General features: G+C 40.2%; 38 protein-coding genes and 1 tRNA gene (1 of these 39 running past the window's edge). 17 read left to right on the forward strand and 22 right to left on the reverse strand.

Annotated features, from left to right (window positions below; genetic code table 11):
• Nucleotides 1-168: 168 nt before the first annotated feature.
• The 11 genes from R2S08_RS22145 to R2S08_RS22195 all read right to left on the reverse strand — a co-directional run bounded on the left by R2S08_RS22145 (nt 169) and on the right by R2S08_RS22195 (nt 15,499).
• Nucleotides 169-1,278 (reverse strand): TlpA disulfide reductase family protein, encoded by a 1,110-nt coding sequence (locus tag R2S08_RS22145; RefSeq protein WP_316837186.1) that lies wholly within the window; start codon nt 1,276-1,278, stop codon nt 169-171.
• A 168-nt stretch (nt 1,279-1,446) separates the two neighbouring features.
• The gene (locus R2S08_RS22150) at nt 1,447-2,469 is read right to left on the reverse strand and encodes a TlpA disulfide reductase family protein (protein ID WP_316837187.1); all 1,023 of its coding nucleotides are present in this window, start codon (nt 2,467-2,469) and stop codon (nt 1,447-1,449) included.
• A gap of 7 nt (nt 2,470-2,476) precedes the next feature.
• Entirely contained in the window at nt 2,477-3,574 is a 1,098-nt protein-coding gene (locus R2S08_RS22155) for a TlpA disulfide reductase family protein (RefSeq protein WP_316837188.1), read from the reverse strand.
• A 119-nt stretch (nt 3,575-3,693) separates the two neighbouring features.
• Entirely contained in the window at nt 3,694-4,608 is a 915-nt protein-coding gene (locus R2S08_RS22160; protein WP_316837189.1) for a serine protease, read from the reverse strand.
• Between the two features lie 72 nt (nt 4,609-4,680).
• Complete coding sequence (locus tag R2S08_RS22165) at nt 4,681-5,643, reverse strand: discoidin domain-containing protein (RefSeq protein ID WP_316837190.1); 963 nt, start codon at nt 5,641-5,643, stop codon at nt 4,681-4,683.
• A gap of 107 nt (nt 5,644-5,750) precedes the next feature.
• Nucleotides 5,751-7,136, reverse strand: a complete 1,386-nt coding sequence (locus R2S08_RS22170; protein WP_316837191.1) for a BT_3987 domain-containing protein — start codon at nt 7,134-7,136, stop codon at nt 5,751-5,753.
• 71 nt (nt 7,137-7,207) lie between these two features.
• Nucleotides 7,208-8,656 (reverse strand): RagB/SusD family nutrient uptake outer membrane protein, encoded by a 1,449-nt coding sequence (locus R2S08_RS22175; protein ID WP_316837192.1) that lies wholly within the window; start codon nt 8,654-8,656, stop codon nt 7,208-7,210.
• A 101-nt stretch (nt 8,657-8,757) separates the two neighbouring features.
• Complete coding sequence (locus tag R2S08_RS22180; protein WP_316837193.1) at nt 8,758-12,816, reverse strand: SusC/RagA family TonB-linked outer membrane protein; 4,059 nt, start codon at nt 12,814-12,816, stop codon at nt 8,758-8,760.
• A 123-nt stretch (nt 12,817-12,939) separates the two neighbouring features.
• Nucleotides 12,940-14,127, reverse strand: a complete 1,188-nt coding sequence (locus R2S08_RS22185; RefSeq protein WP_316837194.1) for a FecR family protein — start codon at nt 14,125-14,127, stop codon at nt 12,940-12,942.
• A gap of 93 nt (nt 14,128-14,220) precedes the next feature.
• On the reverse strand, nt 14,221-14,811 hold the full coding sequence (locus R2S08_RS22190; protein ID WP_316837195.1) for an RNA polymerase sigma-70 factor: 591 nt from the start codon (nt 14,809-14,811) through the stop codon (nt 14,221-14,223).
• 614 nt (nt 14,812-15,425) lie between these two features.
• Nucleotides 15,426-15,499: transfer RNA gene (locus R2S08_RS22195), tRNA-Pro, on the reverse strand.
• Between the two features lie 452 nt (nt 15,500-15,951).
• On the opposite strand from R2S08_RS22195, the gene R2S08_RS22200 reads away from it, so the two are divergent.
• From R2S08_RS22200 to R2S08_RS22235, 8 genes are all read left to right on the forward strand, one after another.
• Nucleotides 15,952-17,595, forward strand: a complete 1,644-nt coding sequence (locus R2S08_RS22200) for a tetratricopeptide repeat protein (protein ID WP_316837196.1) — start codon at nt 15,952-15,954, stop codon at nt 17,593-17,595.
• Nucleotides 17,596-17,828: 233 nt separating this feature from the next.
• Nucleotides 17,829-20,591, forward strand: a complete 2,763-nt coding sequence (locus tag R2S08_RS22205; protein WP_316837197.1) for a TonB-dependent receptor — start codon at nt 17,829-17,831, stop codon at nt 20,589-20,591.
• 29 nt (nt 20,592-20,620) lie between these two features.
• A complete protein-coding gene (locus R2S08_RS22210) occupies nt 20,621-21,874 on the forward strand; it encodes a right-handed parallel beta-helix repeat-containing protein (protein ID WP_316837198.1) in 1,254 nt (417 codons plus the stop codon).
• 22 nt (nt 21,875-21,896) lie between these two features.
• Nucleotides 21,897-22,979: a phytase gene (locus tag R2S08_RS22215; protein ID WP_316837199.1), complete on the forward strand. Its 1,083-nt coding sequence runs from the start codon at nt 21,897-21,899 to the stop codon at nt 22,977-22,979.
• A 117-nt stretch (nt 22,980-23,096) separates the two neighbouring features.
• A complete protein-coding gene (locus tag R2S08_RS22220; protein ID WP_316837200.1) occupies nt 23,097-23,711 on the forward strand; it encodes a TetR/AcrR family transcriptional regulator in 615 nt (204 codons plus the stop codon).
• 127 nt (nt 23,712-23,838) lie between these two features.
• Nucleotides 23,839-25,188: a TolC family protein gene (locus R2S08_RS22225; RefSeq protein WP_316837201.1), complete on the forward strand. Its 1,350-nt coding sequence runs from the start codon at nt 23,839-23,841 to the stop codon at nt 25,186-25,188.
• A gap of 19 nt (nt 25,189-25,207) precedes the next feature.
• Nucleotides 25,208-26,242 (forward strand): efflux RND transporter periplasmic adaptor subunit, encoded by a 1,035-nt coding sequence (locus R2S08_RS22230; protein ID WP_166644141.1) that lies wholly within the window; start codon nt 25,208-25,210, stop codon nt 26,240-26,242.
• Nucleotides 26,243-26,257: 15 nt separating this feature from the next.
• On the forward strand, nt 26,258-29,308 hold the full coding sequence (locus R2S08_RS22235; RefSeq protein ID WP_133784278.1) for an efflux RND transporter permease subunit: 3,051 nt from the start codon (nt 26,258-26,260) through the stop codon (nt 29,306-29,308).
• A gap of 64 nt (nt 29,309-29,372) precedes the next feature.
• Here the strand turns inward: R2S08_RS22235 and R2S08_RS22240 are convergent, their stop codons facing one another.
• Together R2S08_RS22240 and R2S08_RS22245 are read right to left on the reverse strand one after the other, a co-directional pair.
• A complete protein-coding gene (locus R2S08_RS22240) occupies nt 29,373-30,992 on the reverse strand; it encodes a RagB/SusD family nutrient uptake outer membrane protein (protein ID WP_316837202.1) in 1,620 nt (539 codons plus the stop codon).
• A gap of 11 nt (nt 30,993-31,003) precedes the next feature.
• The gene (locus tag R2S08_RS22245; protein ID WP_316837203.1) at nt 31,004-34,108 is read right to left on the reverse strand and encodes a SusC/RagA family TonB-linked outer membrane protein; all 3,105 of its coding nucleotides are present in this window, start codon (nt 34,106-34,108) and stop codon (nt 31,004-31,006) included.
• Nucleotides 34,109-34,338: 230 nt separating this feature from the next.
• On the opposite strand from R2S08_RS22245, the gene R2S08_RS22250 reads away from it, so the two are divergent.
• The 4 genes from R2S08_RS22250 (at nt 34,339) to R2S08_RS22265 (ending at nt 41,022) form a co-directional block, all read left to right on the forward strand.
• The gene (locus R2S08_RS22250; RefSeq protein WP_133784283.1) at nt 34,339-34,965 is read left to right on the forward strand and encodes an RNA polymerase sigma factor; all 627 of its coding nucleotides are present in this window, start codon (nt 34,339-34,341) and stop codon (nt 34,963-34,965) included.
• Nucleotides 34,966-35,021: 56 nt separating this feature from the next.
• Nucleotides 35,022-36,041, forward strand: a complete 1,020-nt coding sequence (locus R2S08_RS22255) for a FecR family protein (RefSeq protein WP_316837204.1) — start codon at nt 35,022-35,024, stop codon at nt 36,039-36,041.
• Nucleotides 36,042-36,108: 67 nt separating this feature from the next.
• A complete protein-coding gene (locus R2S08_RS22260; protein ID WP_316837205.1) occupies nt 36,109-39,417 on the forward strand; it encodes a SusC/RagA family TonB-linked outer membrane protein in 3,309 nt (1,102 codons plus the stop codon).
• Nucleotides 39,418-41,022 carry a SusD/RagB family nutrient-binding outer membrane lipoprotein gene (locus tag R2S08_RS22265; protein ID WP_316837206.1) on the forward strand — a complete coding sequence of 535 codons (1,605 nt, stop codon included), beginning with the start codon at nt 39,418-39,420 and terminating at the stop codon, nt 41,020-41,022.
• Between the two features lies 1 nt (nt 41,023).
• Here the strand turns inward: R2S08_RS22265 and R2S08_RS22270 are convergent, their stop codons facing one another.
• Nucleotides 41,024-42,055, reverse strand: a complete 1,032-nt coding sequence (locus R2S08_RS22270) for a sensor histidine kinase (protein WP_166644142.1) — start codon at nt 42,053-42,055, stop codon at nt 41,024-41,026.
• A 412-nt stretch (nt 42,056-42,467) separates the two neighbouring features.
• A complete protein-coding gene (locus tag R2S08_RS22275) occupies nt 42,468-45,014 on the reverse strand; it encodes a PAS domain S-box protein (protein ID WP_316837207.1) in 2,547 nt (848 codons plus the stop codon).
• A gap of 513 nt (nt 45,015-45,527) precedes the next feature.
• On the opposite strand from R2S08_RS22275, the gene R2S08_RS22280 reads away from it, so the two are divergent.
• Complete coding sequence (locus R2S08_RS22280) at nt 45,528-46,751, forward strand: DUF2252 domain-containing protein (RefSeq protein ID WP_316837208.1); 1,224 nt, start codon at nt 45,528-45,530, stop codon at nt 46,749-46,751.
• A gap of 27 nt (nt 46,752-46,778) precedes the next feature.
• On the forward strand, nt 46,779-47,417 hold the full coding sequence (locus tag R2S08_RS22285; RefSeq protein ID WP_316837209.1) for a DUF4142 domain-containing protein: 639 nt from the start codon (nt 46,779-46,781) through the stop codon (nt 47,415-47,417).
• 6 nt (nt 47,418-47,423) lie between these two features.
• On the opposite strand, the gene R2S08_RS22290 is transcribed toward R2S08_RS22285, so the two are convergent.
• Nucleotides 47,424-48,509, reverse strand: coding sequence for an AI-2E family transporter (locus R2S08_RS22290; protein WP_316837210.1), 1,086 nt, complete (start codon nt 48,507-48,509; stop codon nt 47,424-47,426).
• Nucleotides 48,510-48,620: 111 nt separating this feature from the next.
• Here R2S08_RS22290 and R2S08_RS22295 point away from each other — a divergent pair, with 111 nt between their 5' ends.
• Nucleotides 48,621-49,847: a PAS domain S-box protein gene (locus R2S08_RS22295; RefSeq protein ID WP_316837211.1), complete on the forward strand. Its 1,227-nt coding sequence runs from the start codon at nt 48,621-48,623 to the stop codon at nt 49,845-49,847.
• A 55-nt stretch (nt 49,848-49,902) separates the two neighbouring features.
• Here the strand turns inward: R2S08_RS22295 and R2S08_RS22300 are convergent, their stop codons facing one another.
• Nucleotides 49,903-52,059 carry a catalase gene (locus tag R2S08_RS22300; RefSeq protein WP_316837212.1) on the reverse strand — a complete coding sequence of 719 codons (2,157 nt, stop codon included), beginning with the start codon at nt 52,057-52,059 and terminating at the stop codon, nt 49,903-49,905.
• 4 nt (nt 52,060-52,063) lie between these two features.
• Nucleotides 52,064-52,555 (reverse strand): ankyrin repeat domain-containing protein, encoded by a 492-nt coding sequence (locus tag R2S08_RS22305; RefSeq protein ID WP_316837213.1) that lies wholly within the window; start codon nt 52,553-52,555, stop codon nt 52,064-52,066.
• A gap of 126 nt (nt 52,556-52,681) precedes the next feature.
• Between R2S08_RS22305 and R2S08_RS22310 the strand changes: the two genes are divergently transcribed.
• Complete coding sequence (locus R2S08_RS22310; protein WP_316837214.1) at nt 52,682-54,385, forward strand: FAD/NAD(P)-binding protein; 1,704 nt, start codon at nt 52,682-52,684, stop codon at nt 54,383-54,385.
• Between the two features lie 2 nt (nt 54,386-54,387).
• On the opposite strand, the gene R2S08_RS22315 is transcribed toward R2S08_RS22310, so the two are convergent.
• Nucleotides 54,388-54,573, reverse strand: a complete 186-nt coding sequence (locus tag R2S08_RS22315; RefSeq protein WP_316837215.1) for a hypothetical protein — start codon at nt 54,571-54,573, stop codon at nt 54,388-54,390.
• A 334-nt stretch (nt 54,574-54,907) separates the two neighbouring features.
• On the opposite strand from R2S08_RS22315, the gene R2S08_RS22320 reads away from it, so the two are divergent.
• Nucleotides 54,908-55,654: a class I SAM-dependent methyltransferase gene (locus tag R2S08_RS22320; protein WP_316837216.1), complete on the forward strand. Its 747-nt coding sequence runs from the start codon at nt 54,908-54,910 to the stop codon at nt 55,652-55,654.
• 30 nt (nt 55,655-55,684) lie between these two features.
• Here the strand turns inward: R2S08_RS22320 and R2S08_RS22325 are convergent, their stop codons facing one another.
• The 3 genes in view from R2S08_RS22325 to R2S08_RS22335 are tightly spaced (at most 48 nt apart) and all read right to left on the reverse strand, a layout consistent with a single transcriptional unit that may run on beyond the window.
• The gene (locus tag R2S08_RS22325; protein ID WP_316837217.1) at nt 55,685-56,614 is read right to left on the reverse strand and encodes an ABC transporter permease; all 930 of its coding nucleotides are present in this window, start codon (nt 56,612-56,614) and stop codon (nt 55,685-55,687) included.
• Between the two features lie 48 nt (nt 56,615-56,662).
• Entirely contained in the window at nt 56,663-57,610 is a 948-nt protein-coding gene (locus R2S08_RS22330; RefSeq protein WP_316837218.1) for an ABC transporter ATP-binding protein, read from the reverse strand.
• A 4-nt stretch (nt 57,611-57,614) separates the two neighbouring features.
• On the reverse strand, nt 57,615-57,671 hold the end of the coding sequence (locus tag R2S08_RS22335) for an NEW3 domain-containing protein (protein WP_316837219.1). 801 nt of this gene lie beyond the right edge of the window; only the last 57 of its 858 coding nucleotides appear in the window; the start codon falls outside the window, past its right edge; its stop codon occupies nt 57,615-57,617.

Here is a 57,671-nt window from a genome sequence, read left to right on the forward strand (position 1 = left end):
GTGCTGTATCCGCTATTTCTGTTCCTCATTCATCGTTCCTACATGTTCATCATCCATTAATTTCAAACTCATTTTAATAGAAGAAGTTGGTGTCTTTAACTCATGAGGTTACTCGTTCTGGAATTGCTTGTCGTTATCAAAGGAGGCTAAGGATTGATCAGTTATGCTTTATTTTAACAATTCAGCCAATTTCTTTTCTAACTCATCACCCATAAGGTTTTTGGCAACGATCCTGCCGTCCGGGCCAACCAGGAAATTCTGGGGAATTGCCCCAATAAAATACAATTGTGCCGCTTCATTCCTCCAGCCTTTTAAGTCAGATACCTGCGTCCAGGTTAAATGATCATCGTTTATCGCTTTAATCCAGGCCGCTTTTTGACTTTCTCCATCAAGCGAAACACCCAAAACATTAAGTCCTTTATCCTTGTATCTACCATAAGCTTTAAGTACCGTAGGGTTTTCAGCCCGGCACGGCCCGCACCAACTGGCCCAAAAATCAACTAACACATATCTGCCTTTGAAATCATGCAGCGATACCGCTTTGCCTGCTGTATCTGATTGTGTAAAGTCGGGTGCCATTACGCCGACAGCGGTTTTTTTTCTTTTTGCGATGTTTGCTACGAAAGCAACGCCCATTTCAGTTGACCGGACACTTTCTGAAAGCGAATTAAAAACGGCTTCAACTTCTGCAACTTCTGCAATTTCTGCAACAAAATCCGGCATGAAGTCTACGTAATTTTCCAGCGTAAAAAGGCTGATTAATGAATGAGGGTTAGCCTTAATAAAGGTTAAGTAAATAGCTTTCTGTTGTTTTGGAAGCTGATCGTTCCACTTATTGATATACCCTCTAAACTCCTTTGATTTTCTTTTTTCTTCTGACGCAGTACGCCATTCCGTATTCAGCTCAGCTATTTTTTCATTAACAGAGCCCAACGCAATTGTTAACCTGGCGTTATCAGCATTTATTGGGCCACCGGTAACTCTGGCATTTGCCAATGAATCCGGACTAACAACGGCTATAGTTGCCGGTTCCAGGTAAAGGTCAATACGGGTACCTGTACTAATACCTGTGCCCTTATTGCTAATGATCAGGATTGCTCTCGTTGGGTCGGTTATAGTACCTGTAAAACTAAATTCCCCTTTGGTAATTAAAGCAGAATCAGGTAGGAAACCATTATGAATCAGGTAAGCTTTCGCCGGAGCGGATAAGTGCCCTACTTTTCCGTTTATGGTGTAATTACCACTTTGTGCCAGTAATAAGCCGGGAATTATAGCCATTATTATTATTATTATTATTATTATTATTATTGCACCTAAAACTTTCATACTATTTTGCATTATGTGTTTATTTATTTGTTAAAAATCTAATTCGGCTTTTTGTCCCAATCATCTTCCATATTATCAGAGCTGTCACGCATCGCCCTATGATCTTCCCTGTTGGGTTTGTCATTTTAACAATTCAGCCAATTTATTTTCCAACTCATCACCATGAAGATTTTTGGCAATAATCCTACCGTCGGGGCCAACCAGGAAATTTTGCGGGATACCTTGCACCACATATAGTTTAGTGGCCTCATTGCTTAAATCACATACCTGTGTCCAGGTTAAATGATCATCATTTATAGCTTTAATCCAAGCAGCTTTTTGACTTTCCCTATCAAGCGAAACACCCAAAATATTAAGTCCTTTATCTTTGTATTTGCTATAGGCCTTAACTACGTTAGGATTTTCGGCCCGGCATGGATGGCACCAGCTTGCCCAAAAATCAACCAATACATACTTGCCTTTAAAATCATGCAGCGATACTGCGTTGCCTGCTGTGTCTGATAGTGTAAAATCGGGTGCCAATGTATTTATGGCAACTTTTTTCATCTCTATAATATATGCCGCGTATGCGGTACCCGCCTTAGTTGCCCGCACACTTTCTGAAAGCGAATCGAAAACGGGTGCAACTTCTGTAACATCAGGTATGAGGCCTTCGCAATCTACCAGTGCAAAAAGACTGATTAGCGAGTTGGGATTAGCTTTTATAAATGCCAGGTAAACATCTTTTCGTGTAATTCCCCGAGTTGCTTCAGCCAAAGCTTTAGTTAGCCGGGCATTATCAGCATTGAGCGCCCCCCCTGTAACTTTGGCATTTGTCAATGAGTCCGGACTAATCACGGTTAGGGTTGCCGGTTCCAGGTAGAAGTCAATTCGGTTACGGGTACTTGCCCTAGGACCAGTGCCTTTGTCGTTGATGATCAGAGCTGCTCTGCAGGGATCTGCTATGGTACCTCTAAAACTAAAATTTCCATTTTTAATTAATACAGAATCAGGTTGGTTATTACCGTTAAACAGGTAAGCTTTCGCCAGCGCGGATAATTTCCCTACTTCTCCATGTATGGTGTACTTACCGCTTTGCGCCAGTAATAAGCCGGGCATCAAAATTATTATGATCGTCCCCAGAATTTTTATGGTATTTTTCATGTTATCTTTATTTTAGCAATTCGGCCAATTTATTTTCCAAATCATCCCCCCTGAGGTTTTCTGCAATTACCTTTCCTTCCGGGTTAACCAGGAAATTTTGCGGTATCCCCCGCACCTTATATAGCATAGCAGCCTCATTACCCCAGCCTTGCAAATCAGATACCTGTGTCCAGGTTAAATGATCATCATTTATGGCCTTAATCCAAGCAGCTTTTTGACTTTTTCCATCAAGCGAAATACCCAAAATATTAAGTCCTTTATCCTTGTATTTACTATAAGCCTTAACTACGTTAGGGTTTTCAGCCCGGCATGGCCCGCACCAGCTGGCCCAAAAATCAACCAATACATACTTGCCTTTAAAATCATGCAGCGATACCGCTTTACCTGTTGTGTCTGATTGTGTAAAGTCGGGTGCTGTATAAGGAACCAAAATAGAATCTTTAATGGGTGTTTTTTTCATCTCTGCGATTTGTTCCGCATAGTAAGTACCCATATAAGTTGACCGCACACTTTTTGAAAGCGAATTAAAAACGGATTCAATTTTTGCAACAGAATCAGGTATGGTCTTTGCAATGCTTCTAAGTGCCTCAAGGCTGAACCATGAATTGGGGTTAACCTTAATAAAGGTGAAGTAAATAGCCCGCTGTTGTTTTTGAAGCTTAGCTGCCCACTTGTTGGTATAATCTACAAACTCCTTTGATTTTCTTTTTTCTGCTGATGCTGCTCCGTACTCCTTATTCATTGCCTCCCTTTCTCTCATAAAAGGGGCCAACGCTATTGTTAACCTGTCTTTATCAGCATTGATGGGGCCGCCGGTAACTTTGGCATTTGCTAATGAATCCGGGCTAACTACGGTTATTGTAGCCGGTTCCAGATAAAGTTCAATACTGGTACCTGTACGAATACCCGTGCCATTTTTATCGATGGCAAGCCATCCTAATGTGGGGCTGCTTATGCTACCTGTGAAACTAAAGTTTCCGTTGGTAATTAAAGCAGAATCTACCGTACGTTCGTACACGAGGTAAGCTTTTGCCGGAGCGGATAACTTCCCTATTTTTCCGTTTATAGTGTACTTACCGCTTTGTGCCAGCAGTAAACCGGGCATCAAAATTATTATGATCGTCCCTAAAATTTTTATGGTATTTTTCACTTTTCGTTTATTTATTGATTAGAAACTGAATTAAAGGCAGTATCTCCTGCGCAATTTTTACGTTAAAAGTTCTTTCAGCTTTTTGAATTGATCAATGATTTTATAGTACAAACCGGAATAGTATATTTCACAATCATTTGCAGCCACTTTTCCTTCGCAGGCTCATAATAAACATCCGAGGTAGTACAAACCATACCTATTACTTGCCCATATTGATTAAGGATAGGCGCCCCGCTTGATCCTGCTGCATAATCTGCGGTAATTTTCATCCTTTTCGAATATTCACCACCCTCCTGTATATTACCTGACACTACACCCTCTGTATAATAGTAAAGTATGTCTGTTGGGTTTGTAATAGCCCTCACTGCTGAACCTGTTTCTGCCGGTTCTCCTAATTGTAATGTCTTTAATTTATTACCGGTTGTATTTACTTTAAAAATAGCAGCATCGCCGTCTTTTGAGTAAGCCAGGATCTTTTCAACCGGGTAAACATGCCCATCTGAGGTGCCAACAAAATAGAAGTTGTCTTTATCTTTAGTACTATCATCTTTGGTAATGTAATCATGTAAAACATGATAATTGGTAACACACACACCATCTTCTGATATAGCAAATGCCGAAGCCCACATCACCGTATGTGTTAGATCGCAACCGCCACATTTATAACTTCTTCCTATGCTGAGAACGCCTGGTTTACAAGAGTTAAACAGCACATTACCCTCTAATTTTTTGTTTGCCGTCGGCTTGGTTAAATTTACTTTTTCTGAACTTTGTGTATTCTCCTTTAGTTGAAGAGCTTCTTCCTCAATTTGTGCGAAGCTTTTATGCTGTTTAGTTTTTAGTAAATATTCTGCCTTTTCTATAAGTTGTTTTCTAAATTGATTCTCATTCACGTAGTTTACCTTTTCACTATTTTGTGCAAAAGCAAAACTGCATGAAAAACAAAAAGTGATTAATAATAGATGATATAATGTTGTTGATTTGTACATTTTTTTTATAATTTATTTTATATTTAATTAAAATTTATTCCAGATTGAATAGTAAGCTGGTGCTTAGTAATACTAATTGATCCCATTCAGTTCAGCGATGCCCACATAATATCTGTTTGATGCTTTTGTAACTATGAATTTAAAATATCTTGCAGTAAGGGGGTTTATGAATTTGATCGGATCCCCGGATTGAGCCCGCACCCAGTCACCAACTGGTTTCCATACTACCCCATCATTGCTGTATTTTAGTGTCATACCGGTAACATCATAATATCCGCCAAAAGGGGCCACATAAGTAAATCCTTTTACAGTATTGGATGTACCCATATCCAATACAAAAGATTCAGGCAGATTGCTGACGGATGTAAGCCAAAATGTGTTATTATCCCCATCCCACATATTCGATGCAGGGGCATAATCACCTCCTGGGTTATTGGATGTAACACTCCATGTGGAACGGTCTATAGTAGTGCCGATAAGGCCCCTATTTGTCTGGTCTATATCATTATAAATAATGGCAAGCTTAAATCGTACAAACATTAACTTGCTGGCCAGCACAGCACCCGCTGTAGTGCTTTGGAGCACTACAGGTACTGCATATTCCTGGCTACTTGTCGGTAAATTTGCGAAATTGGCTATCTGTACCCGGATGGAATCGACCGATCGGGTTTGCCCGGCCTTAATGATATGCTGGCCACCTCCCTTAACCTTAAATAAGCCTCTGGGCAGGGCAGGGTAATTAACATGGTACAGGCTATTATATGCTTTAATGAGCGCCATACTGGTATCTATACTTGCCGTTAATACAACATCAGAACCGAACTTGCTGGCAAGCAAGGCCGCAAAGCCGTTATTTATACTATCCTTCACAGTCCCAACAGGGGACAACACCGTATAAGAATCGTAAGGGATCATATCATAAATGGACAAATTTTTGGCTGTGCTGGCCAAAACGTTGTTGGGGTCCGTCTTGTCTTTTTTGCAGGAGAGCAAACAGGTGCAAAGCAAAACCGATATTACTGAGTAAATTTTCATGTTTTTATTTTTTTAATAACTAAATCTTTTTATAGCATAAAGCAATCACTGTTGTTTATGTAAATTTATATTATCGGTTATTTTGAATGATAAATGGATTATTAATACTAATTAATCCCATTCAATTGAGCTATGCCCACATAGTGAGGCGCGCCTGTAATTATGAACTTAAAATATCTGGCGGTAACGGGAGTTGTGAATTTAATCGTCTGGGTATTAGCAGATCCATTCCCCACCCAGTAACCAAGCGGTTTAAATACTGCCCCATTGGTGCTGTATTCTAGTGTAATACCGGTAATGGCAGAATAAAAAGGAAAAAGATTAAATCCTTTTACCGTATTTGATGCTCCTATATCTAACACTAGCTTTGGATTTTTACCGCCTGAGGAAAACCAGCCTTTGGTAGTGGTAGTATCCCCAACCAACATGTTTGCCTCAGGGTAACCAGGATAAGTGTCATTGGTAGTAATATTCCATTTGGTACGGTCCATAGTGGTGCCGTTAAGACCACTATTACTTGCATCTATGTTATTTACGCCAACCGTCAAGGCTACATACATGATATTGCTGCCATTGCTTGCATTAATCTGCGGTATTCCAATGATACCGTTGTCTTTGATTCTGACAGCTAATAAATATGTAGTTCCTACCGTAAATAAAGATAAATCGGGTAGCCGCACCGGTATGCCATTGGTTGAAACCAATGTATGTGCAGGAATAGTAACACTTCCCTGCGGTAATTGATATGCGCCCGAAGGGAATGGTAAGTAATTGGTATTGTTCGCAGTATTGTACGCGTTTACATAGGAGGCATCAGCACCCTCCAAACTCACCTGCGCCGACTGTAAAATAGCTGAATTCAAGAATCCAAATATATTCATATTGGCAAGGTTATTACCTAGCCTGTTATTGAATAGGGCCACGCTTATTACCTTGTTACCAGAAGTATCAGCAATAGAAACAACGAGATTGTTAGAGGAGATAGTAAAAAGAATAAACATTAACTTGCTGGCCAGTACAGCACCTGCTGTAGAGCTTTGGAGCACTACAGGTACTGCATAAGTCTGGATACCTGTTGGTAAACCTGTGAAATTGTTTAGCTGCACCTGAATGGAATCGACAGAGCGGGTATGCCCAGCTTTAATTACAACCTGTCCACTACCCACAATTTTAAATAAGTTTTCTGGCAGCGCAGGGTAATGATCATGGTTCAGGTTGTTATATGCCTCAACCAGTTTTTTATCTGTACTTATAGTTGCAGTTACCGTCACATCAGCACTAAACTGGCTGGCAAGCAGGGCCGGGAAACCTTTTATCCTGTTTTTTACAGCATAATTCATATTAGGAATCACCGTCGCTGAACAGACAGGAATTTCATCATAAAGGGACACACTTTGGCTTACGTAGGCCAAACTGTCGGAATTCAGCTTGTCTTTTTTGCAGGAGAGCAAACAAGTGCAAAACAAGACTGCTATTAATGAGTAAACTTTCATGTTTGTAATTTTTTTATAATTAAATCCTTTTGTAGTATAAGGCAATCACTGTGGTTTATGCCAAATTTGTATCATCGGTTATTTTGAATGATCGATGGATTATTAGCAATGATCATTGGGGCGAAAGGAACCAGGTACCGGGGCGAGCCCGCAGGTAAAGTGGCTATAACCTTACCGCTTACATCAGAAACCCGAGTAAGATCCACTTTAAAGCGGCTATCCGTATTCAATCTTTTTAAATCAAATATCCGTATGCCGCCGTGCTGAAACAATTCCCTTCTTCTTTCATCAAGTACCAGCTTTAAAACCGCGGTGGCATCAGTACCTGTAAGCGGTACATACTTTGCCGGGGTAAAGCGGTACTTACGTAATTGATTAAGCAAAGTCAAAGCGCCTGCCACATCAGCATTGGCCTGGCGCGCAAGGCACTCCGCCTTTATCAGCATCATCTCAGGCACGCCAATATTGTAATCAAACATCATCGTGCTCCTGTTATTATAGAGAAAATATTTTAAACGGCTAACATCCTGGCCATAATCATTAGGTGGGAAATTAAAAATGAATCTTAAATCCGACGGTCCAAAAAGAGCAGCCAAATCATCACTGATCCAAGGGGATGTGGAATATTTATTTTTGAATGCGATTTCAGTACAAACCCTTGCAAACAAAACTTCAGGGTTATTTACCTGATCTTTCAGGGTAAAAGGTTTGTTATTTATCCCATAAGAAGGGTAATACGAAGACACGAAGCTGAACTTGTTATAATCCAACAGGGTGCTTTTGATGTTCAGGGCAAGAGTTGCCGCAGCCAGCGCTTTTTCGTAGTTCCCCATATAAAGGTACGCTCTGGCCTGCATGGCCAAGGCCGCTGCCCTGCCAGGATGGATCACATCTACCCCAAAATCGGGCAGATCTGTGTTATTTACTGCATCCTGCAGGTCCAAAAGTATCTGGTCATATACCGTTTGTACAGTTGTCCGTTTAGTTTCCATGCTGGCACCCGCGTGTAATACTAAGGGAACACCAAGGTCGGTTCCGGCGGTGGCTGCCTGGTAGCCGTTACCATAGAGATTAACCAACTGGAAATAATAATAGGCCCGGTTAATTTTAGCTTGGGCGCGTATAATATTCTTCCGCTGCACTGTGCCGCTATCGGCCTTATCAATGTTGTCCACAACGATGTTCATTTGCAGGATCATCCGGTATGAATTATCGTACATGAAGTCAACGTCGGCAGCACCCCATACAGTGGCGTCCCAATTGTAGGCCTTGGTATTGTAGGCACTGGGGTCTAACGTAGCTAAGGCATCACCCAGCATAATATCATCACCCATCAGGTCGGCAACCAGGTAGTTTGGCGTGGCCAGAGCACTGTTATTAAGTATTTGTTCAAAATCCTTTGCAGAACGCGGGCTTACCTGAGCGTTGGTACTCGGGTTAACGTCCAGGAATTTTTTACAGCCTGCACCCAACATAATCACCACGATGAGGCAGAATAAAAAGACAAAATAGCGTTTCATATTATTTTTTTTTAATTATTTGATAATTGTAAAGTATCGTTGACAATGCATTATTTGTTATAATTTCGCTTTATGCCGGCCCCCCTGAGGAGGGCCGGTGGTTAAAAACTCATATTTAAACTCAGTACATATTGTTTTGGTAGCGAGGTGCTCATTATGCCAGTACTGCTGATAGCGTTGGGGTCAACGCCCAGCTTGTTTCGGGTCCACAGGGCTATATTTTCCATCTCTGTTGAAATACTCATCGTTTTTATAAAGCTGCCTTTGAGCAGTTTTTCCGGCAGTTCGTAACCCAACTGTACCTCTCGCAGCCGTATATTATCTGCCGATACGATACTGTTGCTGGAGTTCTGTATCACCAGGGTACGTGTCAAATCAGTTGGCGCCATAACGGGGATATCAGTATACGCCTCATCCCCTGGTTTTTTCCAGCGGTCCGCAATCAGATAATTGTTATCCATAGTTGGACCCGCAACCGGAATGTACGTGCGCATCACATTACCAAGGTTCACCACTACCCTGGCGGTTATAAAGAAGTTTTTGTAGTCCCATTCCTGGATCAACGCGCCCGACCACGGTGCCCGGGTTTTTCCGCTGTATGTCATATATGAGGCATCAAGCGGAGTAGTGGATGATACCGTTACCTTCCGATGCTGTGCATCGTACACCTGGGGATTGCCCTGGTTGTCAAGGCCAGCCCACTTAAAGCTCCAAAGGTTGTCCAGGCTGTAGCCACTACGGACAGCCGTCATATAAGAAACATCTTGCGAAAAATTAACCATTGGCACACCCAGGGACAGGTTCATATTATAAGCCCCGGTAACGGTTGCCGTCCAGTTAAAATCACGGTGTTTGATTAGTTTGGCCTGCAGATACAGTTCTACCCCTTTGTTCAGCAACTGGTTGTAAGTAGAGTGTGTGCTAACTCCGGAAGTAGGATCAGTAGGAGCATTAACGGTTGAATATCCGCTGCTGCTTTTGCGGTAATAGCGTAGATCAATGATATAACGTTCACGATCCAGGCCCAGTGTCAGGTGTGCTTCTATATTGCGCGTATCAGGTGGCAACAGAGAGAAATTGGTGTTGGTAGCCGTGCTAAAGCCGCCGCCGCTGTTGGGCGTATTGGTGCCCATCATAATGGCCAGGGCCTGGGTGGCGCTGATATCCTGTAGCGAAACATCAGCTGTAAGGCTGCTGATGCCGCGTACATGAAACCAAGGCTCTTTGGCTATATTATACCTTACAAGCCCGCTTAACTGGTTTCCTCCTGTAGAAGGGTGGTTATAACCGGCCTGCAGGTAAAAGATATCATGCCAAAGCCCCAATTGTGCAGAGCCGCCTACATTACGCACTACCTGCCCGTTCTGCTGAGAAAAATCAAACCCCGTTACATAAATAAAGGCATTATTCCAGTCGGACTGTTGAGTACGGCTGGCAGTTATCGCAGGTGGTAATTTAGATACCCGCATTTCGCCTGCAGTAACCGACAACATTAGGGTACTGATCCAGGGCAGTTTGAAAAAGCGCTCCCTGTTCACCCGCCAGGAGCCTGTGGTTGAATAATTTGCTGTTACCGAATAGGGGGGAGTAGAGCCGAATTCAGGTACGTAAACAGCGCCATATTGAGTACTAAGTGAATAACGGTTATCATAATCATAATTGAGGCTTCCGTTTACAGCTACATTTCGGGTAGTGGTAAAACCATTCAGGCCAGGGATATGCAGGGTTGAAGAGTATTCCGATACGCCAAAATAATTGATTATACCGCCTGCAGGAGCCATCAAGAAAGGCAGCCCCTCGCCGGTTTGTGCATTATAGCCATAAATGGCAGGATATGGCGTACTGGTAGTTACCACGCTGGAGGCTGCTGTTCCCAGCGTAGCGCTTAATACATTTTTGGCATCGAAATTATGGATATAGCTCAGCCCGGAGCGAAGGTCCCAGCTCTTGGAGCTGGAGGTACTTTTGGTAAAGATAGCCCCTGGCGGAACATAATAGTCAACGCCGGTAGCAATACCCGGTTTGGCAGGATCGTTATAAACCGGCGCCCCATAATTACTTACGAGCATCCTGGCCTGGCTGGAGGCCGCCCCCTCCAGATTACTATTGCTGCCTGTATTATTAATGTAATTGAATGATGTAGACCACCTGAGGCCTTTAGCCAGCTCCCAATTAAGGTTAAGCCGGGAGTTGATAGTGAATGTTTTAGAGATACTGCTGTTTTCTCTTGCGTCCTGCAGTGCGTTGTTACCGTAACCTGGGTAACCCAGGGCGGCCAACGCTTTATTTTGATCAGGAGTGGTTACCGAATAATTATACACATACCCGCCCTGCGGGTTAAGCAGCATCTGGTAGGGGTCAAGGTTTTGGCCATTATCTGCTGCACCGGCCTGGCTCTTTGAACTGGAACCGTTCAGTAACCATGATAACCGAAATTTGTTCTGGAACAACGAGAGGTTATTTTGGAGGTTTAAACCCAAGTTGCGCGAGTTGCTGCCAAGGTTATTGCCAGTGGTATTTCCATAAGTGCCGTTTACTGAGAAACGATAAGCCTTACTGCCGCCCGAAAGCATTAGGTTCTGGTTTTGGCTAAAGGCGTTCTGTTGTAGCAAACGTAGCTGGCCGCGGTTAGAAAGCCTGAACAGGGCATCCCAATCATTCATAAAGGCCGGTGTCTGGTTTGTAAGATCTCCGCCACTGTGGTACAAATCATATAGCAACTGTTGCGCTGGTTTAAGCCCACTAGGAGCTGTTTCTGAAAGTATATAGCTTGCAAGCCCTTTAACAACCTGCTCTTTATAATAACTCAGCACATCAGCTGTGGAAGCCAATTGTAGCTTTTTGGCGCTGTTGTCAGGCGGACCATTATAATAGTAGTTTGAACTGTAGTTTACTTGTAGTTTGCCGGCTTGGGCACCTTTGGTGGTCACCATAACAATGCCTCCTGTTGCCCTTGGGCCCCATTTAATAAGCTCAACCGGATCTCTGATCACCTCTACAGAAGCTACATTGCTCATAGGGTAATTCGAAGGAAAACCATCCTGCGCAAATCCGTCTATAACCACCAACATACCAGAGGTATTACCTGTAAAGGTAGTGGCCCCCCGCAACTCGGGTACCAGTCCATTATTGGTTGTGACTGTGCCTGTTGTGACGCTGACTTTAGGGTCAGACTGTAATTTTTTTAGCCAGCTGTTAAAGTCAGGATAACCGTCTGCCTGATATTTACTCTTATTATAATTATAATTATCCTGCAAATTGCCTAAATCCCCGACACCACTGTCATTACGGCCAAAAAAGGCCGGCGAAGTTGTTGTAATACTTTGTTTTAACGTAAGGCCCGGCACACTGCCATCCAGCACCTGCGCCAGGTTAAGGTGGCTTCGGTGCACCAGGTCAACGGTGGTGCCCAAAGGTTTGTCTACTTTAATTATTACCTTGCTAAGTGTAGTTTCACTACTTTGTAAATGCAGTGAAAAGGCCCCCGTATGGCCCGGAATGACGTTCAAATATTGGGATTGGTCTTTTGTAGTAGTATAGGCAGTATAACCATCGGCAGTTTTTCGAAAACCTATTTCTATCGGTATGTAGCCTATACAAGTAATATGCAGCAAGACTGCATCATTAGGTAACTCAAGATAAAAATGCCCATTAATGCCAGTAACGGTACCAAGAGTCGATCCTTTTACATGGATAGATACTCCTTCAAGCGGCGCTCCTGAGGCATTATGGATAACGCCGGTGACGGGTAGGATTACAGCCTTATTAACAGGGGCAACAATTGGCTTTTCTACCATGCCAACCAGTTTCGCCTGAATTACTACCGACTTGCCGTTAATGGTGTAAGTTAATGGCTGATTACTGAATACCTGATCCAGGACAATTTTTAATTCCACCGAGTTAACGTTGATCGTAACAGGTTTCCCATTTCGAAGCTGTTCATTCGTATACAGAAAGTGGTACTTACTTTGTTTATGTAATTCGGTAAATACACTTTTCAGTGAAGCTCCTTTAACTGTTAATGTAATTTTTTGGGCGGATGCCGTCGTGCCCAACTGCATAATTATTACAATCAACACCAGCACCAGCCAGTGGATATTTAATAATATATTGCTTCCTCCCCCAATAGGGGGTTTGTTATTAGTATAATTTTTATACATTTGACTGCCTTTGTTAAGTTGATTTGAGATTTAAGTTTATTGACATAATTGCAGGCAATACCGGCCAGGAGTGTTAGAGCACTCCTGGCTTTTTGCATTAGCAATTCATTTGTAAGTCATGCATTATTTACTTACTGTTACTCTCCTTCCTTCCATTTTAAAATGAACTTTATTTGTTAATTCCATATTCTGGAGGATTACTGATATATCGCCAGAGCGATCAACTGAACCGTTAAATTTGTCGTCTGGTATTGGTCCATTGTAAATGATTTCAATATTATACCACCTTGATATTCTCCGCATAATTGAGGTGATTCCTTCATTATTAAACATGAAATAGCCATTTTTCCATGCCACCGCTTCTTCTGTATCCACATTACGAACACTAATTTGATGATTCTTTAATACAGATTGCTGTCCGGGTTTTAATAGTTCGGAATGACTCGTAACATTATCCGTTACTTTTACGCTACCTTCCAGAAGAGTCGTATTAACAGTCGGCTCATCCCCATAGCTATTGATATTGAAATGTGTACCCAAAACTATTACCTTCTGCCGGTCGGTTGTTACAATAAAAGGGTGTTTTTTGTCTTTTGCCACCTCAAAATAGGCCTCCCCCTTTAATTTCACAATTCTTTGCCTGCCATTAAACTGGGTTGGGTAAGATAATGAAGAAGCTGCATTCAAAACCACCCGGGTCCCGTCTGATAGAGTTACCCGAAACCATCCACCCCGGTATGTGGCTACCTCATTGTATTCAACAGCCGCCGCCGGATCATTATTTCCGGATGGATCTTTTGTATAATGAATATCCCCAGCAGTTGTTTTTTTGATATGTATGCTATGCTGTGATGCCAAACTACCCAATTTGGCACTATCGAGTGCTATTACTTCTCCGTTCGCAAGGGTTAATGTCGCGTTATTTTTTTCGGGAGTAACTTCATTAGCTAATTTGGCATTAGGTAAATTCTGTTCAACTGGTCTATGGGTATTAATTAAAACACCTAGTCCAACCGTTACTATGACAGCTATAACAGCAGCCACACGTGGCCAAAGTTTAACCAATTTTGGAGGATGATTTATGTATTGTTCTTCACTTAGAATTGAATTTAATACTTTTTCCTTTATTTCCTTGTTTACTTTGACTGGTTCAGTCTGGTTTTCATAAGCATCTGAAATCAATTCCTTAATAACAATGGTATAAAAAGGATCTTGTACATAATCCAAAAATTCTATCTTCTCCTCTTCAGTAATAGTTTTAGAAATATATTTTTTGAAAAGTTCAGGTAGCCGGTTATTGTTTTCATCCATAGCATCAATAATTATTAAAATCTTAATATTTAATTAACCTCGATTACTGATATTGACGCACAGGTCGGCTTATCGGGTAGTGCTTTTTGAAATTTATTTTAAAAAGTACATCATAAGCATCGGATAGACTATCGCATTTCGCTTAAAATGGCTGCGTATCACATTAAGAGCCAGCTTCATATGATAATGAACAGTTGCAGAAGAAATATTTAATTTTTTTCCAGCTTCCTCATACTTTAACCCTTCCTGATGGCAAAGTATATAAACTTTTTTTTGTTGATCTGGTAAAAGTTCAATAGCTTCTTCCAGAATCTTTAGTGTTTCGTTATAATCAAGGGATTGTTCGGTACTTGTGTCGGATTCGCTAGAAGAAAGTTCTATTTTATGGCTTGCCCTTTCGTGCATTGCTAATTTCCTAAGTAAATCAAAGGAATGATTGCGTACCAACCTATTTACAAACGCCCCAAAATTTTCAATTTTTACTAAATTGCTTCTGCCAAACCAAATCTTCATGAAAATATCTTGGGCAACTTCTTTAGCCAATTCTTCTGAACGTGTGAGTTTTCTGCCAAATGAAAAAACATAATCATAGTAATAATCAAATACGGCTGTGAAAGCATGTTGATTCCCTTCAGCTATGCTAAGCAATAATTCGATTTCATTTGGAAGGGGTTTAATCGCCATCTTTAATTACACATATGCTTTAAATTTACGCTTTTGTGGACGCAATAATATATAATAAATTCGATAATGCTTATAAAAAGTAATGATTACACATTATAAATGCGTGAGCTTAATTTTCTAACCGAATAAGTAGCTATTATTAATTTATTTGCAACATTTTTTAAAATTAAAAAAAGTAGATGCCATCTTTAATATTTAAGGTATCTACCTGTTACTTAGTTGAAATATCTGTAAAACGTACCATCCACGGTAATTCTTGCGAATATTGGGAGCCTTTCCATTTTTATCTTCGTCCTTTTTTAAGAAAAAAGAAACACCGAAGATGTGTGTACTTTTCATGCTTTAAACTGTTTTAAACCTATTTATGTCCTTTTATGCGTTCCTTATTTCTGTTAAAATCAGAAGCAAAATATAGCACCAAAACAGGCGGCAAAATAAAACTCAAGCTTGACTTTTACATTTTCTAGCAGGACAATAATAGCTAAAAAAACAGGGTGCAGATTAAGGCACAAAAACCTTGATATATTATGTTTTTCTTTGATATGGTACAAACGAAAAAACCCTCTAAATTGTTAAATTTAGAGGGTTTTAATAGACTTTACGTCTTTGTTTCGTCGGGGTGGCAGGATTCGAACCTACGACCTCCACATCCCAAATGTGGCGCGATACCGGGCTACGCTACACCCCGAACTTGATTTACAATTTAGTAACTGAGTTACTTCGTTGTTGGGATTGCAAAAGTAGAACTTTTGTTTTTAATTTCAAAATATTTTTTAAAATATTTTCAGAAACTTTAATCTGATGTTGATTTTCAATTTCTTAGTCTTTCAAAAAATAGAACCAGTACTAATTTCCTTGTTCTTACAGCTACTTTCCCGTTTGCTGTGGTGCAAAGGTAAATAAAAAAGGCACACTTTTATAAGGTAATGCATTTTTTGGACTGGAAAAAGGCTAATGTATTCTATTTCAAGGAGAAAATTTTTATCGGGTATGTTTGAAAGTGCGAAATCTCCTGTTTTCGCTGTTCAAAGCCTTGTAAACATTAAATTAATACTGAGGTTAAGCATGGTTAATCTTAAGGTAACATGTAAATAGTTCTTTTGTATTAATTATTCGATTGAAAATCAAATCTTTTACTATATGGTTAACCGATACTTAAGGTTGCTTATTTTTATATTGGCTGCTTTAGGGCAATTGTATGCTGTACAGGGCAAGGCTCAAACCAACAATCGTGAACTGCTGAAAAGAACGGAACAGCTGAGCAGGCAATTTCCGGATTCTGCTTTTTTATTGTTGAGAAAGCTCTATGCAACAGCAGAGAACAGTAAGGATGTTCTGACGGCTGGGATTTGTATGCAACAAATGGGACAGATCTGTTTTAACGAGGGACACTATGCTCAGTCTCTCGATTTTTATCAGCGGGCGGAAAAGGTATTTAGTGAACAAAAGAATCCGATATTATTGGCTGCTACGTTAAACTACACCGGCCTGCTTTATTATTACAATAAACAAAATGACAAAGCCTGGAAGCATTATAAACAGGCTTTAGGTTTATACGGAAAATCAAATGACAGAGCCGGTGTTGCTGAAACCTATGGTAATTTAGGGCACTTGTTTGAGAAACGTCAGCAATACGACAGTGCTTCATTTTATCAGAATCGCGCACTTGCAGAATATAAGCGTGCAGGGAATAAGTTTGGAACAGCCAAGATCTATGAGAATCTGGGCAGTATTTACGAAGATCTGGCTAAATATGATTCTGCCTACCACTGTTTTAATACTGCAAGGGAGTTATATGAGGAAGAGCACAATGAAGTAGCAAGCATAGAGGTGGTCAATAACTTGGGAGACATACTAAGAAAAACCGGCAAATATGGCGAGGCGATGAAACAAACACGGAAGGCTCTGGTGCTTGCACAAAAAACAAACAACCTGTACCAGATCGGATCGGCTTACCGGGATATTGCAAAAACCTTCAGATTGCTGAACCAGCTGGATAGTGCTTATGATTATTTGGAGCTTAGCCGGAAATATACAATGGAAGTTTACTCTAAGGAAGGAACACAACAAACCTCTTTTCTTCAGATATTGTATGATACCGACAAGAAAAACAGTGAAATTGTCCGGCTGGAGAATATCAGGAAAACGAACAGAATTATTGCTATAGCTACCGGCTTGGTGCTTGTTCTGCTATTGATATTGGTCTGGACCATTTTTAGCAGGCAAAGGCTGAAGATCAGGGATGAGAAATTGATTGCCAGAAAGAATAGTGATGTATATAACGCGCAACGGGAGTTAATGGAGATGGAACTCCGGAATAAGCAGCTGGAAGAAGAAAGCTTGAAGCAAGAACTAGAACTAAAAACAAAGGAATTGACCTCGCATACACTCAACCTGATCCAAAACAACCAACTCCTTGAAGAGGTAAGGGAAAAGTTGCACGCCCTGGTGAAAGATGACAAACGGGATCAGAAAAAACAATTACAGCAAATTGTTCAGCAGATTACCCAGAGCTTTAACAATGATCAGCATTGGAAGGAATTTGCAAATATATTTGAGCAGGTACATCAAAGTTTTTACGACCAGCTTAAAAAATGCAGTGACGATCTGACCTCTAATGATATGAGGCTATTGGCTCTTTTGAAAATGAACCTGGCTTCCAAGGATATCGCTTTATTACTTGGGATTTCTCAAGATAGTTTACGCATATCGAGGTACCGGTTACGAAAGAAATTAAACATTCCAACAGGAGACAACCTGAGTACGTTTATCCAAACGATTTAGGCTGAGCGCTTAACAATGACTTAATACGTGGGTAACGAAAGCATAATGGCGGTTTTTAATGTTGTAAAATGTTGTTTTATAGGGTTTTGTGTTTTTGTTTGTGGCCTTGTTGCTTTGATGTATACGTCAGTTTTTGCATGTATCTTTTTTGTATACGGTGCTTTGTACAAAGCACGGTTCTGAGTTCCCAAATTTGTCCTGTCAAAAATAAACGGCAGTCAATTAATTAAAAAATGAAGCGATTTTTACGAACACTATTTTTTTTATTATTAGGTATCACCGCAGCCCATGCAACAACCATTAAAGGGCGGGTATACGATTCAAAAACAGGAGAGACCCTGATTGGAGCAACAATACAGCTGGAAAAAACAGGCTTGGTCACTTCTACCGGTCTGGATGGTTCTTTTGAGCTAAAGCATGCACCAACAGGAAATTTTGTCTTAAGAGTATCCTATCTAAGGTACAAAACGGTATTGATGCAGCTTGAGATTCAAAAAGAAGACAACGACAAGCTTAAAATCTACCTGGAAGAGCAGAATGGAAAAGATCTGAGTGAGGTGGTTATCCAGGCCAAACATGATGGCTCTGCTGAAAAAACTGCACGCAGGCTGGAACAGCAATCGGTGCCCCTGGTCAATATGGTTTCAGGAAGAGCAATGGAAGTGTCTCCTGATTTGACTGTGGCGAATGTGATTCAGCGGGTTTCTGGTGTTTCTATTGAACGAAACAGCAATGGAGATGGTCAGTATGCTATTTTGAGAGGGATGGATAAACGATATAACTATACCTTAGTTAATGGCGTTAAAATTCCAAGTCCAGACAATAAATATCGTTATGTACCACTGGATATTTTTCCATCGGAACTTCTGGAGCGCTTAGAGGTTTATAAAACTTTGACACCTAACATGGAAGGTGATGCAGTAGGTGGAGTAGTGAATATGGTGATGAAAGATGCCCCTCAGCGTTTACAAATTAATGCAAATATAGCAACAGGTTATAATCAGATGTTCTTTGACCGTAACTTTATGAGTTTTGATGCTTCCAGTATCAATCATAAATCACCATATGATCTTTACGGAAAAAATTACCAGGCAACCCAGAATGATTTTCCAAAAGGAGTACGGGATTACAAATCGGCCAGCCCTGCACCAAATCTTATAGGTGGGCTTTCCATTGGGCAACGATTCCTGGACAATAAACTTGGAGTTATAGTTGCTGGCAGTTATCAGAATACCTATAGAGGGTCAAACAGTACTTTTTACAATTCCGCAGTCGTTGATGCATCAAATAAGTACGGTAAAATTATTGGTCTGAGTGAAAGGCAGTATTCTGAGCAGCAGAAGCGCTATGGCTTGCATGGGAAGATTGATTACATCTTTAATCCGCAAAATAAGATCAGTTTATACAATACTTACGTGAATCTGGTTAACCAGCAGGTGAGAGATGTAAAATCTACTGATTTCTCCACAGATTATGATCCATCTATCGGAAAGGCGGAGCTGAGTTACACGACCCGTTCCAGGCTGACGGAACAACAGATCTACAATTCCACTCTTCATGGTGACCACAAACTGATTGGGGATCGCTTAAAAATTCAATGGTCGGCAGTCTATTCGTCGGCAAAAAACGATGTTCCCGATAATACATCTATATCATTAAGCGGGAAAAAGATTGATTTCACAGACCAGAGGACTGTGGTAAAAACTAATGGAAGCAGCAGCAGATGGGAACGCAATACAGATGAGGACAAAGCTGGTTATCTGGATTTAACTTATACCGCAGATATTGCAGGAACAAACGTAGATTTTAGTGCAGGTGGCTTATACAGAGATAAACAAAGGGCAAGCTATTATAATAATTACACCCTGACGCCAGCGAATTCAGCGGCATTGTACGGTAAAGATTTTATTAATTATACTGATATTGCTTTTTCGATTCAAAATCCTGCAGGTGGGGTAAGTAATCCTTTAACCAATAATGCATCGGAAAAATTAACTGCCGGTTATGGTATGTTTAAATTTACAAGTCATGATCTGCAGGTTGTTGGTGGTATAAGGGTAGAACATACCAATCAGGGATTTGAACTTCTTTTTCCGGCAGAAGAGAAATTTCCGAAAGGAGAACAGGTGTATACTGATTATTTACCAAGTCTGAACCTGAAATATGGGCTATCTAAACATGAAAACCTGAGGGCGTCCTATTTCCGTTCTTTGAACCGTCCTGGTTTTTATGAAATCCTTCCTGGTAAAGTGGTCAATGAAGAATATCAAGAGCGTGGAAACCCTGATTTGAAAAGAGCATTGGCAGATAATTTTGATCTACGGTATGAACTTTTCCCCAATGGCACAGATCAATTCCTTGTAGGGGCATTTTACAAGCGGATTAAAGATCCTATAGAATACATCTTTAAGCCAGATGAAACCCGGGGACAGGATATTTATTATAGCCCGGGTAATTTTGGAGTAGCAAAGAACTATGGAATTGAACTGGACTACATTAAGTTTATCAGTAAACTTGGAATAAAAGCAAACTATACTTATACGCATTCCAGCATCACCACACCAAAGAGTTCAAGGGTTATTAATGCCAGCGGATCTCCTGAAAATCTTATTGTTGAGCAAACCAGGCCTTTGTACGGACAGTCTGCACATGTAGCAAATTTATCATTGCTTTATAAAAGCACTAAGAAAAAGTGGGATGCCCAGGTTGCTGCTTCATATACCGGTCCAAGGATTAATACAGTTTCGCAGTTTGTAGATGCTGATCTATGGCAGGAAGGCTTTATCCAGATGGATGCTTCAGTAGAGAAAGGTTTTAAAAATGGTCTTAGTGTTTTTATAAAGGCTGGAAATTTACTGAATACCCCATCGAGGCTTTTTATAAAAGGGACTAATCCCGGGGATGCGGCATTTGCTAAACAAGTTGATGGCAGAACCATCATTCGAGATGACGAATATAAGCAGACATATCTGCTGGGATTACGCTACAAACTTTAAAGAATAAGTACATTTTAAAAACAACGAAAATGAAGTTTAAACAGTTATTTATATATTTTGCCTTGATGAGTTTAGGTCTTTCGGGCTGTAAAAAGGCAAATAGTGATGTAGATCCAGATACAGGAAACGGGACGGTTGCAGGTGATATTTCAGGTGTTTGGCAAAAAGGAAGTACACAGATCATAAAAGGGGATGTTATTGTGCCTGAGGGGAAATCATTGATCATTGAGGAAGGGGTTACTGTACTCATGGATACACTCGCCAAGCCAGAGTTTATTGTAAAAGGTAATCTTTATGCTCAGGGTACTGCAGAAGCGCCGGTAAGATTTACAGTTGATCCCGTATTCAGGACTGAAGCGAAAAAATTAGGAAAACTTTGGGGCGGTATTTTGGCTGCGCCAACCTGTTCAGAACTTTTGTTAGACCATGTTATCATCGAGTATGGAGGTTCTACAACATCTGATGCTTCCACATCGGTAAAACAAGGGCTTTATAAAGCTATTGCAGGAGAAAATTTACCGGCATTGTGGTTTTCTAATGTCAAAGGCAAATTGGTGGTTACCAATAGTATAATAAGAAATATGCAGGAAGATTGTACTTATATTGATGGCGGACAGGTGATTTTTGCAAATAATATATTTTATACCACAGGTTTGACGGGGGGAGAGGCGATCAATTTAAAATCCGGATGTGTGGCAGATGTCGCTTATAACTTAATCTATAGCGCAAACACCAATGCCCTAAAGCTATCCAATGCAGGTGATCGCACACCGCAGGCCTATATTATTGCCTATAACAATACAATGGTGAATACCGGTTGGAGGAGACCAACAGCCAAAGGTGGTTCGATTTGGGTAGAAGCAACAGTTAGAGTTGAGGCCTATAATAATATGTTTGCAAATACCAGATTCGGAATTAAGCGGGATACAAAGAAATTGGAAGACTCCAGGTCGGTTTTTAGTAATAACTATTATTATGGTAATGACCAGGTGACTGTAGATCAGTTTCAACCTTCAAAAGATATCATCGCTGGTACAAATGACGTGATTGGTAAGAAAGCAGGCGATAACGATCCTCAATTTGTAAATTATCCTTTAGACAATCCTGTAACCAACCCGGTTTTCAATATCGCATGGGATTTTCATTTGAAACCAGGTTCTGCAGCATTGAACAGGGGAAAAACAAATTTCAAAAGAAATTATTCTTCAGGATTGGAGATCAATGGTTCAATTTATAAATCTCCGGAACCTGCCAGCTATATCGGCGCATTCGGAACTAATTAATTATCTACATTAAAAAATATACATGCATAAATCAATTATAGCCGCAGGCATTTTACTGATACAACTCCAATTGGCATGCGCACAAAAGCCAGCTACTTCTGTTTCTCCTCTTGAGGATAAGACCATTATTAAGCCTGCTATAGTTACAGAACCAGTACAGTTTGATTCTGATGATCCGGCCATTTGGCTAAATCCTTCAGATCCGTCAAAGAGTCTGGTCGTGGGTACCGACAAATCTGAAAATGGCGCTTTATATGTATATGATCTTCAGGGAAAGATTGTCCGTGTGGTTAAAGACCTCAAACGCCCCAACAATGTAGACATCGCCTATGGATTGATTCTAAATGGAAAACCTACCGATATTGCGATTACAACAGAACGTATTACGCATAAGCTTCGCATTTTCGCCTTACCAGATATGACACCTGTAGATAATGGGGGGATTCCTGCCTTTGAGGGAGAAGCAGAACCTGGGTTTAGAGATGTAATGGGTATTTCTATATATACAGCTAAAAATGGAAAAATGTATGCCATTGCCGGCCGCAAAACCGGACCTACTACAGGGGGATACATCTGGCAGTATTTATTAGGAGACGATGGGACTGGTGTTGTTAAGGCAACATTGGTTCGTAAATTTGGTAAATACAGTGGTAAGAAAGAAATAGAGGCCATTGCGGTCGATAATGAACTCGGCTATATTTATTATTCTGATGAACAGGTGGGCATAAGGCAATATTACGCTGATCCTGAAAAGGGAAATGAAGAATTGTCTATTTTTGGAACGACTGGTTTTACAGAAGATCACGAAGGGATTTCAATTTATAAATTAACAGATACTACAGGATATATTCTGGTATCAGATCAGGGGGCAAATAAGTTTCAGATATTTGACCGGGCAGGAACAAAAACAACACCATTTGAGCACAAATTATTAAAGGTAGCGAATGTACTAGCTTCTCATAGTGATGGTTCTGATGTAGTTTCAGTTCCTTTGAATGCAACATTTAAGCATGGCTTATTTGTAGTGATGAGTGACGATAAAACATTTCATTATTACAGATGGGAAGATATTGCGGGTAAACAGTTGAAAATAGCTGGTCAATAAACTAGTTGTCTTTCTGTTAAAAGGTCCCTGGTGTCAATCAGGGACCTTTTTTGTGAAATTATTGGAATAATTTGGTTTTACTGAACAGTGTTCACTATATTTGCAGTGTTATTTATTATGGCAATTAAAGACAGAAAAGAGCGGGATAAGCTGGACAGAAGAAAACTGATTATTGAATCGGCTACTAAACTGTTTCTGGAGCAGGGGTATGAAAAAACTTCTATCCGTAATATTGCCGATGATATTGAATACAGTCCTGCAACCATATATCTGTATTTCAAAGAGAAAGATGAAATCTTTTATGTGATCCATGAACAAGGTTTTGAACTTCTGGGACAGCAGTTTACCATGTTGAGCCAAATTCAAAATCCCTTCGATCGTTTGGTTGAGATGGGAAAGACCTATTTGAAATTTGGAATCGAAAATCCAGATTACTACGATCTGATGTTTATTATGAGAGCCCCTCTTGCTGAAATTGAGTGTCATGCCAATTGGGATGCCGGTGATAACGCTTTTCAATACCTTGTCAGAACGGTCTCTGAATGTCTGGAGCAGCAGCTGATCAAAATTGGTGATCCGCATATCATTTCAATGAGTGTATGGTCCTTTGTTCACGGACTGGTTTCTTTACGCATCCGGGACAGATTTAAATCTTTAAATATCGGCGATGACCTCAGTGAGAACTTACTACTTCAAAGCCTGGATTATTTTATGAAAAATATAAAAGCTTAAAAAAATTTACACTTTAATAAACAGTGTTCACTAAATAACCGATGATAATTTTTTTGAATTTAATCGTAACAAACAGAAAATTCATCGCTCTAAATAAACAGTGTTCATTTTATAAACAATGATTCAAATGAAGTTAATTTTCCAATTAAAAAGAGTCCTGCTGGTTATTCTGATGTATTGGGTACCTATGCAGGTCTTTGCTCAGGCTCCCCTCCAAACTTATATCGATGAAGCTTTAAAAAATAACCTCGGCTTGCATAAACAGGATTTTGTTTTTCAAAAAAGCCTGTATGCTCTTAAAGAAGCCAAAGGACTTTTTCTGCCAGACGTAGAATTCAATACCTCGTATTTAACCTCAGGAGGTGGACGTAAAATAGAAATCCCTATCGGCGATTTACTGAACCCAGTTTACAGTACTTTAAACAGTTTGACCAGTTCTGGAAAATTTCCGCAGGTGGAGAATGTGAGCCAGACCTTTAACCCCAATAATTATTATGATGCGAAGCTTCATACCACACTTCCTTTGTATAATGCAGAGATCATCTTTAACTCCAGGATCAGAAAGCAACAGGTCGGTTTGCAGCAAGCACAGCTAAAGGTTTACAAAAGAGAGCTGGTTAAACAAGTGAAGCTGGCTTATTACGGTTATCTGCAATCTCTGCAAGCCCAAAAGGTACTGGAAAACGGCTTGGCCTTGGCTATGGAGAATTTGAGGATCAACCAGGCTATGGTTAAAAATGGCAAAGCCATTAGAACAGTGGTCAGTCGTGCGGAGAATGAAGTTGCCGGCCTTCGTGCACAACAGGAGGATGCCAGGGCGCAGACCCTTAATGCGGCAGCCTATTTTAATTTTCTTTTGAACAAGCCCCTAAATTCCAGCATTGAAATAGAAGCCGAACGGCCTGTATCCATGCAGAAGGATAGTCTTGAAGGTCATAAAAGAGAAGAATTGCTGGTGCTGGAATCAGCAGCTCAGATTAACCAGCTGTCCCTTGGCTTAAGCAAAGCACATGTGCTTCCAAAGTTATCTACCTTTCTGGATTTAGGTAGCCAGGGAGATTTTATAAAAGTGAACCGTGAAACACCCTATTATCTATTTGGAGTAACCTTATCCTGGCAGATTTTCTCTGGAAACCGAAATCAGAATAAGATACAGCAGGCCAGGTTAGACTTGAAAACTGCCGAAACAGAACTTAACCAGGCAGAACAACAATTGCTGTTGGAAACAGAAACGGCACAGAACCGCTTAACAGCCGCGCTTCAGTCTTACAAAGCAGCTGTTAGCCAAAGTGCGCTTTCACTGCAATATTATAAAGATGAACAAAGGCTGTACAAAGAAGGACAGGCACTTTACCTGGAATTACTGGATGCACAAACCAGGTTGATCAACGACCAGCTTAAAGAAAGCATAGCTTACCTCAATGTGCAAACCAGACAAACAGAACTAGAAAGAGCAAAAGCAAGCTATATACTTTAACCCACAAAGAATTAAAAAGATGAAACAGATTAACTATTTCGCTGTGCTGATGCTCAGCACCGTCATATTCACCAGCTGTAAACACCCAAAGCCAGTTGAGAAAATAGATAACGCAGTTCCTGTAAAGGTTATTTCTGCAGATGAACTGCAGGAAAGAGAGCCTTTGGAGACTTCGGGCCTGTTATCTTCGGAACAACAAAGTAATCTTTCTTTTAAAACAGGCGGTATCATTAACCGTATCCTGGTAAAAGAAGGAGATCATGTTCGCAAAGGACAGGTACTGGCCTTATTGAATATGACTGAAGTCAGTGCGCAGATGAACCAGGCAGAAGAAACTTACCAGAAAGCAAAAAGAGATGCCCAGCGAATTGCCAATCTTTTTAAAGATAGTGTGAGTACCCGGGAACAGCTGGAGAACACACAGACCAGTTTAGCTATTGCTAAAAAGCAATTGGATATTGCCCGATTTAACAACAATCAATCCAGTATTGCCTCTAATACAGATGGGGTAGTACTGAAAAAACTGGCCAATGAAGGAGAACAGGTTGCAGGTGGCGTGCCTGTATTATTTGTGAGTGGTGTTGCAGGTAAGGACTGGATAATTAAATGTGGGATTACGGATAAAGACCGGGCAAGGATCAGTGGAAATGAGAAAGCGGAAATTCATTTTGATGCCTACAGCCAGACTTTTCTCGGAAAGGTCAAAACCCTCGCTCAGGGAAGTGATAGCGGCTCTGGTTTATATCAGGTAGAAGTTCGGCTGGAGCCTGGGCATGTTCAGCTGGTTTCTGGTCTGTTTGCCAAAGTGAAGATCTATCCTGCTGGCAAAACGGATTTGCTCTCTGTTCCGGTAGATGCGCTGATAGAAGGGAAGAACGATAGTGCTTATGTCTTTACAGCTGTAAATCAAAAGGCACAGAGGAAAGCTGTTAAACTCGCCTATTTAAAAGGGAATAAAGCCTTTATTTCCTCCGGCTTAACTTCTGGAGATCAGGTGATCAGGGAAGGCTCGGCTTATCTGACAGAAGGCTCTTTGGTTAAAATCATTAAATAAATAAAGACAAACAAGATGAAATTACCTGAATTCGCAGTAAAAAATTATCAGTTTACACTCATTGTCTTTATTGCCGTATTTGCACTTGGGCTGTATTCTCTATTCACCATGCCCAGAAGTGAGGATCCGGAAGTACATGCACCGCAATTTACTGTAGTAGTGGTTTATCCGGGAACAAGCCCGAAAGATATGGAGCAACTGGTGGTGGATCCGATGGAAAAGAAAATCCATGAACTGGACGATATTAAACATGTAACCACAAATATTAGTGATGGACTTGCTGTAATGCAGGTGATTTACAAATACAGCTCCAATACTGATGATAAATACCAGGAGGTGGTGAGAGAGATCAACAGTTTAAGGGGAAGTCTTCCATCTGATATCGCAGACATTCGGATAGAAAAGCAAACGCCTTCTGATGTCAGTATATACCAGTATGCATTGGTGAGTGAAAATGCTTCTAACACTACACTGAAAAAATATGCGAAAGACTTAAAAGAAAGACTTGAAAAAATAAAGGCCTTAAAAAAGGTTGCCTACGCAGGTGTTCCTGAGCAGCAGGTAAATGTGAGATTGAACCTGCAAAAAATCTCTCAGGAAAAATTAACCCAGAATCAGGTCGTAGCGGCTTTACAAAGCGAGAATGTCAATATACCCGGAGGCAGCATCAGTATTGGGAACAGTAAAATGAACATCAAAACCAGTGGAAACTTTGCCAATCTGGAAGAAGTAAAAAATACAGTGGTTTATTCTGCACAAGGGAAAGTTGTTTATCTCAAAGATATCGCCGATGTGACCTTGGGTTATGCGGATGAAACCCATATTACACGTTTAAATGGTTACAGATGTAGTTTTGTGAACGCCAGCTTAAAGGATAAGGAAAATATTATCGCAGTTCAGGATAAGGTAGCCCCGGTCATAGATGCTTTTAAAAAAGAATTGCCCGCCAATATAGATTTGGTTAAGGTGTTTGATCAGGCCAAGAGTGTGGACGTACGTCTTTCCCATTTTACCCGCGATTTTGCCATTGCTATTTTGCTGGTATTGATTACTTTGCTGCCTTTAGGCACCCGGGCCTCTGTGGTTGTGATGATCTCTATCCCGCTTTCTTTGGCTATAGGATTGACTTTAATGAATTTACTGGGCTACAATATTAACCAACTCAGCATTGTAGGGATGATCGTTGCGCTGGGTATCCTGGTGGATGATAGTATCGTGGTGGTTGAGAATATTGAACGTTATTTGCGAATGGGCTATGGTAAGCTGGAAGCTTCTGTTAAAGCAACTTCACAGATTGGTATTGCTGTAGTTGGATGTACTGTATTGCTGATCTTTGCTTTCTTGCCCATTGTGTTCCTTCCGGAAGGTGCGGGTGATTTTATAAGAAGTTTACCACTTTCTGTTATTACGACTATCCTGGCTTCTATGATAGTCTCTTTAACTGTGGTGCCATTTCTGGCGAGTATTATTCTTAAACCGCATGAAAGTGAGGAAGGAAATTTTCTGCTGAGGGCAATGAAAAAGGGAATTCATACTACCTATGGAACAGTATTAAATAAGGCGTTAAAACATCCGGCCATTACATTAACGATTATCGGAGGAATATTTATAGCTTCACTGGCTTTAGTGCCTGTAATTGGAAGTAGTTTATTTCCTAAATCGGAAAAACCAATGTTTCTGGTAGAGATCGAAACCCCTGAGGGTACAAACCTGGCGACGACCAATAAAGTAACCCGTTATGTGGAATCTGTATTAAAGAAAGTACCTGAAATCAGTTCTTTTGCCAGCAACGTTGGAAAGGGAAATCCAAGGATTTATTATAATGTTGGACAGCACAACGAGAGTGAGAACTATGCGGAAATCTTTATTCAGGTAGAAGGTTTGCAGACCAGGGAAAAGGTTGCGGTGATAGAGAAACTAAGGCAACAGCTCAAAGATTATCCAGGGGCTACAATCAAGGTTAAGGACTTTGAACAAGGGCCGCCTGTAGAAGCACCTTTGGCTTACCGCATCTATTCAGATGATTTGGCTGCTTTGCGCAAAACAGCTTTTGATGTGGCTGCCCTGATCAGCAAGGTTGATGGCACCATCTATGTGAACAATCCTTTATTGGTGAAACCAACTGATCTTAAAGTAACTATTAATAAGGAGAAGGCGGGAATACTTGGTGTTGCTTCTGCAGATATAGACAAAACAGTGAGGCTGGGGGCTGCAGGTTTAAATGTAGCCACTTACCGGGAGGATATAGGGAAGGCAGATAACTATAATGTGAATGTTTCTATTCCGAGAAATTCGGACATTCAGGATGTTAGTATATTTGACCGTTTGTATGTCCCATCTGCTTCGGGTCTGAACATACCTTTTAAAAATGTAGCGTCTGTTGGATTTGAAAGTTCACCTAATCAGATCAGACACTACGATAAAGACAGATATGTAACCATCTCTGCATTTGTAAAGCCAGGTTATAATGTACAGCAACTGGATCAGCAGATTACAGCGCAGTTAAACCAGTTTAAATTTCCTAAGGGTTTTTCTTTTAAAGTTGCGGGCGAGAAGGAAAGTAAAGAAGAGAGTTTTGGAAACCTGGGTATCATTCTTATTGTTACGGTATTTGGATTTTTAGGTGTACTGATTCTGGAGTTTAAAACGTTTAAAAGCATTCTGATTGTGCTCTCGGTAATCCCACTGGGGATTGTTGGCGGCTTGATTATGCTTTATTTTGCCGGAGAAACGCTGTCGTTTACAGCCACAATAGGCTTTATAGCCCTGGTAGGTATTGAGGTCAAAAATTCTTTGCTTGTTGTAGATTTTACCAATCAACTCAGGGCACAGGGACGAAGTATAGAAGATGCGATTGTAGAAGCAGGGGAGATCAGGTTTGTCCCTATTTTACTGACCTCTTTAACTGCAATTGGTGGGTTATTGCCTTTAGTGATTGAATATAGTGAATTGTATTCGCCACTTGCACTGGTGTTAATTGGTGGTTTGATCAGTTCTACCTTGCTGTCTCGCTTGGTTACACCGGTGATGTATAAGTTGTTGCCACCAGCAGTTGTATCTGAATAGATAAGAAAGCCCGTTGATATATACATCAGCGGGCTTCTTAATTAATTACAGGGTTTTGGACTCCTTATAAATTTTTGTTTGCGATATCCCACCAAAGTCTGGTACCGCCGTTATCGGCACCTCCGCCAAGTAAGGAAACTGCTTTTTGTACCTCTGCTGTATTCTTTTTGTATTCATCATCAGAAAATGGTAATCTTCTGATTTGGATATCAGTGTCAATAAGACCACCGCTTGCGTTGTTAACTACAGGGAATATTTTAGGATAACCTGTGCGTCTGAATTCTGACCATGCTTCCTGGCCATCTGGAAAGATTGCAATCCATTTTTGAGTAATGATTTTCTCGAGTTTTATTTGCTTAGAAGCCGCTTCATCCCATTTAACGGTTGTTTTACTTAATAATGGAGAACCAGCGGTCACATTATTGGCTGTTTTGTTTAATGGATCAGAGTAAGTCGCTTGCGTGCCAGTATTATTTGAAATATAAGCGTCAACACCATTAGCGCCATATTGTGCAAATGATAAACGAATGCCTTGCTCATAGAATGATTGTGCTGTACCTCCCATATTCCAACCTCTGAGGGCACCTTCTGCACGTAGAAATGAAACTTCAGCAGCACACATGTATTGTACAGGGCTGGATTCAGCTAAATTAACTGATGATAATTTCGTTTCATAACCCAAGCCTTTAGTTGGTGCGCCAGCTCTGACGCCTTTATAATCACCAGCTATATCTGCTGGAGACTGAAAATATTTTGTTAAACGGTCATCATTATATCCCTTTAGTATAGACTCTATTGAGGCATTCATACGGGAATTTTTGTAAGAAACATCAGCAATATATAATCCATTGGATGTTGTAATACCTTTGCCACCAATAACTAAGGCATTGTCTGCCTGCGTAGTCAAGAACGCTTCTTTACCATCAATTCTCAATGCTGCAGCCTCTTCTGCCTTTGTTTTAGCGAGAGAAGGGTCTATGTAAGCGATGCGAATAGCTAATCTTAATTTTAAAGAGTTTGCAAACTTGATCCATTGTTTATAATCGCCATTATATACCAAATCGAATTTGCTCAAAGCCTTATCATTTGGTACTTTCACGACATAGTCACTTAATAATTTAATGGCGTTATCTAAATCCTGAAAAAATGAGTTATACACGGTTTTCTGATCATCGTATGGTGTGGTTAACGCATTTGTACCGAATTTGCTATAAGGGATTGGGCCATAAATATCGGTAACCCTGTGCATACCTTCTACCTTTAGAATATCTCCAACCGCGCCTACTTGTGGAGCAGCAAACTGCTTCAGTTTTTTCCAGTTCCCCATAATCCCACTATATCCTACTTTAAAAGGCCAAAGGTTCCAACCTACATTTAAATTGTAATTTGCATTAAATTGGCCATCGAAACCAACCGGGCAAAAATATCCGGAAAATGCATCTGCATTTAAATTCTGTTGGATCTGATAAATATAATTCTGGTCCAGAAGATTATAAAAAACGTTAACCTGCATAGTCGGTATAAACGTGCCGGCACCCGTATTGTCTTTTAATAAATCAGCATCAGATAATGCATTTGGATTCGTATTGTACAGATCATAATCTTTTCTACAAGCGCTAAATAACGCTACAAGCATCACTGCAAAAATTGCACTACGCTTCGTGAGTTTATTTAAATATTTCATATCTCTTAATATTATAAAGTAACTTTTAAGCTAAAACCTATACTGCGGAGGCTGGGCGATGAAAAGTTTTCAAAGCCCTGGAACCCATTTCCGGTTAAGGTTATTACTTCAGGATCAAATGGAGCTTTATTATAAATCATCCATAGATTTCTTCCAATTACTGATAATTGAATGTTTTGAATTTTATTATTGAAGACCTTTGCAGGTATGCTGTAACCAAATGCTAATTCTCTCAGTCGGATATTGGTCGCACTGTAAACATACGTCGGTGATAATTGGCTTGAAATAGTTTGATAATAATCTTTTGTAATATCGTTATTATTATACTTCATGCCACCGTTGTCACGGCTTTGAGCTGTTCTTTGTGACATGCCATAATTATCCAGTTTCATTTCCGTATTAGACATTACATTACCTCCAAAACGGCCATCCAGCAAGAAGCTCAGGTTAAAGTTTTTATAATGCAGGTTATTCCCGAAACTCAACAGGTATTTAGGATTAACATTTCCAACAAATATTAGGTTGGTTTTGGAGAATACAGGTAAACCCTTATTGTCCAGAGCCAGGCTCCCGTTTGCATTACGCTCATAATCATATAATCCGATATCTCCATAAGAACCGCCTTGACGGATATAAGAATTGCCTCCCAGAAGGAAGTTTCCAACCTGGGCCGGTAATCCGGTAGATGGATCGATGTAATTTAATACAGAGATGATTTTGTTACGGTTAAAAGAAAAATTAATGGTTGGTGTCCACTTAAGATCGCCAAAATCTCCATTGTAACTTAATGAAGATTCTACGCCCTGGTTTCTAACTTGTCCACCGTTAAAATCATAAAAAGCGACTCCGGTAGAATTCGCTGGATTTAACCTGAAAAATTGATTAAATGTATTTGTTCTATAATAAGTTGCCATGAAGCTCAACTTATTTTGTATAAATTTCAAATCCATACCAACCTCAAAAGATTTTGTTTTTTCTGGTTTTAGGTCTGCACCTAATGAAGAACCTTTACTCAAACTTATCCCGCTGTTTGAGATTGGATAAGTTGCAGCAGCAGCAGCATAGGCATATTGATCGGGAATGGCATTACCCACCTGGGCGTAAGACACCCTTAATTTAGCAAATGAGATGGCTTCCGGTAATTTGACCATTTCACTAACTACGGCGCTCAAACCAACAGATGGATAAAAAAATGGTTTTGGCAAAGTTGAATTCCAGTCATTCCGGCCTGTTACATCTAAAAACAAGTAGTTACGATAACCTAAAGTTCCAGTAAAAAATACCGCTTTATTCTGATTTCTATAATCTGGGTTAGCTACATATCCGTATGGCACTGGATTAATGGAGAGTTGTGCCGGGTTGATATTATATAAACTGAAGAAATTAGGTATTTTATAAGTATCTAATGGTCCGCCTATACTGGTTGTTCTAATTTTGTTGTTTAAAATACTCGTACCAGCTGTGGCATTTAGACTAAATTGATCAAAGGTCTTATTGAAATTTAACAACAAATCTGCATAAGTCTGGCTATTAAGGTTATTTCGTTCCGTATAAGCACCATTCAAGCTGTTTTTTGCCAAGATAGGGATGGTGGTAGCATAGATTTTATCTGTACCAAAATCTGTTGTTCTATCTATTTTCATCCGGCCCTGTAAATTCAGATAGCTTGTGAAATTATACTTGGCAGTGACTGATCCTAAAATCCTGTTTCTTTGTGTTGCAAAGACATCTCTGTTTGCCGTCCAGTATGGATTTTGTAATGCGAGATCATTTACAAAGTAAGTAGATGGCCAGTTTTGTACATTGATATTCCTTGTTGGGTCAAATGTTTCGTAAGTTTTATATTGATTGAAATCGGCCGAGGCGCTCGGAAACAGGTATACAGCGGTCAGAGGATTAAAGTATATACCCTGTCCCGGCATATTCTGTAAGTTCTGGGAAGTGTATTCCACATTCGCGTCCAATTTTAGTTTATCATCAAAAAAAGAAGTTGTATTCCTATAGGCAAAATTGTACCTGTCTAGTTTGTTATTTGGTATAATCCCTTGTGCGTTAGTTGCCGCGGCAGAGAAATAACTTTGGTTTTTTTCTGTACCACCAGAAATGGAAATGGAATTTGTAAATGTTTTGCCTGTATTAAAGAAATCTTTAGGATTGTAGCTGCCCGGAGTAGAGGCTTTTGTTCCCCAACCACTAAAATCGCCTGTGTTCATTGCCCCATAAGTATTTTGAACTTTTGGCAAAATAAATGGTTTATCAAATGTTGCACTGGAATTAAAGTTAATGGATGGTCGACCGATCTTACCTTTTTTTGTGGTAATTAAAATTACTCCATTGGATGCTTGCCCACCATATAAAGCAGCAGCGGAAGCTCCGCTCAATACGCTGATCTCTTCAATGTCGTCCGGATTGAGGTTTGCAATACCATCACCTGAATCAGAAAGTTGGAAGCCATCAGATAGGGCAGAACCGGATAAACTTGGCAGGGGCACACCGTCAACTACATAAAGTGCATTGTTATTTCCTGCAATAGATTTGCTTCCACGGAGAACCGCTTTCGTTGATCCCCCTGGTGCTGATGAATGCGTTAAGGTTAAACCTGCAACTTTACCGGTTAGACTATTTACAAAACTCGGATCTTTGACATCATTTACGGTATTGCTACCTAACGTCTGGACGTTATAAGTTAAGGATTTTGTGGCTTTTTTAATACCTAATGCAGTTACTACCACCTCATTCAATACGTTATTGTCGTTCTCTAAAGTAACATTAAACGTTTTAGTAGTGCCCACTGTTAGTTCCTGGCTTTTGTAGCCAAGATAACTGAACACCAGCACGTCTCCTTGTTTCGCTGCCAGGGTAAACTGTCCGTTTGCATCGGTTTGTGTGCCGGTTTTGGTGCCTTTGACAATTACGGTAACACCGATGAGGGTGGTTCCGGTATTGTCCTTTACTGTTCCATGAACTGCATCTTGCTTAAATTCCTGAACAGGATTTGCTGCGATTCTGGCAGACTGGTGCATGAAGGTCTTCGCTGATGCCTCCGTATCTGTACCTGCAAAGGTACTTGCGGTAGCACAGAGCAGCAAAAAAGTACATTGTAATGTTTTTTTCATACTCGTAAGTTTATATTTGTTGATTAGTGACCAGAGGAATTGCTTAAAATCCTGCCGGTATAAAAGGATGAATCCCTTTTTGGAAGAAATTGCCTACAACAAATTTTATTTTTTTTTATCTGTGCCGGTTTATTTTCCAGAGATCTGATTTATAGATACTTGCTGTTTCAAACTAATCCTGGATAAATTCAAAATTTAATTCTTAATTTGCATCACTATAACCAGTTGATTTGAAACCCGATTTAACAGAGCTTTGGAAAAGATTTTGTTCAGATGACGATACAAAAGCATTTGAAAGTCTCTATTATGCCTTGTTTAACAAGCTGATCAAATTTTGCATTCATTATACTTCTCACCGGCAGGCTGCGGAAGAAATTGTTTCTGAGATCTTTGTAAAGTGCTGGAACAACAGAAAAAAGCTGATGGACATAGAATTTCCTGAGACCTATCTGTTTGTTGCTGTAAAAAACCAGTCGCTTAAATACAATAAAAAATACTCTAGTATACATTTGGTAGAAATAGAGGATTCTGGCAACATCCTACTGGTCGACACCGCTGACCCGCAGGAGATCATAGAAAGGAAGGAGATGCACCATCGTCTGGACCAGGCTATCGAAACCTTGCCTATGCAGGCCAAAATGGTGTTCAGGCTGATTAAGGAAAATGGATTGAGATATAAAGAAGTGGCCGAGATCTTGGAAATATCACCAAGAACAGTACAAACACAACTTTTTAGGGCTATAGCCAAATTGAGGCTTGCTTTACAATCCTATAAGCAGTCTCTCTTGAAGGACGACCCGGGAAATAAAATTTTAAGTATTGCGCTCGCTGTTTATCTAATTAATTATTTTTTTTAATGCTGTAGGCATTTTTTAACAGAAAAGGTATCTAACTAATTGTATACCCAACACCAATGACAGAAGAGCGATTCACGGAATTATTAGGAAAAAAATTGTCAGGAGAGATCAATGCGGAAGAATTAGCAGAATTCAGCAAGCTTATCTCTTTAAATGAAGCCTATAGAAAGGAATATGAGTCGCTTGTGATGTATTGGCAACAGGATGAAAAGCCCTATGACCGTATTGCTGATATTTTTGAGGAGATCAAAAGCAGAACAGATATTCCGGAAAGGGAGGCAAAAGCTCCTAAACAAGTAAGGAGAATGAAAAGCCGGTTTTCTCTGGTGCAAAAAATAGCTGCTGTATTATTTATTTTTATCGTTTCTGCCGGAACTTATAGAGTTTTCTCCGGTAGATTCCCGGATAAGGCTGAAATAGAATGGAAACAGCTTGAAACCCCCAGTCGTCTCCTTTCCAGCCTGGACCTTCCGGATGGCACAAAGGTAACGCTAAACTCCGAATCAGTTTTAAAATATCCCGTTGCATTTAAAGGAGATAACAGAGAGGTATATTTAACTGGTGAGGCGTATTTTGAGGTAACCAGTGACCATAAGCATCCATTTATTGTCCATACAGATAAAATGAACATCCGCGTTCTGGGCACGGCATTTAATGTGAAGTCCTATATGAGCGATCGTACAGAAGAAGCGACCCTGCTTAGAGGAAGTATTCAGGTTACCTTTCCAGACAATCCAAATGAAAAGGTGTTGTTAAAGCCGACAGATAAAATTGTACTTAAAGATTCTAATTATCATTTAGAGAAACAGAGTTATTATAACCAGCAGGATAGCCATATTATGGAAATACTCTGGATGACAAATAAACTTGCTTTCAGAAATGAAACCTTTGAGACCATTGCGAATCAACTCTCCAGAAAGTACGGGGTTAAAATTGTTTTTACCAATAATAGTCTCCGCGACCTTAAATTTACAGGTGAATTTGAAAAAGAAACCTTAAACCAGGCCCTTTTCTCCCTGCAGCTTGTTACGCCTTTCCGTTATAGGACAAAAGGTAACAATGTCTACCTTTATTAGGCTTTACATCTAGGGAAATTCATTTGTATTGCTGAACTTTACTCCTACCAAATTCACAATCTGTCAAATGAGGCTAATAACAGTATTGATTATCATTCTGCTGCTTTTTACAAATGCCCATGCCCAGACAAAAGTGAACCTGACTCTTCATACTAATAATTTTGAAAAGGTGATTAATGCGATCAAAAAGCAAACGACTTATCATTTCGTTTATAATCAAGGTCGTTTACCTAAAAAGGATATGAACATTCAGGTCAGAGATAAAGAAGTTTTGCCTCTGCTGGAAGAGTTAATGGAAAATACCGGATATACCTGTACCTTACTTCCCAACGCGCTGATTGTGATCAGTGCGGAACATGAGGAGGTGACTAAAAGCACCATTACAGGCCTCGTTCGTGATCAAAAAGGTAAACCCGTCCAGGATGCCTCTATAAGGATCAATCCTACCGGCTATGGAACTTCTTCAGATGTCAACGGCCGGTTCAGCATGAACCTGAACTTGAATGAAACCTTGACGATCTCCCATATTGGGTATCAGACCCAAAGTATATCGCTCGCTGAACATCAGACAGCACTTGTCCAGGTCGTTTTAAAAACAGATTCTAATCAACTGCATGAAGTTGTTGTGACGGCGTTAAATATTCCGAAAGAAGAAAAACGAATAGGCTATTCGGTAACCACCATAAAGGGTGAGGAGTTTACCCGGGCAAGGGAAAGCAATTTTGTACTTTCACTGGAAGGTAAAGTCGCGGGCCTGAATGTCAGTAGTGTAAACGGAGGGCCGGCATCTTCCTCCCGTTTATTATTAAGAGGGGCGGCAAGTATGAGCGCGGGGTCTCCTTTGTATGTTTTAAATGGGATTCCTATAGACAACACACAAAGAGGAAGTGCGACAGAATATGGGGGCGCAGATTATGGAGACGGGATTAGTAACCTAAATCCAGATGATATTCAGTTTGTTACCGTTTTGAAAGGTTCTGCTGCTTCGGCACTCTATGGAGCTAGAGCAGCAAATGGGGTAATTCTGGTGACCACTAAAACAGGAAGTATAAACACAAGCCCAGAATTGGAGTACAATATGAACCTTTCTTTTGACCGGGCTATCAATAATACAGGTTACCAATATGTTTACGGTCAGGGCGCACAGAACAGAAGACCTTCAGATATTGGAAGTGCCATCGCTTCAGGGCTATTGAGTTGGGGAGAGAAAATGGATGGAAAACCCGTTATCCAGTTTAACGGACAGCTCAATCCTTATTCTCCTGTAAAAGATAATATAGCCCAGTTTTACCGGACAGCACCCGCCTGGGTAAATACGGTTTCTGCCTCTGGGGGAACAGCAAAAGCTACCTTCAGGATTTCGGCATCTAATCTTGACCAAAGTTCAGTTATCAAAAACAGTAATCTGAACAGGAAAACTTTTAACCTGAATGCAGCCTATACCATCAATCCCCGATTAAATATCAATTTTAGCGGAAATTATATCTACGAAATGGGCAAGAACAGGTCCTACCTGAGTGATGGGCCCCTTAACCCAAATTATGGAATCCAGTTCCTCGCCACCAGTGCGAAGCAGTCAAATCTTGCACCGGGCTACAACCTGATGACAGGCGTGGAGACAGGGTGGAATAATGATGAGTATAAAACCAATCCATACTTTGTCATCAATAAACAGGTAGATGATACCAAAAGAAACCGTTTTATTTCTGCAACAACAGCGAAATACAATTTCTCAGATCATGTCTATGCTCAGGGAAGATTTGGATATGATGTGAGTAATGATCATTTGCTGAATGTACTCCCTACTGGCACCGCTTTTACGATCAACCAACAAGGAGCGCTTAACGCTTTAAATGAAGTGCAGACCTCTGAACTGAATGCGGATGTTTTGATGGTCGCAAAAAAAGACCTCAATGAGTACTGGGGCCTGGATGTTTCAGCAGGGGCCAATTTTAGAAAACGCAGAGCAGAAACACTGGGCTACGTAGGCTCACAGTTTGTAACGCCTTATTTATATATTCCTTCCAACCTGCAAAGTATAAATTCGACTTATACTGTCCTTGAACTGGCCACTGAATCGGCGTATTATACCATGGATCTTTCTTACCGCAAATATCTGAATTTCTCTGCCACTGGACGATATGATATTTATTCAACCCTGCCATCCAGTAACAGAGGGATATTTGTTCCTGGATTTTCCGGAAGTTTCGTGTTTTCAGAATTGCTGCGCCTGCCAGGTCTGAACTATGGAAAACTAAGAATGAGTTTTGCTAAAACAAGTGGTGAACCTGCACTGCCTTATGCAACCGAGACTTATTATTCTTCTAATACTTCTGTAAATGGAATACCATTGGGTAATTTTTCCAGGATACTGCCGAATTATAATCTTAAACCTTTTGTGTTGAATGAATTTGAAACAGGTATGAACCTGATCTTTTTTAACAGTCGTTTGGGTTTGGACCTGACCTATTTTCACCGGATTACCAATAATGAGATTACCAATGTTGAGCAGTCTGTGACTACAGGTTTCAATTCTTCCTATGTAAACCTTGGAAGGACCAGGAATACAGGAATTGAAATGTTGCTGTATGGTGTGCCAGTAAAAGGCAATGCATTCAAGTGGGATGTTTCCTTTAATGTGAGCCATGTTGACAATAAATTAATCTCTATTGACGGTTACAGTAATTATATTCTGACAGGAAAATACAGACCTTTAAATGCCAACACCGCACTGGTTGTCGGGCAGTCCATTACACAGATCATGGCATACGACTATAAAAGGGACCAGCATGGAAATATCCTTATTGACAATACCGGGATTCCTATGCGAGGTGAATTTAAACCTATGGGAGGAACTTTGCCTACCTATTACGGAGGGTTGAGTAATACTTTTTCTTATAAGAATTTCAGGCTTTCCGGGCTGGTTGATTTTAAATTTGGTAACAAAGTGCTTTCTGCCAGCGAAAATTATTCCTATGTATATGGATTGAATAAAGCGACTCTGGCGGGCAGGGAACAAGGAATTGTTGCCAAAGGTGTATTAGCCGATGGCTCTGTAAATACGATAAATGTGCCTGCCTATACCTATTATCCGCAATTGGCCAGTAACATATCGGCCTTGTCTGTATTAAATGGAAGTTTTATCAAATTAAGACAGCTTACTTTCGGATACACTTTTGTACCGCGTTTTACCAAAGCATTTAAATCGGTTTCTATAGATCTGGTTGGGCGTAATTTGTTGACATTTTTAAAGTATACGCATAATATTGACCCTGAGTCTCAATTTGCTTCAAGTCTCGCTTATGCGGGTATAGAGGGTGCTTCTTTACCCGCTGTCCGAACTTTTGGGATTAATATGAATTTTAAACTTAGATAAATGAGAAGGCGAAAATTATATTCACTGGCGCTGTTGGGATGTTTGTTCCTGGCTGCCTGTACAAAAAGCCAGCTGGACCAGATCAATACAGATCCCACCAAGTCTTCGGGTAATAATTATGATCCTAATTACCTGCTATCTACTGCACAATTTAACTATGCAAATATCGGCTACTATCAGCTGCTTTATGAAAGTACCATGATGCAGGTACTTGCTTCCACGTATAATTATTACAACAATGGAGATAAGTACATCAATGCCGCAAATTTCACCGATTATCAGGGTAAAATATTTGATCAGGGGTATACACAATCTTCAACCATCCGTCAGATGCAACGTCTTGCAAATCAGAAAGACGCAGGTGGCTATACAAATCTGATCAATATAGGGGATATTATGGTGGTGTTGATTATGCAAAGAGTTACCGATATGTATGGAGATGTGCCCTATAGCCAGGCGAATAAATCTGAGCTAGGAGTCAAGTATCCCGTGTACGATAGGCAAGAGGATATTTATAAAGCAATGCTATCAGACCTTGAAAATGCGATTAATAAACTGGATCCTGCAAAACCAAAGCCGACGGCTGATCTGATTTATAGAGGAGATATTAATAAATGGAAGAAATTTGGTTATTCTTTGATGCTTCGGCTGGCGATGCGTTTAACTAAAGTAGATCCGGAGATGGCACAGAAATGGGCAGAGAAAGCGAGTGCAGGGGGTACAATGGCCGATGTGACGGATAACGCTTTAGTGCAGACAGATGCTTCTAATTTCAATAGTCAGAATGGAACTTCCATCGCACTTCGTACGCTTTCAGATTATAGAGAAGTACGTTGGAGCAAAACATTTATAGATCAGTTAAAGAAAGACAAGGATCCCAGATTGGATGTCGTCAGTGAAGTGCCTCAACCTGGACTGGCCAACAGTGTGAATGAGAACTTGGCCGGAAATAAAGATACTTCGGTGCAGACGGGGCTTTCCAACGGTTACGATCTTCTTGGGGGAGCAACAGACATTCGTAACTCACCAGGCTATCCAGGTGCTTCGGGATCTGGATCTGATATTGCCCCGCTGGGTAAATATTCCCGGCCGGTTACCTCGGTTTATTTGAAACTGGGTGGTCCAAACTTTATAATGACTTACGGAGAAACAGAATTCTTACTCGCAGAAGCGAAACTTAGGGGCTGGAATATCAATGGTAGTACAGCAGACCATTATGTAAATGGAATCAACGCGGCCTTTCAGTCTATGGCACAATTAGACGTTCAGGCCACGATTGAGACTTCAAAGATCAATGCCTATCTGTCTAGCCACCCTTTAGATCAAAGTTCAAAAGAAAAAGCATTGGAGGCGATCAATACTCAGTATTGGCTCATTACGGGCTCTACCTTTAATTTTATAGAAAACTGGTTGAACTGGAAGAGATCAGGTTATCCGGTACTTATACCGGTAAACTATCCGGGCAATGTTACAGGAGGAACAATTCCAAGAAGAATGATTTATCTCTCCACGGAGATCCTGAACAATACGGTGAACTACCAGGCTGCCGTAGCCAGGCTCCAGGGAGGAGATGTATTAACTGGTAGAGTATGGTGGGATCAATAATTTAGGTTGTCGTTTTTCTGAGACTGAATTTTATAGTTGTACCATAACCTGGTTCACTTTCAATCCAGATCTTTCCATTATTATTTTCAATGAACTCTTTACAAAAGATAAGGCCTAGTCCGGTTCCTTTTTCATCTGTAGTTCCATTTGTAGAATAACGTTTGCCGAGATCAAAAAGCAGAGGTAAAACATCAGGTTCAATGCCTGTCCCATGGTCTTTAATACGGATCAGAACAGTATCAGTATCTTGGTGCTCCACCTGGAAAATAATCTGCTGGCCAATGTAACTGAACTTAATCGCATTACTGGTTAGATTTCTGATCACAAAGGCAATTTGCTCTGCGTCCGCGATAACATAAGTAGGGTCAGGTACTTCATTTACAAATGAAATTTTCTTATGCTGGGCAGGGTACTGGTAAAATATCATTACCTGTTCTATCATTGGGAAGAGATTAATTTCTTCCGCATTTGTTTCTTTATGCTGTACACTTTGTTTTCCGGAAGCCCAGTGCAGCAAATTCTCTAAAGTAGTAACGGATACATCGATGCTCGAATGCAATTGCTTAAAAAATGTTTTACGGTCATCAGCGGGCAAAATATCATCTTCCAGGAGTTGTAACATGTTTTTTGTACTGATTAAAGGCGAACGCATATCGTGGCCAATAATGGAAAAGACTTGATCTTTAAATTGTATAGCATCAAGAAGCACTGCTTTTTGTTTTTCAATAAGCTGTTGAGAACGTTGTGCTTTCCTGACCATATTAAGGCAAATCATAGATACAATTATATAAGGCATACAGATGTTGAAAGCATAGATATACTCGGTGGCAGCAGGCAAGGGAAAGAATGGTGCATTATATTTCTGGTGTAGCTTAATGAAAATAAAAACGCCTATTACAGCGGCGATTCGGAAGTACCTGTAATTTCCGCTCGAGTAATAAATAGCAATGCTTACAATAGTGATGATCAGATAATTTTGTTCTCCTAGTTCAGTGCCGAAGCCAATAGAGGTTTCTATAATCCAAAGGGTCATTGTTACGGATATAAAATAAACAGACCATTTTATTTGCTGGCAATAATTGAGCAAAAAACCAGTCAAAAATATAACTGTGAGTAGCAACATATTCACTAAATAAGGAAATGAGTCTCTGCCTATATAGGAAAAAACTAAACCTACAAAAGCACAAATCAGGCAAATTTGATTGTGAGATCTGATCTTAGCTTCTTGTATAAAGCCGGCTTCAGGCGGTAAACCCGTATTAAAGAGGTTATTTAAAATATTTTTCACTTAATTGAATAGGGATGTATAATTAACGAAAAAGAAGACAAGAAGATTTCATTTAAGTAAACAAGATGTTGCATTTTAGGAAGCCTAATTTACCATCTTCTTTTTAAAGTACCTAACGTATTGTGAAATATCTGTCTGTTTTTGAGATGTATAGCTACTATTTGGTGCTGGTTTCTAAAGGAATTGTAAACCAAAATGTACTTCCTCTACCTAATTCACTTTCTACACCGATTTCTCCTTCATGTCTTTTAATGATTTCAGCGCTAATGTATAGCCCTAAACCCAGGCCAGAAACCTGGAATCCGGAAGAATCGGCACGGTAATACCGGTCAAAAAGATGCGGAAGTTTTCCCGGAGGCACACCTGGACCATTATCTTTAACACCGATCCATACGGTGTTTTCCATTTTTCGTACGATCAGATAGATGTCTTTAGAATCTGGAGCATATTTAATGGCGTTATTAACGAAATTGACCACCACCTGATCAATACGTTGTTCGTCAGCGAAGACATTTAGATGTAAGTCTCCTTCAAAAATAAGCTCATGTTTTCCTGCTGCCCGGACATGGCTGCAGCAATTTTTCAACAGATCAGCGATATTGAAACTGGATTTGTTTAATTGGATTTGGCCCTCACTCATACGGCTTACGTTCAGCAGATCTTCTACAAGTTCACTAATTTTAACCATGCTCTTGCTGGATTGTTCAATTAGTTTTGGAATCAGCGGTGTATCTGGTTTGTCCTTAAACCTTTCCAGGAGTTGTAAAGATGCTTTTAAACTGGTAATAGGCGTTTTCAGTTCATGACTGGCAATGGAAATAAAATCATCTTTTTGCTGCTGCAGACTTTTAAACTCCGTAATGTCCAAAATGGTTCCAAGTACCCGTAGAGGTCTATGTTCTGTATCATGATAAACTTTCCCATACACCCTGATCCAGTGGATTGACCCATCTTTATGGATCAATCGGGTATCGTATAATATTTTTCCACTAATATAACCGCTCTCTCTGGCTTGTTTTACACATTCCCTGTCATCAGGATGAATAGTGGATAGTATATCTTTTCTTTGAATTGGATGATCGAAACCAAAAATCATGTCAAAACGATCAGAAGTAACCATTTCATCAGTGAGCAGATCATGGTCAAAGGTACCGATCTCGGCAGCCTCTACTGCCAGGCGTATCCGTTCTTCTACATCTGCAATGTTCCGTCGGGCAATGACTTTGTCTGAAATTTCAATAGCAAGAACCATGATTGTGGTTACTTTTCCATCAGTATCCTTTACTGGCTCGTAAACAAAATCTACAAAAACGGTTTCAGGAACACCATTTCGGATGAGGATCAATTCGTGTTCCTTCGCATTGAAAGGCATTCCGCTGTTGATCACCTCATTCATGATCGGAGCATAATTGCCAGCCGCCTCAGGAACTGCCTGCCAGATCGTTCTGTTTTCCATATCTGATCGTTTTCTACCCACGAGTTCCAGATAGGTATCGTTCACTTCCTGTATCACCAGATCTTTTGCCCGGATAATACAGATGCCAACAGGAGCCTGACTGATCAGACTTCTAAAACGGGCTTCACTCTCAGCCAGTTGTTCCATATTTAAGTGCAAGCTGTCTTGTGAAGCAATTAATTCTTCATTGGCGGCTGCCAGTTCTTCATTTATAGCGGTAAGTTCTTCATTAAGTGCTTGCTGGTCCTGCTCACTTCTTTCGAGGCGTTTTCTTGCTTCCACCACTTCTGTAATATCTGTTACCGTAGCCAGAATGGCTTCTACTCTGCCTTCTGTATCAAAAAGAGGGTCGTAGGAGAATTCTACATATAAATGTTTATTACCATCCGGATAAACGATATCAACTTCAATTTCCGGCATAGAAATGGATTTACCGGTAATAAAGACATCTTGTAGCAGTTTTGGAAAAGGCTGGCCAACGAGTTCAGGAAATGCATTGATCAGTTTCATATTAATCACTTCACTGGCTGGTCGGTTCCAGATATCCAGGATATGTTGATTGGCAATTTCAATGATAAGATCTTTTCCCCGCAACACGGTCATACCAATAGGCGTGGTCATGACCATACTGTGAAGGCGTTGCTGGCTGGCTAGTAATTCTTTGGTGCGAAAATTAACAATGTCTTCCAGTTGGTTGTTTAAAGAGGCCAGACTTTCCTGAGTTTGCATGAGCTGGTCATTGGTAGCCGAAAGCTCTTCGTTTGAGGCAGCGAGTTCTTCATTGGCAGAGGCCAGTTCTTCATTCAGTTCCTGTTCATCCCTTAGCGCTTGAGTTGTAATGGTTTTGTTAATGAGTCTTTCTGCAGTCAGTATTTCATCTATATCTATGCAAGACCCAATATACCCTGCAAATTCTCCATTGGTATCATAGCGGGGAACTCCGGTATCTACCAACCAGCGGTACATACCATCATATCTTCTTAAACGATATTCCATTTTAAATTCTTTCCTGGAGTCAAAAGAAGAGGAATAAATGTCCATGCACCGCTGCAAGTCTTCCGGATGCACACCTTGCGCCCATCCATTGCCATATTCCTGGTCCATAGTACGGCCAGTAAACCTGAGCCATCCAGCATTAAAAAAGTAACACAATTTGTCTGTACCAGAAATCCAGATCAGCACTGGCGCACTGTCGGCCATCATCTTAAATTGTTCTTCTACAGGAATTATTGGTTGGTTCGCATCCATCTCACAGTTATAAAGCAATACGCATTAAACAAAAATAAAAAACATGGATATATTTCTTCGTTTATTCAAGCCAATAAACGTGTCCTGCAGAATAATTCCCATGCTCAATAAAATAAAATCAAGGTTTCCGATTTTTGGAAACGCATAATTACAAATTTTTTGTTTATTATTTTTATAAATATATGTTAACAAAACAATTCCTATATCTTGAAGGCAACGTGTAACCGATAGCCAATCGTGGCACATAAAAAAATAAAATTTGCAAATATAAATATGGGTCGTATATTTGTACCCGAGAGCGTTAATTTAAGGGGGGAGTAGTCTTTATGATTATTCTCCCTTTCTTTTTTTTAGGCAGTCGTTCCTGAAATTTTTCAAATCTAAAAACTTATTTGACTCCTGTAATGTTAGGTGTATAATTTACCTATCTGTTATGAGCATAGGGGGTTATCATGGGGATGTTAACCCCTTTTTATTTTAAAAACCTTTTGAAATTTGATGGGTTAATAGCACATGAGTTTATCTGAAAGAATTATCGAATCAAATAAAGGACTCCTGGGTGAAATGGTTCAGTTAAAATACCAGGCCATGTCTGAAAGTGCGTTCCGGTTTTTTAGAGGTACTTGCGACTTGTTTTACCAAGATCTGTCAACATGGAAAGAACTTCCAAAATCACCTTTGGGCTGGATCTGCGGTGATCTTCATGTGGAGAATTTTGGGAGTTATAAATCTGATGAAGGGCAGGTCTACTTTGATCTTAATGATTTTGATGAGGCCATTCTTGCTCCGGTTGCCTTAGAATTGGTACGGATGATCACCAGTATTTTTTTATGTTTTGACTTCCTGGAACTGGAAGAGGTAAAGGCTGTAAATATGGTACAGGTATTTCTAAAAAACTACTCGGCAGTTCTGGTCGCTGGCAAAGCGCTGGCTATTGAGCCCAGGATTGCAAAAGGCATTATTAAAACTTTTCTGGATGCAGTTTGTAAACGAAAACAAACCAGGTTATTGGACAAAAGAACAGAGGTGAAAAAAAGCAAAGTAGTACTTTCTTTAGAAGATGAAAGACATTTTGAACTGGAAAAAGACTTAAAAGACGATCTTACAGTACACTTGACCGATTGGCTGAAGAACCACGATAAAAGCCCTTACAATTTCAAAGTAAAAGATGTGGTCTTTCGATTGGCCGGTACCGGAAGTGTTGGTACAAAACGCTATATGTTTTTATTGGAGAGCCTGCAGAAAAAGGGTAAATACCTGATTGTGGATATGAAGCAGTCTCAGCCCTCTGCCTTGCATCCATTTGTGAAAACGAAACAACCTGCATGGTCCTGCGAAGCTGAGCGGGTGGTTTTTGCACAGGAGCTTTCTCAGCATATGCCCTGTGCCTTATTGAGCTATACGATTTTTAAAGGCGATTCTTATGTAATGAAAGAAATGCAGCCTACTGAAGATAAAATCAAATTCCGTCTCATTCAGGATCAGTATAGAGACATATACCAGGTGATCGATGATATGGCCTTGCTTACTGCATCTGCCCATATCCGGAGTTCGGGCAGGAGTGGATCAGCTATTGCAGATGAACTGATTGAATTTGGACAAGGTACAGACTGGCAACCATCTTTGATAGACTATGCTCAGGAGTATTTTAAAAAGGTAAAGAAAGACTATAAAATCTTTAAAGAAGGTTTTGAATCGGGGCTGTATGAACACAAAACTTCAAAAAAAGCATCATAAATAAATAACCAATTTGATAATTAATATATGAAAACGATGAAATTTTTAAGCTTAATTATTACAGGAGTTTGCATTTTGCAAGCATGCCATAATTCAGAAAAAGAAAAACAATCTGGAACGATGTCTTCAGACTCTTCCATTACTGTGTCTGCCAACGGGAAACAAACAAGGCTCAGTAAAGAAGAAACTACTTTTATAGAACAGGCAGCTGTTGGAGGAATGATGGATATTGAAGCGGGTAATAATGCCCTCCAAAAATCAAAGAATCCAAAGATTAAAGAACTGGCTCAGATGATTATAAATGACCATACCAAAGCCAATCAGGAATTGGATTCCATTGCCAGGAATAAAGGGTTAAAACTTCCATCTGCTTATCCGGTAGAAGAACAAAAACAAATTAGTGCCCTGAAAGAACTAAATGCCGCTTCATTTGATCACAACTATTTGGGGATGATGGTTAAAGATCATATTTTGACCCTGGAGAAATTTAGGCTGGCCGCCAAATATGAAGATCCGGATATCAAAGCATTTGCACTTAAAACCATACCTGTTCTGGAAAACCATTTTGCTAGGGCAAATGCACTGGATTCCTTATACATCAAACAAAAAATGAACAACGGGGATGATATATTAAATATCGATAAATCATCAAAAAAACCTCATTAGTAAAAACTACGAATGGTACACAATATCATCTATCCGCTGCTCCATTTTCGGGTCTTCAGGAAACCTTGTTAGGTAGAACTCTTCGTAATATGCTTTAATAATCGCCGCCATGGGCGTTGCCAGCAATACCCCTAATAGTCCAAAGGCAGCTCCCATGGCCAGTAAAAGAAACAACAGAGATACAGGATGAATATTCATCGTTTTAGACCTTAATTTTGGCATTAAAAAATCTGAGACCAGTTCATTCATCAATAAAAAGAAAACCAGACACCAAAACGCTGTGCCGGGGCTTACCGATAATGCAACAAGAGTGGGGGGAATGGCCATAATATAAAACCCGATTTTAGGTATAAGCTCTGAAAAAAAAGCAAGTGCAGCCCAAACAAGAGCTCCAGGTACATTTAAGAAACTTAAAACAGCAAAAACCAGTACAGCCTGAACCATTCCTCCGATAAGATTAGATTTCATCCAGCCGCCTAACATAATAGAGGTGTGTTGCAATGCCCTTTGAGCCTTTGCGCGTTTCTCTGGCTGAAAAATAGAAAGGTACATTTCAATCACTGGCTTCGGGTTGCCGACAAAGAAGATAATCATTGATATAAACACTATAAATACAAAAACACCACCAATTACACTGAAAGAAAAGCTTCCAAGACCAATAATCGTTTTTCCCAAAGAAGGGATCGTTCCGGAAACAGCACTGCCATCTCCCTGAAGTTCCTTGTTAAGTTCCGGGTATTTTTTTAATAAATGATTGAACTCATTTGATATGCTGTTCAAATAATCAGGCAGATTTCCTACAAGGGTGTCGATTTGTTCTCCAATATGGGGTACCACCAATATACCCAACAGTGCGGTTACAAAAAAAATGCTACCTAAAACGATCAGACAGGCAAGCCACCTTTTCATACCTTTTTTTTCTAACTTTCCGACGGGCTGGTTAATGATCAGACCCAGAACTATAGCAAAGAGAAATAAAATAACGATACTGATAACTTTATACAGGAACCATAGTAAAACAACCAGTCCAAAAGTATATAAAATGATAGAAGTAATTAATCTGAAGATTTCTGGTCGGGGTTTCTGATTCATAACATTAAGAACAGCCTGTGTGTAGATTGGTTTTGAAAATGATTAAAGAGAAAGGAAATAATAATAATAAGCTAAATACTTTATGTTTTTTGTGTGCCAAAAATTGAGAATATGCCTATATTCAGTCTCAAATTGAAGGAAAGTATAAACCAACCTTCCTGTACCATGGAAGATATAAAGGAATTAAAAGAGAAACTCGCCAGCTATCAGAAGGAGAACAGCGAACTTGTGCGTAGAGTGCTTGAACTTGAAAAAACAGAGAGCAGATTAAAAAAATCTGCCCGGTCTATGGAGGAAAAAAGTGCAACTCTTTCTGCTATTGTGAAATCAAGCGATGATGCTATTGTTAGTAAAACTTTAGAAGGAATTATAACAAGCTGGAACAGCTCAGCTGAGCGTATCTTTGGGTATCACGAGTCGGAAATGATAGGGCAACCTATCCTTAAAATAATTCCAGAGGACCGGCAGGACGAAGAAATTGAAATTCTTTCCAAATTAAGACAAGGTATAAGAGTAGAGCATTTTGAAACCAAGAGGCTTACAAAAAACGGAAAACTATTGGATGTTTCCCTTACTATATCGCCAATAAGGGATACATCAGGTGTGATCATCGGGCTGTCAAAAATAGCAAGAGATATTACGGAGAAGAAACTTGAAGAACAGCGGAAACATAACTTTGTTGCTATGGTGAGCCATGAATTAAAAACACCTCTTACCGCCATAACGGCCTATATACAGATCTTGCTTCAAATATCGAAAAAAGACAGCAACCCGTTTTATGCAACAACACTCACAAGAGCTGAAACCCAGGCAAAAAAGATGATCACCATGATCCAGGATTTTTTAAGTCTGGCCAGGCTTGAAGAGGGGAAAATTCAAATTAACAAACAAAAATTTGAGCTGCATCCCCTGATAATTGATCTTGCTGGGGACGCGCAGTTCTTAACCAAGAAACACGTTATTGATCTGATCAGTTGTGATAACATCTGGATCTATGGAGACCCGGAAAAACTTGGGCATGTCATCATTAACCTTTTAAACAATGCTATTAAATATTCACCGGAAGGCGGAACAATAACCATTCATTGTGATAAGGAAGGCGATCGCATCAAGATTTCTATTCAGGACGAAGGAGTGGGCATCAATCTTGCGGATCAGAAAAGACTATTTGAACGATTTTATAGAGTGAATAGCGATAAAATAAAAACAGTATCCGGATTTGGTATTGGTCTTTATCTGGCTTCTGAAATATTGCGTTTTCACGATAGTAAAATTGAAGTTAAAAGTCAGGAAGGAATGGGTTCAACGTTTTGGTTCAGTCTAAATATACATCAATAAATAAAATTACGGCTAAACAAAAAAGCTTAGCCGTAATTGTAATCTACTAAATCGATCAGGCGGGAACCTTATCTTTTTTCTCCCTTTGCCAGAACCGGTGCTGGGCAATCGCTTTAACAAAAGCATCAGGTGCAGAGTCTATCAATATGCCTGCTTTTGCATCTGCATTGCCATTTTTTATTTTAGCACCTACATAACTTTGATTGATCAGTTCAGCACCTTTGCCTGTCGCAGCTATGGCTTTGCAGTGCCTATAAGCCTCATTAATAAAATGAACAGCATCAGGTTCAGCCAACAAGGCTTGAATACTTTTATCTCCTCCGGGTACATACACTGCATCAAATACCACTGATGTACCTGTTAAGAAGCTCATGTCAATTTTGATCTCTTTGCCTTTTGCATCTTTAAGCGTTCCATTTTTAGGTGCAACAACTTTAACCACAGCGCCACCAGCGAGAAGGGCCTTTTTCATATTTCCAAAATCAGCCGCATCAACGCCGTCAGCAGCCAGGAAAGCAATTTGTCTAGTCTTAATACTGTCTTTTGGCGTATTGGCCATACTAAGGGCAGGAGATTTTTCAATTTCTGATTTTACTTTGAGTGGCCGGTAATCTGCCGGATTGGCGTCTGCTCCAAGGACATGGTTAACAGGGTCCTCAGGTTTCCCAGCTTTTAAACCCAAACTCTCCGCTACAGTGTTAGCAAGAAGTACACTGATTTGAGTAAGCAGGTTAACCATTCTTTGCCTAACCTCAACAGTCTCTACTTTACCCAATTCAAACTTTAAGGCATCCGCAATATGATTTTGCTCTGGCTCAGACTGGCTGTTAAAGAACAAGGTGGCCTGACTGAAGAAATCCATAAAGCTTTTACTCCGTGCCCTGACTTTATGTGCATCAACACGTTCTTCGTAGGAAGAGAATCCACCCTCGGCAATTGTTGCTTGGGCAGGGCTTCCGCCAGCTATGGAATTTGGATGGTAACTGCTCTTTCCGACATTGATTTGCTGGCGCATATGTCCGTCACGCTGATTATTATGGACCGTATTTATTGAACGGTTAATAGGGATTTCATGAAAATTAGGACTGCCCAAACGGGACAATTGTGTATCCGTATAAGAGAATAAACGACCTTGGAGCAAAGGATCATTGGTGAAATCTATACCCGGAACCAGATGACCGGGATGAAAAGCAACCTGCTCTACTTCTGCAAAGAAATTATCCGGATTGCGGTCTAGTACCATTTTACCAATTCTCTGGACAGGTACCAATTCTTCCGGGATCAATTTAGTCGGGTCCAGCAAATCGAAGCCGAACTTATGCTCATCTTCCTGTGCGACAATCTGTACGCCGAATTCCCATTCCGGGAATGCGCCGCTTTCTATGGCGTCATGTAAATCCCTTCGGTGAAAATCAGGATCTTTTCCAGATATTTTTAATGCCTCATCCCAGGCAACAGCATGCATTCCAAGAAGCGGCTTCCAGTGGAATTTGACAAAGCTGGATTTTCCTTCGGCATTAATAAATCTAAATGTATGGACACCAAAACCTTCCATCATGCGAAGACTTCTCGGAATTGCCCGGTCTGACATGGCCCACATGATCATATGCATAGATTCAGGCGTTAATGAAATAAAATCCCAAAATGAATCGTGTGCTGTTGCTGCCTGAGGTATTTCATTATCAGGTTCGGGTTTAGCGGCGTGGATCAGATCTGGAAATTTAATGGCATCCTGGATAAAGAATACCGGCATGTTATTCCCAACCAGATCATAATTACCTTCCTGCGTATAAAACTTAACAGAAAACCCACGTACATCTCTTGCCAGATCAGTAGAACCTCTGAATCCTGCAACCGTAGAAAAGCGTACAAAAACAGGCGTCTTTAAAGAAGGGTCTTGCAGAAAACCCGCCTTGGTATATTTGGCCATAGACTCATAAACCTGGAAATAACCATGAGCACCTGAACCCCGGGCGTGCACAATTCGCTCGGGAATTCTTTCGTGGTCAAAATGGGTTATTTTTTCCCTCAGGATAAAATCTTCCAGTAAAGATGGGCCCCGTTCTCCAGCCTTCAGTGAATTCGTGTCATCATTAATTTTAAGACCCTGATCTGTGGTCATCAATTCACCCTGATCGGAAACGGTATCCGGCGTAAGATCTTTCTGTTTTAAATTGACTGCGTTTTCAGCATTCGGTTTTTTCTTTTCCATTTTTTTACTGATTTATAGGTAGATGTTGTTTTAAAAGGTGAAGTCCGCTTTCATTACCTTGTTGCACAGCGATGTCCAGTGCACTCATTCCCCGATTGTCTTTTATCTGTAGGTCTGCGCCATGTTGAAGAAGTAAGTTAATGAGTTCATTACGGCCAAACATAGTTGCAAACATTAAAGCAGTACCTCCGTTTCCGTTCAACAGATTTAGATCAGCTTGATGAGCAATAAGCAATTCCGCAATACCCACATAGCCTTTAAAACAAACCCCCATAAGTGCGGTATTGCCACCTGCATCTGTGCCGTTAACATCTGCCCCTGATTGAAGGAGCAGCCGGGCAGCTTCTATCTGATGATTATAACAAGCGATGATCAAAGGTGTATACCCTTTATCATCCCTGACCTCGAGCGCAGTCTTCAGGTCAATTATTTCTTGCAGTAGTGGCAAATCGCCTGTCCTTGAGGCATGAATTAAAGCCGATGTGATGTGATCCATGATCATATGAACATCTCAAAATTGGAATTGTTCAATTAAGATGAGCAGATTATCTTTTTAATCTGAAGCGGGGCTTAAAACATTTGTGCTTTATTGTTGTTCCTCCTACATTCTTCCTGTAAGCTTGTGAAAAATATAAAACATATCGCCATTCTTGGCGGAGGCCCAAGTGGCTTGTTCATGTTCAAACGATTGATTGAATCCGGCAGAACGGATATCAATATTAAGATATTTGAGCGGAAAAATAAATTGGGAGCAGGTATGCCCTATAGTGCAGAAGGCGCTAATGATGAACACATAACTAATGTATCAAGTAATGAAATTCCGATGTTGGTTACTTCTCTGGCCGATTGGATCAATTCTGTGCCTAAAGATACCCTGGATAAGTTTCATATCGATCCTACACGTTTCAATGAATATAAAGTACTGCCCAGGCTGCTTTTTGGTCAGTATCTGACTGCCCAGTTTGACCTGTTACAGAAACAGGCACGGGAGAATGGGGTGGAATACCAGATCTGTTATAATACTGAGGCAACCGATATAACCGATTATCCAGAACAGGAAATGGTCGTTATAGAAATCAACGGCGAGGAGAAACTTGAATTTGATCAGGTCATCATCTGTACAGGTCATCACTGGCCGCAACGATATGAAGGAAAAGTTCCAGGTTATTTTGATTCTCCTTATCCACCAGCTAAGCTAGGCTTAAAACTAGACCATCCTGTTGCGATCAAAGGATCGTCCTTAACAGCTGTTGACGCCATAAGAACACTTGCCCGTCATAACGGAACTTTTAACAAAGATCCTGAAGGATACCTGTTTTATCAGCTGCACGAGCACAGCCCCAATTTTAAGCTGGTATTACATACCCGGAACGGAATGCTACCCGCAGTCAGGTTTCATTTAGAAGATTCTCATTTATCCAATGATGAGTTGTTGAGTAGTGAAGAAATTGCTAAGCACATTGCTGAAAATGAGGGCTTTTTATCCTTAGATTATGTATTCGAACATGATTTTAAGCTACCCATAAAAGAAAAACAACCGGAGTTTTACCAGCAGATTAAAGAGATGAGCCTGGAGGAGTTTGTGTCGGCAATGATGGATCTTCGTGAAAGGCTGGATCCTTTTCAATTGCTGAAGGCAGAATATGCTGAGGCGGAGAAGTCGATCAGGCGGAAAGAATCTGTGTACTGGAAAGAGATGCTTGGTGTATTGAGTTTTGCTTTAAACTACCCGGCAAAGCATTTATCTGCAGAAGATATGCAGCGTCTTCAAAAAACACTTACACCATTAATTTCCATTGTTATTGCCTACATCCCGCAAAGTTCAAGTGAGGAACTTATGGCTATGCACCAGGCAGGGGTGCTTGAATTGATTTCTGTAGGAGATGACGGCCAGGTACAAGCAGAAGATGACGGAGGAGCCACTTACAATTATACAGATGAAACTGGTGAAAAGCTGTCCGTTTATTTTAACACTTATGTAGATTGTGTGGGTCAACCTCATATGGCATTTGAAGATTTTCCTTTTAAAAGCTTGTTGAAGGGTACTGTGAGCCCTGCAATGCTTAAATTCCGTTCGGCCCTCGAGGGACAAAAGGCGATGGAGGAAGGAAAAGATGTCAGACAAGATTCAAAGGGAAATTATTATTTAAAGGTTTCCGGCGTTGCTATCAATGACTATTTCCAGGTCGTGGATGCTTATGGCGCATTTAACAATCGTATTTACATCATGGCAGTGCCTTACATAGGCGGTTATAATCCGGACTATTCCGGGCTGGATTTCAGTGAAGCAGCCTCGGCAGCAATTGTTAAAAGGTTATTGCTGTAACCTCAGACTTTTTTATGCCATTGTACCAATTCGAGGTATATCTTATTGGCAATTGCTAATTCGGATTGTTTCTTTTTGAGTTCTGCAATTTGCAGATCTTTATCCATATGAGCTGGTAGTGTTAGATAGCCTATTACATTTCCAGTCTGATAGTTGATAAATTCGTATTGTATCTGTGGCTGTTCCATAATAGAAGTATTAACATAAATGGCCGTAAGCTTATAACCAATAGTTTACAAGAATGTTTTGCATTATTTTAGAGTCGTAGCTTTTTATGGAGTTGAATTTTTTGGAAAATTTTTGCACTCTGCTTCAAGGCTAACGATATCAGGTGCGCGAAGAGCGCACAGATCTCTGAGGCCTTTCCGCAGGGTACAAGAATTTTCCTTAGCAAATTGCAGAGGGAGGGTGGAGACCGGGAATACTACAGAAGAAATGCTGGTTCCTTCGTCATTCTGGTAAAAAAAACTTTGAGCCTGAAGTCTTGTTGTATTATATAGTTAATTGATCATCAATACCGATATGAGAAAAGACAATACAAACCGATTTTCAGACAGAGTTACAGATTATATTAAATTTCGTCCTGCATATCCAGCAGAAATGATAAATGTTTTGGAAAACGAAATTGAGTTGAACCAGGAAAAAGTAATTGCCGATATAGGTTCAGGAACAGGAATATCCTCTATACCATTTCTGAAAAATGGAAATTTTGTTTTTGGCGTTGAGCCAAATAAAGAAATGAGAGAAGCACAAGAACATATCCTCAAGGATTTTGCGAATTTCAAAAGTGTTGATGGCACCTCAGAACAGACAACTTTATCAGATAAAAGCATTGACGTCATATTTAGTGGACAGGCCTTTCATTGGTTTGATAAAAGCGATAGTAAAATTGAATTTTCAAGGATATTAAGAGATAGTGGAAATATTGTCTTGGTATGGAATTCCCGGAGTACCAAATCAGATTTTCAAAATGAGTATGAGCGAGTTCTTTATGACAACATCAAGGAATATAAAGATGTTAATCATAGAAATATAGAAGACCAGGATATTGCAAATTTCTTCAGCCCTAAGATAATGAAGATTGTAGTGCTGGATAACGAACAAAAGTTTGATTTGGAAGGATTGAAAGGCAGGTTAAGATCCTCGTCATATTGTCCTAAAGAAGGAGTCATTTATGAAAGGCTGATGAGGGAATTAGAAAATTTATTTGTAAAACATCAGAAGGATAATTTAATATCGTTTGTTTACGAAACAAAAATATACTTGTAGAATTAGTGACTTTGTTGTAAGATGAAACATTTAACTTCGAATCTCCCGGCGCATGAACAAATAATAGGAAAGTGCAAAGCAGGCTACAGTTGCCCCAATCAAGCCACTGACCTGTGGCCATACGATCATTAAGCTTTCCCTAAAGGGAAGTGGAGAAGGTATTGCCCCAGCCATTTGTTGCATTGTCATTGGTCCCAGACTTCTAACCGATGGCATCAGCAGGGTCGTAGTTGCATCGGTATAAAGTTGATTGGGAGCAATGCGCAGCAGATCCAGAATAAATTCATTGTAAAACTGAATTTGATCCTGCGTCAAAAAACTGGGATCGGGTAAAAATGACCTGATGATCAGGTTAACAATGATCTGGTAAAAAACGGTGAAAAATAACCATATGCCTATTGCAGTAAGAGCCGAAGTTGCAGCCTGCCTGAATTTAATCGATAGCACGATGGATAAACTCAACCAAAAGCCAACATAGGTTATGCTGATCAGGATGAAACCAAGTATCCTTAACAATTCTTGTGGTTCCATTCTTACTCCAGTCAAAATCAATCCGCCCCCTATCATTAATAAGGTTAAGACTAAAAATAAGGCACCCACCATAATTAGGGCGCTCACAAATTTGGCCAATAATAAATTGTCTCTATAAATAGGCTGAGCCATAAGTCTTGTAAGCGTTCCATTATTTTGCTCAGCATTAATCGCATCGAATCCTAAACTGATCCCTAATAATGGTGCTAAAAAGCTCAGAAAAACATGAAAGGGAGGTATGGAATTATCAGTTGTGGTGAGCAGTTTAAGGTATAGGAAAGTATGGTCCGGATCATTGGCATTTCCGATAGCTGCCCGGATATTGCTTAATGAGACATACATTGATGCTACAAATGTGAGTATAATCAAGCCCATCAGTACAATAAAGCGCCAGCTGCGGATATGATCTGCCATTTCTTTGCGAACCATTACACTGAAAGGACTTATTATCTGAATTTTTTTGATGCCATATTTTTCTCAATTATCATTCTCAAAATATTTTTGATAAATGTCATCCAAACCATAATTTTTTTGATGTACACTTATGATATCATATCCCTTTTCAACTAGAAAACGGACCAAAGCGGGCGTGATATTCTGTGTGCATTCAAATTCTATTGTGTTTTGACTTATATTGATGTTTTTAATTGTTTCCCATTGCGCCAGCTCCTGTTCGGGTAACCAGGGACCGGAGATAAATTCTGCCAGGCTAATGGATACGACATGACCTTTATGATTAAACAAATCGCCCGATAGGGCATCAATGTTTCCCTGGGCTAATAATTTGCCCTTCACAAAAATACCTACCCGATCGCAAACTTGTTGAACATGGTGTAAATGATGTGAGGAAAGCAGCACCGTCAGTCCCTGTTCTTTGCTCAAGCGCTTGAGCAGCAAGAGAAATTCCCTAACCCCACTAGGATCTATTCCCAATGTTGGTTCATCCAGTATGATCACGTCAGGCTGCTTAATCAATACATCAGCCAGGCCCAGACGCTGCTTCATACCACGGGAAAAGGTTGATGTTTTCTTATTCATGGACTGAGAAAGCCCAACGATCTCCATCATTTCCAATGCACGGTTGCGGCTGTCCTTTTCAGAAAGACCGTTCAGCCTGGCAATGTACATCAGATTTTCCAGGGCAGTCATATCGTCGTAGAAACCCAGGCTATCTGGCATATAACCCACTTTTCTCTTTACAGAAATAGGATCACTTGTCGCATTGTAACCGCAGACAGTTGCGGTGCCGCTTGTTGGATCGGTAAGCCCCAGCATCATTAGTATGGTAGTCGTTTTGCCTGCTCCATTAGGCCCAAGTAATCCAAAGATCTCTCCCTTATGTATTTCCAGGTCGAGGTGGTCAACGGCCTTTTGAGTGCCATAACATTTCGTAAGGCCCCTGAGTTGTATAATAGAATCTTTCATTTTTCTATCTCCTGCCGTACTTTCGGATCAGATAATACACCAGGGAAACTGCCAGCAGAAT

This window comes from Pedobacter nutrimenti (genome assembly GCF_032678445.1).
GTDB classification, from domain to species: domain Bacteria; phylum Bacteroidota; class Bacteroidia; order Sphingobacteriales; family Sphingobacteriaceae; genus Pedobacter; species Pedobacter nutrimenti_A.

Bases quoted from the DNA above. Each gene is read 5' to 3' on its own strand.
- R2S08_RS22210 (WP_316837198.1), top strand. From the start codon at position 20,621: ATGAAGTTTAAACAGTTATTTATATATTTTGCCTTGATGAGTTTAGGT.
- R2S08_RS22330 (WP_316837218.1), bottom strand. From the start codon at position 57,610: ATGAAAGATTCTATTATACAACTCAGGGGCCTTACGAAATGTTATGGC.
- R2S08_RS22240 (WP_316837202.1), bottom strand. From the start codon at position 30,992: ATGAAATATTTAAATAAACTCACGAAGCGTAGTGCAATTTTTGCAGTG.
- R2S08_RS22165 (WP_316837190.1), bottom strand. From the start codon at position 5,643: ATGAAAATTTACTCAGTAATATCGGTTTTGCTTTGCACCTGTTTGCTC.
- R2S08_RS22275 (WP_316837207.1), bottom strand. From the start codon at position 45,014: ATGGATGCGAACCAACCAATAATTCCTGTAGAAGAACAATTTAAGATG.
- R2S08_RS22185 (WP_316837194.1), bottom strand. From the start codon at position 14,127: ATGGATGAAAACAATAACCGGCTACCTGAACTTTTCAAAAAATATATT.
- R2S08_RS22170 (WP_316837191.1), bottom strand. From the start codon at position 7,136: ATGAAAGTTTACTCATTAATAGCAGTCTTGTTTTGCACTTGTTTGCTC.
- R2S08_RS22155 (WP_316837188.1), bottom strand. From the start codon at position 3,574: ATGCCCGGTTTACTGCTGGCACAAAGCGGTAAGTACACTATAAACGGA.
- R2S08_RS22305 (WP_316837213.1), bottom strand. From the start codon at position 52,555: ATGGATCACATCACATCGGCTTTAATTCATGCCTCAAGGACAGGCGAT.
- R2S08_RS22230 (WP_166644141.1), top strand. From the start codon at position 25,208: ATGAAACAGATTAACTATTTCGCTGTGCTGATGCTCAGCACCGTCATA.
- R2S08_RS22280 (WP_316837208.1), top strand. From the start codon at position 45,528: ATGAGTTTATCTGAAAGAATTATCGAATCAAATAAAGGACTCCTGGGT.
- R2S08_RS22260 (WP_316837205.1), top strand. From the start codon at position 36,109: ATGAGGCTAATAACAGTATTGATTATCATTCTGCTGCTTTTTACAAAT.
- R2S08_RS22180 (WP_316837193.1), bottom strand. From the start codon at position 12,816: ATGTATAAAAATTATACTAATAACAAACCCCCTATTGGGGGAGGAAGC.
- R2S08_RS22200 (WP_316837196.1), top strand. From the start codon at position 15,952: ATGGTTAACCGATACTTAAGGTTGCTTATTTTTATATTGGCTGCTTTA.
- R2S08_RS22300 (WP_316837212.1), bottom strand. From the start codon at position 52,059: ATGGAAAAGAAAAAACCGAATGCTGAAAACGCAGTCAATTTAAAACAG.
- R2S08_RS22325 (WP_316837217.1), bottom strand. From the start codon at position 56,614: ATGGTTCGCAAAGAAATGGCAGATCATATCCGCAGCTGGCGCTTTATT.
- R2S08_RS22290 (WP_316837210.1), bottom strand. From the start codon at position 48,509: ATGAATCAGAAACCCCGACCAGAAATCTTCAGATTAATTACTTCTATC.
- R2S08_RS22245 (WP_316837203.1), bottom strand. From the start codon at position 34,108: ATGAAAAAAACATTACAATGTACTTTTTTGCTGCTCTGTGCTACCGCA.
- R2S08_RS22320 (WP_316837216.1), top strand. From the start codon at position 54,908: ATGAGAAAAGACAATACAAACCGATTTTCAGACAGAGTTACAGATTAT.
- R2S08_RS22145 (WP_316837186.1), bottom strand. From the start codon at position 1,278: ATGGCTATAATTCCCGGCTTATTACTGGCACAAAGTGGTAATTACACC.
- R2S08_RS22265 (WP_316837206.1), top strand. From the start codon at position 39,418: ATGAGAAGGCGAAAATTATATTCACTGGCGCTGTTGGGATGTTTGTTC.
- R2S08_RS22295 (WP_316837211.1), top strand. From the start codon at position 48,621: ATGCCTATATTCAGTCTCAAATTGAAGGAAAGTATAAACCAACCTTCC.
- R2S08_RS22215 (WP_316837199.1), top strand. From the start codon at position 21,897: ATGCATAAATCAATTATAGCCGCAGGCATTTTACTGATACAACTCCAA.
- R2S08_RS22235 (WP_133784278.1), top strand. From the start codon at position 26,258: ATGAAATTACCTGAATTCGCAGTAAAAAATTATCAGTTTACACTCATT.
- R2S08_RS22225 (WP_316837201.1), top strand. From the start codon at position 23,839: ATGAAGTTAATTTTCCAATTAAAAAGAGTCCTGCTGGTTATTCTGATG.
- R2S08_RS22270 (WP_166644142.1), bottom strand. From the start codon at position 42,055: ATGACCCTTTGGATTATAGAAACCTCTATTGGCTTCGGCACTGAACTA.
- R2S08_RS22190 (WP_316837195.1), bottom strand. From the start codon at position 14,811: ATGGCGATTAAACCCCTTCCAAATGAAATCGAATTATTGCTTAGCATA.
- R2S08_RS22205 (WP_316837197.1), top strand. From the start codon at position 17,829: ATGAAGCGATTTTTACGAACACTATTTTTTTTATTATTAGGTATCACC.
- R2S08_RS22175 (WP_316837192.1), bottom strand. From the start codon at position 8,656: ATGAAACGCTATTTTGTCTTTTTATTCTGCCTCATCGTGGTGATTATG.
- R2S08_RS22220 (WP_316837200.1), top strand. From the start codon at position 23,097: ATGGCAATTAAAGACAGAAAAGAGCGGGATAAGCTGGACAGAAGAAAA.
- R2S08_RS22285 (WP_316837209.1), top strand. From the start codon at position 46,779: ATGAAAACGATGAAATTTTTAAGCTTAATTATTACAGGAGTTTGCATT.
- R2S08_RS22255 (WP_316837204.1), top strand. From the start codon at position 35,022: ATGACAGAAGAGCGATTCACGGAATTATTAGGAAAAAAATTGTCAGGA.
- R2S08_RS22315 (WP_316837215.1), bottom strand. From the start codon at position 54,573: ATGGAACAGCCACAGATACAATACGAATTTATCAACTATCAGACTGGA.
- R2S08_RS22160 (WP_316837189.1), bottom strand. From the start codon at position 4,608: ATGTACAAATCAACAACATTATATCATCTATTATTAATCACTTTTTGT.
- R2S08_RS22150 (WP_316837187.1), bottom strand. From the start codon at position 2,469: ATGAAAAATACCATAAAAATTCTGGGGACGATCATAATAATTTTGATG.